This is a genomic window from Stenotrophomonas sp. Sm10 (genome assembly GCF_030985515.1).
In the GTDB taxonomy this organism is placed as follows: Bacteria; Pseudomonadota; Gammaproteobacteria; order Xanthomonadales; family Xanthomonadaceae; genus Stenotrophomonas; species Stenotrophomonas hibiscicola.
Genome location: NZ_JAPTFO010000025.1, coordinates 1 through 51,639, shown reverse-complemented (window position 1 = coordinate 51,639; position 51,639 = coordinate 1). Strand labels below are relative to the sequence as shown.

Genomic DNA, 51,639 nt, shown 5'->3' with positions numbered 1-51,639 from the left:
GGGCGGGCACTACCGAAGGAGCGGCGGCGCCCTGGGGCGCCACCGCGGGACATCATTTGCGCGCGAACGCCAGCAGGTCGGCGTTGAACTGGTCGGCGTGGGTGATGGTCAGGCCATGCGGCGCACCGGCGTACACCTTCAGTTCGGCATCCTTGATGATCTGCGAGGACAGCTTGGCCGAGGCATCGAACGGCACGATCTGGTCGTCATCGCCGTGCACGACCAGCGCCGGCACGTCGATCTTCTTCAGGTCCTCGGTGTAGTCCACTTCCGAGAATTCGTGCACGCAGTCGTACTGGCCCTTGACGCCACCGAGCATGCCCTGCAGCCAGAACGCATCACGCATGCCCTCGGTGACGGTATTGCCATCGCGGTTGGCACCGAAGAACGGTGTGGTCAGGTCCTTGAAGAACTGCGAGCGGTCACCGCCCGTGCCCTTGCGGATGCCGTCGAAGACCTCCAGCGGGGTGCCGGCGGGGTTGGCATCGGTCTTCAGCATCAGCGGCGGCACCGCGCCGACCAGGACCACCTTGGCCACGCGCGCGCTGCCGTGGCGGCCGATGTAATGGGCCACTTCACCGCCGCCGGTGGAATGGCCGACCAGGATCGCGTCCTTCAGGTCCAGCGCTTCGATCACCGCGGCCAGGTCATCGGCATAGGTGTCCATGTTGTTGCCGTTCCAGGTCTGGCTGGAGCGTCCGTGGCTGCGGCGATCGTGGGCGATCACGCGGAAGCCGTTCTGGCCCATGAACAGCATCTGCGGATCCCAGGCATCGGAAGACAGCGGCCAGCCGTGGGCGAAGACGATCGGCTGGCCGGTACCCCAATCCTTGTAGAAGATGCGGGCGCCGTCGGCGACGGTGATGAAGTTGCTCATTGTGGTTTCCTTGGCGGAAGGGAGGGACGGCCCCGGCGTGGATGCCGGAGCCTCCGGCAGTACAGCGCAGCGCAAGAGCGGCGACTTGCACGGCTGTGCTGGATTGCGCCGGATGTGACGCATATCGCTCTAGCACGAAGCCGTTCCGGCATTGACGATGGCGGCTGCCCTGTCGAGGAGCCTGCAATGTCGAATGCGTTCTGGAGCCTGTGGGTGTGCCTGCTGCTGACCACGGCGGCGCACGCCCGGACCAACGTCTACAAATGCGTGGACGGGCCGCATCCTGTCTACCAGCAGACGCCGTGCCAGGGGCGTGCGGAATGGCGCTGGGAGGTGCCGCCGGAGCCGCCTTCGACAGGTGCGACCGTGGCCAAGCCAGCGAGCCCGGCCTCAAGCCGTCCGCGTGTGGTGCAGCAGGGGCGTGCGCGGGCCGCTCTGATACCCATCAGCACCGATCCCGCCGCCTGTGAGCACGCGCGGCAGCAACGCGGGAAGGCGCTCGCCCAGGCCAAGCGCCTGGACTTCGTACAGCGGCGGCAGCTGGATGATGCGGTGCATGACGCGTGCCGTTGAATCCAGGTGCCAGAAACGACAACGGCGCCCAAGGGCGCCGTTGAGAGCAGATGCCAGGTGCCGGACCTCAGCGACCGTCGCTGGCCGTCGCCGGTGCCGGCGAGGGCACGCTGTCAGGTTTGGGCAGGCTCAGCTCCGGGTTGCCCTGTTCGGCCTGCAGGATCTGGATGCGGCGCTGCAGGGCGTCCAGCTGGCTGTTCGTGCTCTGCACGTCGCTGCTCAGGCTGACTGCCTGCTGCTGGGCCTGCTGCAGGGCCGCGCTGACCTGGGCCGACTGCGCCTGCTGCTGTTCCATTTCCTGCTGCAGGGTGCGCAGGCGTTCCTCGTTGTAGGCCACCAGGCGCTCGGTATAGCGCTTGCCGGCTTCCAGGCGGGTGGTGTCGATGTAGACCTGGGCAAGCTGCTCGGACTGTTGCGCGAAGGTGCGGTAGACACGCTCGGCGTTGTCGACGGCGTCAGTCTTGATCACCCGCCAGAAATTCTTCTCCTGGAACAGGGCGACGTAGTAGGTCAGGGTGTTGGCGTTGAACAGCAGGCTGGCGCCGTAATTGCCGTTGTAGGTGGTGCGCAGCTCGGTCAGCTGGCGGGCATCCATCAGCTGCTTGAGCTCGTCAACGGTATTGCGCACCACCGGTGCGCTACGAGCGGCCGGCTCTGCGGCAGCTTCGCGGTCGCCACGGGCAGCCATCGCCGCTGGTGCCACCAGCATCATGCTCACGGCCAGCAGTGCCGCGCCGTACGCGCGCCGGGCGAAGACCACGCCCCCTGAAGTTTCTCGCATGTCTAGACCATCCACGGATGAGTGTGGGTTGAGATGAAAGTGGTTCCCCGCCGGGAGTCTAGCATGCGCGCGGGCGCCGCCAAGGGCGCCCGCCACGGGTCAGTAGACCAGCTGTGCGGCGCTGCACTGGATCGACTGCACGTTGACGTCGGTGCGCCCCAGCTCCAGGCCCAGCACGCTGGCCAGCAGGTTGGTCAGCAAGGTGCCGACGCTGTTGAGGACCGGGCGCAAGGCGGACAGGATCGGCTTCAGCAGCGTGCACAGCAGGCCACTGCAGCTGACCGTTCCATCGGGGTTGGTGACGCCGGTGCCGCCGGTGCCGTCAAGGAACCCGGCCGGCGCGGTCTGTATGTACGAGGCCAGGTTGTTGCGCACGCAGCCGTTGTAGTCGATCAGGTTGCCCAGCAGGCTGTCGCAGCGGTTGATCAGCAGGCCGCCCACCAGCGAGCCGAGCAGTCCATCGAGCACGCCCAGTCCTTGACCGGTGACCGTCACCTTGAACGCATCCCAGACCGGACCGTCCTTGTGGCAGGTGGACAGGTTCAGCAGGCCACAGGCGTAGGGCAGGCCTCCGGGTACGGTCCAGCTGTTGAGCGGGGCCAGTTGCCGGCTGGCGTCGCCATCGCGCAGCAGTGGAATCAACTTGTCCACCTCATACCGGGTGTTCGGCGGGAAGGTGGCCTGCAGGTAACGGTCGGCCAGGGCCTTGGCTGTGTCGTTGGCACTCATGCCCTGCTTGGGTGAACTGAGCATGCCCGACAGCACGCGCAGCAGCTCATTGACAAGGTCGGATACTGCGTTGCCGAGAGCAAGTGGATTGATGCGCGTCGAGCCGGTTTCGCCAGCGGCCAGGGTGAGGTTCTGCGAGCTGGTCAGGGCCGGCAGCGTGATCTTGTCGTTGATCAGGGGTTGTCCGAGCAGTTTCAGCAGCTGTTCGTTGTTCAGCGTCGCGTCGCAGACATTGTTCTTCGAGAAACGCTGCGATGGATCGACGTTGCCGACGCAGGCCCGCAGGACCGACGAATCCACCTGGATGGTGGCCCTGGGTGGATTGGCGCCACACTGGATTCCGGTCAGCGTTCCCATTCCGTTGGCGACATCGACATGCAGCGGCAGGTGCAGGCGCGTGCCCAGCAGGTTCAGAAGTGGCCCCAGTGCGAACAGGTTGTTGCTGTCCACGTCTGCCACCAGCCTTACCTGCGCGTTGTAGGCGCGGCTGCCGACACCGCCGATGGCGATCGATGGCGGCTCGACCACGCCGGCCTGGATCTTGATGCCCAGCAGGTCCAGCCCCTTGACCGCCACGCCGTTGCCATCGTTGGCGATGGAGATCGCAGTGTTGATCAGGTTGAGCACGTTGATCTGTGACTCCAGTGCACTGCCGACCGTGCCGTCGGGCGAGACGACTTCGGCGAAAAGGCCGCCGCCGCCGGACTGGCTGCCCAGCACGATGTTGAGCTTGTTGATGTCCAGCTGGGTGGCAACCAGGTCGGACAGGGCGCGCAGTTGCACGCCCACCGTGGAGTCGCGGCCGACCACGGTGGCGGTGGCGTCGACCAGCTGCGCCAGCGAAACCTTGTTGACCGACAGCAGGCGGTTGAAGTCGGCCACGCTGAGGTTGGCGCTGACCGGGATGTTCAACGCCTTGAGCAGGCCCGATGGCGTGATGTTGGCCTGGGCGAGGCCGTCATAGGAGAGCACGGTGGCGTTGGTCACATCCAGGCCGACCAGGCGCAGGGTCGACAACAGTACCGAGTCGCCATTGGTGCGCAGTAGCTGCGAACCGACCGCGAACACCGCAGTCGGTTCGGAACGGCGGGCCACGGCCTCCACGCTGACGGTGGGCAGAGTGGTGTTCTGCCCGAAGAACGGCAGCACGCTGCGCTGCGCGACGACCTGCACGGCATTGCGCGGGTTGCTGGCATCGATGGTGGTGACGAAGCGGTTGGCGGTGGTGCGGTTGGCGCTCCAGTTGCCGCAGCGGATCTGCAGGCTCCCTTCGAACGTGTTCTGGGTGAGCGCGCTGTGCCGCGCAGCGCTGTTGTCGCTGTTGTCCGAGGTGCACAGCTCCAGTCGTTGCGCTCCGGCCAGTGCGGCCAGATCAGCAACTTTCTGCGCATCGCGCTTGGCCCAGAACAGGTAGCCGATCTCGATCAGGCCCAGCATCGCCAGCAACGCCAGCATGACCAGCATCATGGTGATCGACATGCCGCCCCGTGCGCGGCTGAAACTGAACTGGCGTGGGCGTTTCATGGCCTACCTCAGCGTCCGGATGAGGATGATCCCTTGGACTTGGCGACATCGGTCTCAAAAAAGTCCGGGATCTCGTGTTCGAAGCTCTTCATGTAGCGTGCGTAGCTCAGCGTCGCCTGGTCGCCGAGGATCGGCAGGTGCTGCCCGGCCTGCTGTCCGGACGCCTGCAGGCGGAACAGGTTGCGCGCGGTATCACCGATCTGGCTGCGGCCGGGTCGCGCGGTTGCAGCGTTGCCGTCGGTGATGTCCACTGCAGCAGGCGCCGCCTGCGGCACTGGTGCGGGCCGGGCCGCCAGGTCCACGGCGGGCAATGACTCGGACTGCAGCGGCTGCGCAGCCGGCGCTGCCGGTGTGCTGCCGCCAAGCATCTGTCCGGTGAGCGGCTGTTGCTGCGCCTGCACTGCGGCGGCCGGCAGCAGGCAGATCAGAGCGGGCAGCAGGCGTCGGGCCAGGGGCGTCGCGGTCATGGTGTGTTTCCGTTCGGGTGGTCGTTGGCGCTGAAGCGTTCCAGCATCGAGGGCGGCAGGCGCTGTGGATCGCGTTCGTCGCGGCTGTCGCGGCGCGGTTCCGCCGCCAGTCGCGTGACGCCGCGCGGGTTGTTGGTGGCGTCGCTGTCGACAGCGCGCACAGGGGGCGGCACGACCGCCGCAGCAGCCGCTGCGGCCTGGCGCTGCTGCAGGCGGGCCCGGATCTGCGCCGCCTGCTGCTGGATGCTGAGCCGGGTGTCCTTGTTGAGGTTGGCCTGCTGGGCGAGGCGCTCGGCGGTGGCGGTGTCGCCACGCAGCACCGCCCACAGGGCGAGGTTGGCGGTGGCCTTGGCATTGCCTGGGGACAGTTCCAGGGCCTTGGCCAAGGGTTCGCGCGCGCGCTCGAACTGCCCGGCGCGCAGCCTCGCATAGCCCAGATCGCCGAGATAGCTGGTATTCAACGGTTGCAGTTGGGTTGCCCGTGCCAGCGCCTGCTCGCTGCCGGCGTCATCGTCTCGGCGCGCGGCGATCAGGCCGAGCCCATGCGCGGCTGCGGCGGCCTGGGGGCCGCTGGAAAGCGCGCGGTACAGTGCGATCGCGGCATCGGCCTGGCCGGTCTCTCGCAGCGCATCGGCCTGCAGCAGCCGCAATGCCGGCGGGTCGCCGTAACGCTGGCGGAAGGCGTCGACGTGGGCGAGCGAGGCATACCACGCGCCTTGCTGCTGCATGCGCTCGATCAACTCCAGGTACGCATTGCGGCTGTCCTGCGGTGCCGGTTCGGGCGCAGCCAGGCTGGGCGCGCGCAGGTACTTCGGCGTGGTCGACCCACAACCACTGGTGATGGCAGCGAGGGCAAGCAGCAGGCAGGAGGTGCGCAGGGCAGGCATCAGGGCGATCCCATCTTGGACAGGGTGGTGGCCAGCGCGACCAGCGCCGGCCCAGCGAGGACCAGCATCAACGCTGGCAGCAGGGTCAGCATCATCACCACGGTCATCTTCACCGAGAGCTTGCCGACCTTTTCCTTCAACGTGTTGCGACGCTGCTCGCGCAGGCGGAGGCTGAACTGCCGCAGCGGCTCCTGCACCGCACCGCCATGGGCATGCACCTGCAGGATCAGCTGCATCAGGCTGGTCAGGTCATCGTCGGCATAGACTTCGCTCAGCCGCCGCAGGGACTGCGCGCGCGTGCGGCCATGGGTATAGGCGACATTGGCCTCCTGAAGTTCGCTGCCGAGTACCGGCAATGCATCGCGAAGCTTGTCGCCGAGCGTCTGCAGGCTCTGGTCCATGCTGAAGCCTACGCTCTGCAGCAGGCGCAGCAGGTCGATCAGCAGCGGCAGCTCGGTTTCGACTGCACGCCGGCGCCGCTTCACCCAGGAAGAGAGAACGAATTTGGGCAACAGCAGTCCAGCGGCCAAGGCACCGATGATCACCATGATCCTGGCCAGCCCGGTGACGCTGCTGAATGTCAGCACCAGTGCCAGCACCAGCACGGCCAGCAGCAGGCGCAGGCCGAGGTAGATGGCCGTACCGCGACGGGTGTTCCACCCGGCCAGATCCAACAGCAGCCGATCTTCATTGGCCAGCAATGCCGTTTCCAGGCGGCCGCCGCTGAGGGCACGGCCGAAGCGTTCGAGCCAGCCCAGCGAATCGTGCCGTGCAGGTTCGGTGTCACGGGACGTCTCGCGCGGCTGCAGGGCGGTCTTCAACGTGGCCGTTGTACGCTGCTCACGATGGCTGCGTATCCAGCCGCCGATACCCAGCAGGGCGATGCCGGCAGCCAGCACGAGCAGGGAGAGGGCGAACCAGGCGCTGGCGCTCATCGGTCGTCTCCGGCGGGGCGGGGGTTCATAGCGATTTGGCCAGGCGATACAGCAGGAAGCCGCCGACAAGCTCCATGCCCAGTGCAAGCAGCAGGATCTTGTGGCCAAGCGGATCGTGCAGCACCGGCTGGAAGAAGTCCGGGCTGGCGATCGCCATCAGCACCGCGCAGGCCGGTGGCAGCAGGCCCAGCACCCACGCAGACATGCGTGTCTCGGAGGTCGTCGCCGAAAGCTCCTGCTGCGCCTGTTCCAGGTCGCGCATGAAATCACCCATGCGCTGCAGGATCTGGTCGGAGCGCCCGCCGATGCGCACGCTGACACCGATCACCACCGACAACACCTTCAGCACCTCCATGCGATAGGGTTGCGCGGCCTGCGCGAGTGCACGGTCCAACTCCATGCCGCTGCGCGCAAAGCGCACCGTGGTGTCCAGCAGCCCGCGCAACGGCGCGCTGGTCTGCATCGACGCAACCTGGAACGCGGCCTGCAGGCTGTTGCCCAGTGCAGTCAGCCGCACCAGGTTGTCGAGGAAGTCCGGCAGCTGATGCAGCAGTTGCGCACGCAGCTTCGTGGTCCGCCGCATCACCCACAGCCAGCAGCCAAGCAGGTACAGCAGCAGGGTCAGCGGAAACATCCACGCGGTGCCCAGCCGCGCCATCGCCACCACCGACAGTACCAGCCCCGGTACCAGCAGCATGATGGGGATTTTCCAGCCGGTCTGCAGCCCTGCGCGCTGCAGCAGGCCATCCAGCGGCAGCACGCGGCGCCCGGTGCTGGCGGGCCGCGCCGGATCGTTGGCAGCGGTGACGGACGGCCCGGCGGGTGCCCCGCCCGTGGCGCTTCCGCGCGAAAGCTGCTGCTCGGCGTGCCGCATTGAAACCTGGCGTTGTTCACGGCTGCTGGCCGTGCCCCACAGCCAGGCTGCCAGCGCCAGCAGCACCGCGATGATGCTCAACATGCCCAGCAGCGCGCCGGTTCCCATGCTCAGAAGTCTCCGTAGAGCGATTCGCGCAGCTGTTGGCGGAACGGCTCCAGCTTGTGCGAGTGTGGATGGAAGCCCAGCCCGACCCAGCGATCGATCTCTTTGCCGTTGCCGTCGATCTGCAGTTCGTGGCGGAACATTTCCTGGGTGGTGATCAGGTTGTCGCTGACACCGGTGATCTCGGTGATCGATACCAGCACGCGGCGGCCGCTGCCCAGGCGCGAGATCTGCACGATGAAGTCGATGGCACTGGCGATCTGCCGGCGCAGGCTGTCCTCGCTGCCCTGGAAGCCGGCAAATCCAGCAAGCATCTCGATCCGGTACAGACAGTCGCGTGGTGAATTGGCGTGGATGGTGGCCATCGAACCGTCGTGGCCGGTGTTCATGGCCTGCAGCATTTCCAGCACCTCGGCGCCACGCACCTCGCCCACCACGATGCGATCAGGGCGCATGCGCAGGCTGTTGCGGACCAGATCGCGGATGCTCACCGCGCCATGGCCTTCGGCGCCACCGATGCGGCTTTCCAGGCGGACCACATGCGGGTGGTTGAGCGAGAGTTCTGCGGTGTCCTCGACGGTGATCACGCGCTCGTTCGCGGGGACGTAGCTGGCCAGGGCGTTCAGCAGCGAGGTCTTGCCGGAGCTGGTGCCGCCGGATACCAGGATGTTGCAGCGGCCCAGCACCATCGCCTTCAGCAGGGCGTGCATCGGTTCGTCGAAGGTGCCCTTGGCCAGCAGTTCATCGGGAGTGAATGGATCCTTGCGGAACTTGCGGATGGACACCATCGGTCCGTCCACGGCCAGCGGCGAGATGATCGCGTTGAGACGGCCGCCGTTGGGCAAACGCGCATCGACCATCGGGTTGGAGTCATCCAGGCGGCGCCCGAGCGGGGCCAGGATACGTCGCAGGATGCGCAGCAGGTGCGTATCGTCGGTGAATCGCTGGGTGGCCCGCTTGAGCTGGCCACCCTGGGAAACATGCACATCCTTGAAACCGTTGATCAGGATGTCTTCGATGGACGGGTCGTGCAGCAGGTCGTCCAGCGGGCCAAAGCCGGTCAGCTCCTTGACCAGGCCGTCGGCGACCACCTGCATCTCTTCTTCGTTGATCGGGATGCGCCACTCCTGGATGAAGCCCACCGTCTGCACCTGCACCCAGCGGGCGATGGTGTCGGGCGCCCAGGAATCGATGTCGATGCGCTCGTCCTCGATGCTGTTGAGCAGGTGCTCATGCGCTGCCGACAGCACCTTCTGGTACTGCTCGGTCTGCGCGAACGGCTGATGGCCCGGCGTGCTTTCGGGCAGCACCGGCCGGGCAACGGCATGCGGGAAAGGGGTTACCTTGTCTTCCATTGCGATCCACCCAGGGCAAGGGAGAGTCTTTCCCGCAGGCCCTGCGCCTGCACCCGGCAAGCGGCCGGGTCCAGGCGCGAAACCAGTGGGGCGAGGGCACGCAGATAGGGGTCACGCGGCGCATCCTGCAGCAGCAGGTGGCCCTGGCTCGCTGACAGGCGCACGCGGGGGCGCTCGGGAAGCGTGGCCAGCAGGGGCACCTCGAAGCGGCGCGCAATCTGCTCCGGGCTCATTCCGCTGCTGTCATCGTGGCGGTTGATCACCAGCTGCAGCCGCTTCTCGCGTTCGCGTTGCCCGGCAAGGTGCTTCAGTGCCTGATCGAGCGACACCAGCGTGGCGATCGAGGCATCTGTGACCAGCCAGATCTCGTCGGCCTGGTCCAGCAGCAGCGGTGGCAGCTGGCGCACCGGGCAACCGCCGGCATCACACAGCACGCTGGCGAACACGGTGCGCAGGCGCTGCAGCAGCGCACCCGGATCGGACGGCGGCACCGCGTCGCTTCCGCTGGCGCGGTCCAGCAGCACCAGCCCGGAATCGTGCCGGGCCATGGCCGTGCGGGCGAGGGTGGCGTCGATGCGGCTGGCGTTGCGCAGGGCGTCTTCGTAATGGAAGCGGCTGTCCAGGTTGAGGTACAGCGCAAGGTCACCCGAAGGCTGGGCCAGTTCCATCAGCAGGCCGTCCTGCTGCACTGCCTCGCCCTGTGCCAGCGCACGGGTCTGCTGTGCCAGCACCGAAAGGTGCGCGGCCATCGTACTGGTGCCGACCCCGGCGCGCACGCCCAGCAGGACGATCAGGCGCGCCTTGTGCGCGTGCTGCGCGGCGGCAGCTGGTCGTGGTGACAGGGCACGACGCAGTGCGGCCTCGACACCGGCGTTGTCGCTGTCCAGGTCCAGTACGTCACGCAGGCCCGCCCGCAGTGCGATGACGACGCCCTCTACCTGTCCGGCACTGGTGGCACCGACGGCAACCAGTGCGAGGTCCGGTTCTGTCTGCTGCAGTTGCTGCGCCAGCACGCTGGAGGCGGCGGCATGCTCGGGGCGGAAGTCGAGCAGCACAAGGTTCTGCGGCCCGCGGTGCAGGTCCTGGGCGGAGGTCGGGGCGCTGCTGTCCTGCCAGTGCAGGGTGGTGGTCGGCGGCAGTTTGGCCGCCAGCCGGGGCAGCAGTTCGCGATCCATTCCGTACAGGACCAGGTTCATCGGCGGTCCTTGCGGATGCAGCGGCTGGGCGGTGGCGTAGGGCATGGGTGTGGTATCGCAGGCATCATGGAATCAGCGTGAGAAGCCGGGTACCGGGTCCTGGCTGATTGGACCCAGCAGCCAGGCACCCCATTCGGGCATGTGCGGCTTGGCTTCGCGGTCGCCGGGCAGTGGCAGTTCGGTGTTGCGGGCCAGCGGCTTCACCAGGCGTGGCGTGACGATGATCACCAGCTCCTTGTCCTGGCGCTTGTAGTCGAAGTTGCGGAAGAACGAGCCGATGACCGGCAGGTCACCCAGCAGCGGAATCTTGCCGACGCTGGAAACCACGTTGGAACTGACCAGGCCACCGATCACGAAGCTCTCGCCATCGCCCAGCTCGACCGTGGTGTCGGCGCGGCGGGTGGTGATCGATGGAATCTGCACGCCATTGAGCGCGATGGCGTTGCTGTAGTCCAGGTCGCTGGCTTCCGGCGCGACTTTCAAGGCGATGCGGTTCGGCGCCAGTACCGTCGGTGTCACGGTCAGGCCGATGCCGAAGGGCTTGTAGGTGATCGTGGTGGTGCCCAGCCCCTGCGGCTCCAGGATTGGCAGCTCGCCGCCGGCAAGGAAGCTGGCGCTCTGGCCGGACAATGCGACGAGGGTAGGTTCGGCCAGCACGCGCGCCATGCCATTGCTCTGCAGCAGGTCGACGTCGGCATTCCACAGGCCCTTGGTCGAGCCGAACACCAGGCGGAACGCCGAAGAAATGGGCGATTCGGCTTCGTTGCTGGAGTTGCCTTCCTGCATGCCGGGCAGGATGCCGGTGTTGCCCGGCAGCTGGCCGCCCGGGCGGGCGAATCCGTAGGCGAAGCTGCCATTGCGGTTCTGGAAGCTGATGCCGATCTGCTTCAGAGCGGTCTTGTTGAATTCGACCACCTTGACCTCGACCTGCACGACGCCGCCGCTGCTTACCGTCGATGCGTCGGCAAGCAGTCCGTCCTTGCCCAGGGCCATCGCGGCGGTCTTCTGTTCCTGCATGTGGGACAGCACACTGTCGGTGCTTCCCTGCAGAAGGCCCTGATTGTCCTGCTGGGTGAACACCAGTCCGTTCGCGCCCGCGTCGGCCGCGCCCTGCACCGCGCTTTGTACCCGCACCTGCAGGCGCTGTGGCTCGGCCTGCTTGCGGTGCCAGAGCAGGAGCGTGGTGGTGCCCGGTGCCTTGCCGACCAGCAGTGCCTGGCGCTGGCCGCGCAGCATCACGATATCGGCCACGCCCGGGTCGGCAATGGCCACCCGCTCCAGGTCACCCGGCAGGGGCCAGGGGCGCTGCTCGCGCGTCTGCAGTACCAGGTCGTCGGCGGCCACGCTCGTCGCCGGTGCCAGCAGCACCAGCAGCAGGGCCAGCCAGCGCTGGCGGGGGGAAGGGCGTGGACTGCGGCGACGTTCGGTCATGGATGCGCTCGATGCAGGTCAAAGGGAACCACGGGGGGCGGAGCTGTCGCCTCGGATGATTTCGATACCCGATGCGCGCGGGGCACTGCGCCGCGGTGCGGGTGCGCGTGCCGGGGCATCCTGGGCGCTGCGCGCCGGTGTGTTGCTGCGGCCGGCCAACGCATCGCCGTCGATGCCGGCGAAGGCGTGATTCTCTGGCCGTTGCAGCGCAAGCTGCTGCTCCGCATCCAGCCCCCGCAGCGGATCGATCACACCGCGTGCCTGCGGGAACAGCGCCAGATCGGGCTGGCCGGGATCGGCAGGGTTGCGCAGGGCCAGGAACAGTTTGCCCTGCTGCGCACCCAGCAACAGCCGGTTGGCGTCGGCCACCGGTACCGCCAGTACCGCGCTGCGTGCCGGCTGGGTGGTCTCGCTGCCCGTGCTCTGGGTGCTGCTGCTTCCGGTGATGTCGGCGGCGCGTGGATCGTTGCGCGCATCGGCTTCAGTGCTGGCGACAGCGCCAGCGTTGGCCAGGGCGATGTCCTGCTGGCCATAGCTGAGCACGCGCAGGCGCGACAACAGCAGGCGCGTCTGTGCTGCATCGGCCGGCCCGCTGGCGTTGGGTTGGGCGTTGCGCAGGTTGAGGAACACGTCGACAAAATCGCCCGGCACGATGCGGTTGCCGGCACCCACCAACTCGTCAACCGGTACCGCGAGTGCGCGCTCTCCGGGGCGCAGCTGCAGCGAGAATCCCTGCGCAAGCGCATTGCTGCTGATTGCCGTGCCTTCGGCAATGTCCTGCACCGGCACCTTTCCCACCACGGCGGAAATGCTGGAGGCGGCACCGGCAACCGGGGCGCTGCGCTGCGCCAGGCGCAGTCCATTGGCAGAAATGGGTTCGCCGGCCGGCAGTCGCGCCACCGCCTCCACCACGGTGATTGCCTGGGCTTCGCTCTGCGCGGCCGGGGCAACCGTGGCCGGCGCGGCTTGCCTGCGCCCGATCATCAGGGCGATGACCGCCAGCAGCACGGCCAACCCGATCAGGGCGACGGCGGCGATGCGGGTCAACTTGAGCATGGAACCGTCTCCTGTAGCGATCGTCAGTTGCCGCTGCCGAGGTCGAGTTGCGCGACCGCCACGCTGCGGATGGGAGCCCGCATTACCCACTTGTAGAGCGTGGCGGTGCCGGGCAGGAAGGGATGGCTTGCGTAGTCGTAGCTGACGCTCACGGTCATGCACTGGGCGCTGGCCAGTCCGGCGCAGGGCGCCTGCGCGGAAACCAGGATGGCGTTGCTTCCCCCATTGCTGCAGTCGACGGACTGCCCGGAGAAGTTCAGCAGCCACTGCATCGAGCTGCGCGCCGCAATACACGCCGCGGTACGACGTTCATTGGCGCTGCCATAGCGCAGCGATGCGCGCGCACCCTCGGCTGAAGCGGTTGCCAGCGTCTGCTGGGCCGCCATGATCATCACGCCGGAGAACGTAAACAGCAGCAGTGGCAGCAGGCCCAGCATGAGCATCAAGGCGAACTCGATGCTGGCCGCACCACGTTGCCGGCGCGGGTTGGGGGTGTTCATGGCACACCTCCATACGTAGTGATGAGGATCCAGGCGATGGCCGACACGGCCAGGTAGGCTGCATAGGGAATGCCATGGCGTCCCTGGCGGGCGTTCTGCATGTCGCGCAGCGCCGGGTGTGAATGCCACTGCGAACTGGCCCGGTTCAGCTGGGCTTGCAGGCCGATGGGCAGTACTGGACCCACCCGGCGTGACGCCAGCACCAACGCGGCATGTGCGCCCGCTGCGAGGCTGGCCGCGATCCAGATCGGCAGCAGTGTCTGCCAGCCCAGCATCAATCCCAGCACGGAAAAGAACTTGACATCCCCGGCGCCCATCCAGCGCAACGCATGGAACGGCAGCAATGCGACCAGGCCGAGCGCCGCGCCGGCAACGTGGGAAGCCCACGGCAGGCGCGGCGCGTTGAACTGTCCGGCGATGAGCACGACAACGGTGATCGCGCATGCGGACAGCAGCCAGGCGTTGGGCACCCGCCGGGCGTACAGATCGCTGATCGCGATCCGCAGGCATACGCCGATGGCCAATAAACCCAGCAGTGTCATCGCACACTCCGTCGCCCGTCAGTGGACGCTCAGCAGTTGCTGTCCCTGATCCAATCCAGGAGGCGGCTCAGGCGGGCGTACTGCCTGAAGCCTTGTTGGCAAGCTTGGTGAGATTCTCAAAGAGCGTGCTGAAGAATGTCTGGATCTGCGTACTGCCCAGTGCGATCAGCACTCCCGCAATCACAGCGGCCAGCAGCCCGTACTCGAGCGCGGTGACACCATCTTCTTCCTTCAGGAACTTGCGGATCGATGCGTTCATGACGATTGTCTCCCTCTACCTGTCTGCTACAGGACACCTGTTGGGCGGTGGCCCGGCTCCGCCGGGATCGTCCGTGGACCTCCGCACGTCCTGGCGGAGGAGGCAAGGCGGGATGGACCCGCTGTGCTCAAGCAGGGTGATCGCTTCCAGGCGGGACGCCGTTCGCACAACCGCGACCGCGCGGCGCGGGGCCGGTGGTCGACGTGTCGAGCGATACGTGCATGGTCATGCTGTCCCCCTGGGTGCGGTCATTATCAAAGACCGGATCACCGTGTTATCGACTTTGCCTGAATGGCGGCCGGCTGCAACCGGAACCTATATGCAAATTCGGCAGAATCTCTTCGGTCCTTAATTTTTCACGCGGGTTCTGTGACGGAAATCCGTTCGCTCGCACAACGATTCATCGACGTGCAGATAATGTGATTTTGGGTTCAGTCGAATGCGAGAACTGTGCCAATCACGTCAGCATGATTTTCACGTCTGTATCCATCCTATTCAACGCGGGGCAGATGTTTACCCCGCTGAATTATCGGGCATACTCGTATTCAAGTACTCGCGTTTCTTTTGGGTGCGCACTTTGCTGGCGCGCATCCCGGCGATGGAAGAGATTCCATGAGAGGTGCGCGCCCTGTCAGGCAGTGGGGGCCGTATCGCACGACGGATAATCGGGGGACGACACTGTCATGGTCGATGGTGGGGTAGGAGACAGCGACGACAGCGGCCTGCGGTCGATCGACCTGGCGACGCTGAGCGGCGTGCTTCGTGTATGTGATGTTGAACTGCTTCTGCTCGATGGCAATGGGCCGCGGGCAGCCTTCGCTTCACGCGTGCACGAGGAGGCGTTGTTCTGCAGCATCAGCTGTGGATTCCATTGCCGTGGCCGCTTCATGCTGCCGCCGGACTGGGCGATGCTCGGCTATCTGCACGCCACCGATGAGACGCTGAGCTGGTGCCATGGTGTACCGCTTGCGGCGGGTATGGCGTTGACCGTGATGCCGGAGGGCATCAGCGAGTTCACCCTGAGCCCGGGCACGCACATGACGCTGATGCTGGTGCCGGCGGCGCGCGTGCAGCGCAAGCTGGCCGAACTGAGCCTGCGCAGCACGCCACCGGCTGGGCAGGCACTTTCGTTGTTCAGCCTGGCCAACGAAGCAGCGCCGTTGGCGCGCCATTATCAGCAGCTGCACCTGCAGCTGGGGCAGGGTTCCGGCCTGCAGCCGGAAGAAGCCGAGCGGCTGCTGCATGAGCATGTGCAGGCACTGCTGGGCGCGGGTACCGCCGACCGCCCGGGCTGCAGCCGTGCGCGTCGCACACATTATCTGATTGCTCAGCGTGCCGAGAATTTCATGCGGCTCAACCTGCGCCGCAACATCTACATGAATGAAATCTGCGATGCCGCTGGCGTCAGCGAGCGCGGCCTGCGTTATGCATTCGAGGACCTGTTCGGCACTTCGCCGAACCGGTACCTCTCCATGCTGCGCCTGTGTGCCGCCTGCCGGAGCCTGTCGATGGCCGATTCCAGCCGCCGCTCGGTGAAGGCCATCGCGCTCAGCTGCGGGCTTTGGGACCTCTCGCGCTTCGCTGATAATTATCGCAAGGTATTCGGCGAACTGCCGCGCGATACCCTGATGCGCGCGCCCGCGCAGATCGGCCAGCCGGCCTGAGCCAAGGTCCCGCAAGGGTTTCCACGGCATTCATGCCGGAATTGCGCATCCGTTTGCCGATCATGCTGCCGCTTCTGCATAAACGGCTGCCGATTCCGGCCGTGGATTTGCCGGAATGCGCGATTGCCGTGCCGGATTGAAGTGCGCCACCGCCGTTGCAAACGCTGAAATGTCAGTCACCTGCCTAACGGCAAGTCCACTGACATTCCAGTTGTTCGCCTACGGGGGAAATGCTCATGAACCGCATCTACCGGCGTGTATGGAACCGCCAGCTCAATGCTCTGGTTGTGGCCTCGGAACTGGCCACCGGCGACAGCGGCGGCAGCGCCGCCCGCGATCCGCGCAGTGCACTGCTGATGCCGACCGCACTGGCCCTGGCCCTGCTGTGTGCGCTGGCCAGCGGGCATGCAGGCGCGTCCGAATCCAATCAGTCTCTACGTGACCTGCAGGCACTGGCCGCGAAGTACGCGCAGCCGATGCCGGTCAAGGTCGACGCGGAAGTGGCGCTGGCTGCCGCATCGCGCCAGGCGCAGAGCAGTCCGGCGATCAGCGCTGACGCGCGTGTCGGCCTGCAGCTGAGTACGAACTCGCTGCCGATCGTACGCGACGTGCTGCCGGCCACCGTGCAGGTGAAGCTGGCGGCGAGCGCTGCGCCGAAGCAGGTCGCGGTTCCTGCGCTGGCTGCCGATGTCCGCGCCAATGTCGGGCTGGGTCATGCAGCGTCCAGTGTGGCGAAGATTGATGCATCGCTGGCGGCCAACGTTGCGCCGTCCGCGCATGCGCCGCTCGGTGTGGCTGCGGATGCCCAGGCGAAGGCCGGCGTTGGCATCGCCGGTACCCAGGTGGCCTCGATCGATACCGGTGCCAAGGCGGCCGCCGCTGTTGCTGGCGCACCGGCTGGCTCGCTGTCCGGCCTCAAGGCGTCCGTTGACGGCAAGGTGGATTCGCAGCTGAAGCTGGCGGGCCACCAGATCGACGACCAGGGGCAGGTCAAGGCGACGGCGGCGGTCACGCTGCCGGCCAAGGAGGAGCTGCCGGGCGAGACTCATGATCGTGCGATCACCGCGGCCTTCGATACCGGTGTTGCCGGCAAAGTGCGCGTGCAGGCGCCGCGTGGCCACGAAGTCGTGGCCGACCGCAATCTGAAGCTGGCCGGCCAAGCGACCGTGGCGGCGCAGAACAGCGCGCTGGGCGTCGATGGCCTGGTGGGCGGCGTTGTCGGCGCGGCAGGCGGCGCCGTAGGTGGCGTGCTTGATGGCACCGTAGGCAACACGGTTGGTGCGGTCGGCGGCGCCTTGCACGGCACGGTTGGAACGGTAGGCGAAGCACTGGGCAGCACGCTCGATGGCACCGTTGGAACTGTCGGTAGCGCGGTGGGTGGTGCAGTGAACGGGGCTGTTGGCACGGTTGGTGCAGTTGGCGGCACCGTGGGTGGTGCACTCAACGGCACGGTCGGTTCGGTCGGCAGCACCGTCGGTGGCGCGCTCAACGATGCAGTTGGCACCGTCGGTGCCGTTGGCGGTGCCGTGGGCGGCACGCTCAACAATACAGCGGGTGCGGTGGGCAGCACCGTCGGCGGTGTCCTCAATGGCGCTACAGGTGGCAGCCTCGGCGGCCTGGGTGGCCTGCTGGGCGATACGCTGGGCAATGTCGGCAGTGCCGTAGGCAACCTGCTCAACGGCAACCTCAACGGCACCATCGGCAATCTCGGCAGTGCCGTAGGCGGCCTGGTCGGCGGCACGCTTGGCGGGCTCGGCCTGACTCAACCCTCGGCCATACCGCCCACCAGCCCAAAGGCGCCGGCGCCGGCCGACCCGAACGCGGGCCTGATCATCGGCACCGGTGGCCTGGTCGGCAATGTCGGCCAGCTCATCGGGCCGACCACCAGCAGCCTTTTCGGCGGCGACGGCTACCTGAGCAACGGCAATCTCAAGCTCAGCAACGCCAACGTGATGCAGACCTACTCGACGGTCAATGTGCTGGGCCTGCCGGTGGTCAACCTGTCGCCGGTCGGTAGCACCCTCAATGGCCTCGGCGGCGCCGTCACCGGCGGCAGCTCGCACCTGACGCTCATTGGCGGCGTTACCTCGGACAGTTACATCTACAACATCAACAACGGCAATCCGGGTGGCCTGCTCGGGCTGCTGCTGCCAACGGATTCGCCGGAATGGGCGGCGAAGTGCCTGGACATCGCGCTGGCCGACATCTCCTGCTGGGCCGTCAACGCGGCACAGGACTACCAGGTGCTGATGGGTGATGGCGCCTTCGCCAACGGTTCGAAGGAAGTGGTGATCGGCGCCAATGCACGGCACGAACTGCCCAGGGTCGATGCCAACGTTGCCTTCCCGGGCGATGGCGTGAACGATCCCACCAACCCGACCGGCGTCCCGACCGCAGACTACGCTGCGCGCATGGGCCATTCGGTGATCGTCGGTGACAGTGCCGTCGGTACCGCCAACGGCCAGACCCTGCTGGGTGCTGAAGCCACCTCCAACCAGGCGAACTCGGTCGCACTGGGCTACCGTTCGGCTGCACTGCGCGGCGCGCAGGCCAGCTACAGCGCTTATGGCCTCACTGCACCGCAGGTCTCGGCCGGCGAAGTATCGGTGGGCACCGCCGGTGGCGGCGAGCGCCAGATCACCAACGTGGCTGCCGGCAGCGTCAACACCGATGCGGTCAATGTGGCCCAGTTGAAGGGCGCCATCAGCCTGATCGATGATGTGGCGGCAGCTGCGGTGACCTACGACCTGGACGGTGCCGGCAACCCGAACTACCGTCGGGTGACGCTTGGCGCGGGCACTGGCACCACCACCATCGGCAACCTGGCCGGCGGCGCGGTCACCGCGGGCAGCCTGGAAGCAGTCAACGGTGGCCAACTGGCTGCGACCAACGCCGCCATCGCCAGCTTCTTCGGTGGCCGCGCCGCGTTCGATCCGGCCAGCGGTGCCTTCACTGCGCCGCTGTTCGAGATCAGCACGATCTCCACCACCGGCGCCATCGCCCAGGGCCTGTACACCAACGCCACCGATGCCTTCGCGGCGGTGGATGGTTCGCTGGTCAACCTCAACACGCAGATCACCGATATCCGCAACGGCGGTACCAAGTACCTGCGGGTGAACTCGACCGGTACCGAGGCCGTGGCCACCGGCGCCGACTCGATCGCGGTTGGTACCAATGCCCGCGCCACCGCCTCCAACAGCATCGCAGTGGGCGCCGGCAGCCTGGCTGACCGTGCCAACAGCGTATCCATCGGTGCCGCCGGTGCCGAGCGCCAGGTCACCAACATGGCGGCCGGTACCGCAGCGACCGATGCGGTCAACCTGGGCCAGCTGCAGGCCTCGGAGCAGGGCGCCCTGCGCTATGACCTCAACGGCGACGGCAGCGTCAACTACGCAAGTGCCACGCTGGGCCAGAGCGGCACCGCCACCACGCTGCGCAACCTGGGCCCGGGCCAGGTCAGTGCCACCAGCAGCGAGGCCATCAACGGTGCCCAGCTGTTTGCGGCCAACCAGGCCGTTGCCACCCACCTCGGAGGTGGCGCGGCGGTCAACGCCAGCGGCGTACTGACCGCGCCGACCTATTCGATCAATAACGTTGCCGCCAACGGCACGATCACCAAGGGCAACTACAACGACGTCGGTACCGCTTTCGACGCGGTCAGCAATTCACTGGCCAATGTGGCCGACCAGACCGGCGAGATCGACAAGCTGGCAGTGAAGTACGACGTCGACGGCAGCGGCAACGTGCTCAACAGCGTGACGCTGACGGGCACCGGCAGCGGCGCGGTGAAGATCACCAATGTGGCCGCCGGCAGCATCCTGGCCGGCAGCAGCGATGCCATCACCGGCGACCAGCTGTTCAGCACCCACAGCACCATCGCCAACTACTTCGGCGGCACCACTGCCTACAACGGCACCACCAACGCGTGGACCGCGCCGACGTTCAGCATCTCCAGCATCGCCACCGATGGCACCTTTACCAGCGGCGATTACAACAACGTCACCGCCGCCTTCACTGCCGTCGACGGCTCGTTGAAGGTCCTCAACCAGCGCATCACCAACGGTGGCGGTGGCAGTGCCTACCTGGCGGTGAACTCGACGGCGGCCGCAGCCACCGCGGCCGGTGCGGAAGCGGTGGCGGTCGGCCCGCAGGCCAGTGCGGCCGGTGCCAACAGCGTGGCGGTCGGCAACGGTGCCAGCAGCAGTGCCGGCAACAGCGTGGCGCTGGGTGCCGGTTCGGTGGCCAGCGTTGGCGCACAGAGCGGCTATACCGGTGCCTACGGCCAGACCGGTGCCAGCAACTCGGCCGGTGAGGTCTCGGTCGGCAGCAGCGGCAGCGAGCGCAAGATCACCCACGTTGCCGACGGCTCGGACACCTACGACGCGACCAATGTCGGCCAGCTGAAGAACGGCGTGAATTACGCCATCGACGAGTCGAAGAAGTACACCGACCAGAAGATCCAGAACATCACCAACGTGGCGGGCAGCTTCCGCGCCAACAACACCAACAACCTGGCCGACCCGTCCGCCAGCGGTGCCAACTCGGCCGCCGGCGGTGCAGGCTCCACCGCCGCCGGTACCAACTCGACCGCGCTGGGCAATGGTTCACAGGCGCAGGCCGACAACTCGGTGGCATTGGGTGCGGGTTCGGTGGCGAACCGGGCCAACACGGTCTCGGTGGGTGCGAGCGGCGCCGAACGCCAGGTGGTCAACGTGGCTGACGGCTCGCAGGCCACCGACGCGGTCAACGTGCGCCAGCTGCAGGCCTCGCAGCAGGGTACGCTCCGCTACGACACCACGGTGAACGGTGCGACCAATTACAACAGCGTCACGCTGGGATCCACCGGCAGCGGCCCGACCACGGTGCGCAACGTTGCCGCTGGTACCGCCGGTACCGACGCGGTCAACGTGGATCAGCTGAAGTCGGGGATGGCGCAAACCCTGGACTGGTCCAAGGCCTACACCGACGAGCGCATGGGTGGCTTCGAGCGCGACCTGCGCAAGACCGACAACCGTGCTTCGGCCGGTATCGCCTCGGCGATGGCCACCGCAGCGCTGCCGCAGCCCAGCGAGGCGGGCCGCAGCATGGCCTCGATCGCGGCTGGCAGCTACAACGGCGAATCGGGCGTGGCGCTGGGCATCTCCGGTGTCTCCGAAGGCGGCCGCTGGATCTACAAGTTCAGCGGTTCGACCAACAGCCGTGGCGAGGCCGGCGTGGCCGTCGGTGCCGGCATCCAGTGGTGATATCTCCGCCGCCGGGCCGCACGCGCGGCCCGGTACCGCGGAAACGTCTACAGGGGGAATGACATGAAACAGCATCGTATCGCCCGCGCCGGCCAACATGCCGCTACGCTGGGCCTGATCCTGGGGATGGGCCTGCTGGCCGCCTGCCGCAGCCATGCGCCGGCCGCCGACGGTCCTGCCGAAGCCACCGCCGTGCACTTCCCGGAGGCCTCCAAGGCCTCGCTGAAGGAAGGCATCTATCCCGACGTCGCCGACCTGCGCCGCTTCGCGCCGGGCATGAGCAAGCGGCAGCTGTACACGCTGCTGGGCACGCCGCACTTCAATGAGGGCATGTGGGGCGTGCGCGAGTGGAACTACCTGTTCAACTTCCGCACCGCGCAGGGCGCGGAGTACTTCACCTGCCAGTTCCAGGTGCGCTTCGACAGCAAGGGCATCGCGCAGGGCGGTTATTGGAAGCCGGAGTCGTGCGCGGCCGTGCTCGAACCGCCGCGGCCACCAGCGCCGCTGGCACCGGCACCGCTGCCGGAGCAGCCCCTGCGGCTGTCGGCCGACGCGCTGTTCGGATTCGACAGCGCGGTACTCAGCGCCGAAGGCCAGCAGGCGGTGCAGGGCATCCTGGCGCAGGTACGCGAGGCCGCGCAGGTGCAGTCGATCAAGGTAACCGGCTACACCGACCGCATTGGCAGCGCCAGCTACAACCAGGCACTGTCGCAGCGCCGCGCCGATGCCGTGCGCAACGCGCTGGTGCAGGGGGGCGTGCCTGCAGCCAGCATCAGTGCCGAAGGACGCGGTGCGGCCGAGCCGATCGTGCAGTGCGAGCAGCGCAACCGGCGCGAGCTGATTGCCTGCCTGGCGCCGAACCGGCGCGTGCAGATCGCCGGGATGGCACAGCCACGTTGACCTTCCTGCGCCGGGGCGATGCCCCGGCATCCCGAGTCCCCCCTGACCGCCGGCAGGCGTGGCAACGTCTCCCCCGTCGTCCACGCCTGCCTGCGGCTCAGGTTTTCAAACGGTGCACGCGATGAATGCCCAATTCCTGCCACTCTCCATGAAGACGGAAGCTACGCTCAGCGTGTACGGCCAGCTCGGCAATCATGCCGTGGTGCGCATCCCCGGGCGGCGCCTGCCGGGCCTGATCCTGCAGGCCGACACCGTGGCCGGATTCCTGGCCCAGTTGCAGGAAGCCCAGGCCTGCCTGCGCAGCGGTCGCGCGCAGCGTACCGATGCGGAGCTGGACATGCTGATCGACGTGCTGCAGCAGTGGTATGCGTTGATCGAATCTCGTCTGGCCGACGCCGGCGAGGCGCTGTAGAAGAAAAAGGGGACGGAGGGGATTAAGTCGTTCCCGGCACGGCAGGGACATGGACGACTTAATCCCCTCCGTCCCCTTTTCTGTGTCATGCGCGTGCGCGGATCAACCAGCAGGCAGCACCCACGCGGACCCGATCGCCCTCGATGAATGGTGTGAATGCTGCCAGCGCCTGGTCGCGCAGCCCGGCGGCCTCCGCTTCGGGCAGCGCCCGCAGCGCCTGGCCCACCGGGCCCAGCTGGCCGACGTAGGTCGGCAGCTCATCGCGTGCGATCGAACACGGAAGGTCCACCGCAACCACCTCCACATCCTTCCAGCCGGCAGCCTGCAACAGGCGCTGCACGCGTTGGCCATCTGCGAAGGCGAACTGTCCCGGGGCACCGGGTGCGCGCGGCGGAAGCTCAAGCGCATCGCCGATCGCGCGCTCGGCCGTGGTCATGAATGGATTCTCGTCAGCGCTGCGCCAGGCAATGAAACGCAGGCCGGCACCGGGCCGCGTGGCGCGGTGCAGGTTGGCGAAGGCCGCACCGGTATCCTCGAAGAACATCACGCCCAACCGAGATTGGATCCAGTCGAAGTGCGCGGTGGGCAACGGATGCTGCTGTGCGTCGGCGACGATGAAGTCTGCGTCCAGCCCTGCCGCCTCGGCGCGTTGACGGGCCAGCGCCAGCATCGGCGCGGAGATGTCCAGGCCGGTGCAGTGCGCCGACGGGCGTGCGGCGGCTGATGCCAGCAGGCTGGCCCCGGTACCGCAGCCGATGTCGAGCAGTTGCGTGACGGTTTCCGGAAGTTCGGCCACGAGCAGGTCGGCCATCGGCTGGAACAGGCCATCGAGAAGGGCCTGCTGCGCAACCCAGACCTGGCCGCCAGGGCCGTTCCACAGGGCGTTCTGATCAAGGGGGGGGTGCTGGCCATGGCCTTGCCTCGGTGGGTAGTTGCCCATAGGTTGGCGCTTGAAGGTCACTTGAGGTCAAGCCCGTGCGCGAACTGGATATTGGCGAGGTGGTCAAGCGCAGCGGCGTGCCGGCCTCGACCCTGCGCTACTACGAACAACTTGGGCTGCTGCAGGCACTGGGCCGTCGCGGCCTGCGCCGGCAGTACGACGAGCAGGTGCTGGAACGGCTCGCGTTGATCGGCCTCGGCCAGGCGGCCGGTCTGTCGCTGCAGCAGATCGGGGCATCGCTGCCACTGCAGCGCGGGTGCATCTCCCTGGACCGGGAGGCCCTGCTGGCGCAGGCCGATGTGCTGCAGCGGCAGATCACCCGGCTGCAACGGGTGCGCCGGCACCTGCAACGCGCGGCGGCCTGCCCGCAGGCGGAGGACGCCCGGAAGTGCGGTTCGTTCCAGAAACTGCTGCGTGCGCAGCAGCGCATGGCGGGTCGGTGAGAGAAGCATCCACGCATGGCGTGGATCTACTTCACCACGACCTCGGTAGATCCACGCCATGCGTGGATGGAATCAATCGCGGGTACTGACTTCCCAGGTGGCATGCAGCACGCCCGGCACGTGCTCCATCCGCGCCAGCACCACGTCCAGCTCATCGGCACTCACGGCAGTACTGACCAGCACCGCGATCACATCGGTTGGTGCATCGGCATGCTCGACCACCTGCACATCACCGACCGGGTACTGCGCTGCTTCCAGCGCATCGACCAACCGCTCACGCACCCGTGGTACGGCTTCGGCATCCACGCTCAGGCGCACCTCGTAGGTGGCTTCCGTGGCGGCTTCGTTGATCGGGATGCGGTTGATCGCATTCACCAGCGGCCGCAGCAGGGTATTGCCGGCGATGATCAGCACGGTCAGCAGCACGCCCTCGGCCAGCATGTCCGCGCCGGTGCAGCTGCCGACCGCCGCCGAGCACCACAGGGTGGCGGCGGTGTTCAGGCCGCGCACGTTCATGCCTTCCTTCATGATCACGCCGGCGCCGAGGAAGCCGACGCCGGAGACCACGTAGGAGACCACCCGCACCGCCTCGGCACTGCCGGCGATGCGCATGCCGAGGTCGACGAAGGCGGCGGCGCCTACGGCCACCAGCACATTGGTGCGCAGGCCGGCGGTGCGTTGCCGGTACTGGCGCTCGGCGCCGATCAGCGTGCCCAGCACGAAGGCGGCCAGCAGGCTGACCACGGTGTCGGCGAAGGGACCGGCCTGGAAGGTCTCAATGAAGCGCATGGCCGGAGTCTACCCGGTCGAGGTGACAGTAGATCCACGCCATGCGTGGATTTCCAGCGGTCCACGCCACGCGTGGTTAGTCAGCGTGCCAGAAACGACTTAATCCCCTCCGTCCCCTTTTTGCGGGGTCAGTCGGTGTCCTCGACGCGCTCGCCCATCAGCTCGCGCTGGCGCTTGTCCAGTTCCTCGGCGTAGCGCTTGCGCACGAAGGCTTCGGAGACGACGCCCAGCACCTGGCCGTCGGCGCCGACCACCGCCAGTTCGTCGGCCTGGGTCTGGTCGAAACGCTGCATCACGCTGACCACGTCCGCGGCCGGTGACAGTGAAACGTCACGGTTCTCGGCCAGCTCGCCGATCATGGTCTCCGGTTTCACGCCATCGCCGTAGACCCGTGGAATCTGCACGATGCCGGCGTAGTGGCCCTCGCTGTCGATCAGGATCACCCGGCTGCCCGAGCCCAGCGGGAAGCGCTGGCGGAACGCGGCGGCATCGAGATCGGCCGGAGTAGTGGCCACGCCCTTGCGCATCAGCCGGCCGGCGTTGAGGTTCTGCACCCAGCCCACGTCGCGGGCGCTCTTGATGGTCTCGCCGCGCAGGTGCATGCGCCAGGTCGAGAACGAGTAGCCGAACCACTGCCGCACCAGCGTGCTGGACACCAGTACCGCGCTCATCACCACGCTGGTCAGCAGAAAATCGTGCGTGCCTTCCAGCACCAGCATGGCCATGGTCATCGGCGCGCCAACGACGGCAGCAGCCAGCGCGGCCATGCCGGCCAGCGCGGCCGAGGTGGCGTCGATCACCGGAACGCCGGTGGCCATGCCCAGCAGTCCGGCGAACAGCGCGCCGACCAGGGTGCCCATGAACAGCGAGGCGAAGAACAGGCCGCCACGGAAGCCGAAGCCCAGCGAGATGCCCGAGGCCAGGCACTTCAGGGTCAACAGGCCGCCGATCCAGATCAGCGGCAGGTGCGTGGTCAGGTCCAGATGCAGGGCGCCGTGGCCGGACGACAGCACCTGCGGGCTGGCCAGTGCCAGTGGAATCAGCAGCAGTCCACCCACCACCGGCCGTCCCCACGCGGGCAGGGGGCTGCGCTTGACCGTGCCTTCGATTGAGGCGATCAGGCGCATGATGACAATGCCGACCATCGCGCAGCAGCAGCCGAGCAGGCCGTAGATCGCGTAGTCGGCGGCGCGCACGTCGATGGTCGAGGCCGCTGGCAGTAGATAGGCTTCGATGCCGGCCTGGTCGGCCACGAACGCGCCGGCCAGCGCTGCGACGGCCACCGGTGCCAGCGCAGCGGGGGTGTAGGCGCCGATGACGATCTCGAAGGCGTAGAACGCACCGGCCAGCGGCGCACCAAACGCAGCGGCGATGGCACCGGCGGCACCGGCACCGACCAGGATGCGCACGTCGTTGCGACGCAGGCGCATCACCCGGCCCAGCTGCGAGCCGCTGCCCGCGCCCATCTGCGTATACGAAGCCTCAAGGCCGACCGACGCGCCGCAGCCGTTGGACAGCAGGGTCTGGGTCAGCACGATCAGGTTGTCGCGCATCGACATGCGGCCGCCGTGCAGCGCATTGGCTTCCACCGCATCGAGCAGTGGCCGTTTCAGTCGCGTCGCCGCCAGGCTGACCAGGCCGACCAGCAGCCCGCCCAGTGGCAGCACCAGTAGCGCGGTCCAGGTCAGCGAGGGCAGGGAGCTCAGCCGCATGCCGTCGTCCAGCCCATACAACGTGCCCTGCAGCCAGCGCGCGATGCCCGACTGCAGCAGGGTCAGGTAGCCGGCGATCAGGCCAACCAGCAGCGCCAGCGCGATGAACCACAGGTCGCTGCCGCGCAGCCGCAGGCGCAGGCCCTGGAAGGCCAGATGCAGGCGCGATGGCGAAACGGGCGAAGACATGGTGGCGGCATGATACGCCGCCACCGTGAGCGCCACCGTCACCGCATCGGGTGGCTACCGGCTCAGAAGCGGTAGCGGCCCTGTACGTAGAAGGTGCGCGGCGCGGCCACCATGCGGCCTGCGTTGCCATCGACGTTGCGGGTGTACCAGCGCTTGTCGGCCAGGTTGTTCACGCCCAGCGCGATCTCGCTGTCGCCCAGGCCCGGCACCTGCCAGGCCACCTGCGCGTTCCACAGGCGCACGCCCGGCACGCGGCCCACGCGCGCATCGGCGGTTTCTTCCCAAGTGTTGGCGGCATCGGAGAACTGGCCGCTCTGGTGGGTGCTGGAGACATTGAAGGTCCAGCCGGCCAGCGCGTAGCGGGCGCCGACGCTGTCGGTGTCGCGCGAGTAGAACGGCACGTCCAGGCCACGGTTGTCGCCCGACTGCTGGATCGCCTTGGTCCAGGTGTAGTTGGCGTACAGCTCCAACCCGGCCAGCGCACTGTCCTCGGCGAAGTGGTACTCCAGTGCGCTCTCCACGCCCTTGTGGTCGGTGGCGCCGATGTTCTGGAAGGTCGGCGGGGTGATTCCCGGTACCTGCAGGATCTGGTTGTCGAAGCGCATCTTGAACACGGTCACTTCCGCGCGCAGGGCGCCGTCCTGCCAGCGCGCGCCCAGCTCGGTGGTCCTGGCGATTTCCGGGTTCAGCGGGTTGTTGGCCGTCTGCGAATTGAGCTGGATGTTCTGCACCGGCCCGAACGAGGTGGTGTAGTTGCCGAACACGGTCAGCTGCGGGGTCAGCAGGTAGGCGATGTTGAGCGAGGGCAGGGCCTTGTCGTTGCGGCTGCTGAAGGTTGCCGCGCCACCGGCCTGGCGGCGGTCCATGTCGATCCATTCCATGCGCACGCCCGGAGTGATCCGCCATTGGCCGATGGCGATGCGGTCGTCGATGTAGAACGCATGCGCATCGGTGGCGTTGTCGAAGCGGGTGGTGGCGCTGGCCACGCCGGTGCGGCGGGTGACGGTGTAGCTGCGGTCGTTGCCGCGCTCGCGCAGGAAGCGATAGCCCGCGGTGATGTCATGCACGCTGCTGCCCCAGTGCAAGCGCTGGGTGTAGCGCGGCTCGATGCCGAGCACGCGGTAGTCGCGCGGCTGCACGGTCAGCTGGGTATTGGCGGCGTTGATCAGCGAGCTGGCACGGGTGCTCTCGTTGTAATAGGCCAGCACCTCGAACTCGCTGTTGGCCGACAGCGTGTTGGTGTAGCCCAGGTCGATGCCGGTGCGGTGGCCCTTCCAGAAATCGGTCGGCCGGGTGTTCTGGAACGGATCGGCCTCGTACTGCGCACGGGTCAGGCCGCCCGGGGTCAACGAGCGCACGTCATAGTAGGACAGCTTGGCACGCAGCTCCTGCTGTTCGTCGATGGCGTAGGCGAACTTCAGTGCGAGATCGTTGAAGCGGTCATCGCTGCCCTGGCGCCAGCCGCGGCCGTCCTGGCCGGAGTACAGCAGGGCTGCGCCCAAGCCGTTGTCGCCGGTGCCGCCGAGGAAGGCGTTGTACTGGGCGCTGTCGCCGCCGCCATGGTCGTAGGCGGTGTAGCGCACGCCGGCTTCGCCGTGCAGGCCGGCCTCGGTGGGAATGGCGCGGGTGCTGAAGTTGATGATGCCACCGACGTTCTGCGGCCCGTAGCGCACCGCGCCGCCGCCGCGCACCACGTCGATCGACTCGATGTTGGACAGGCTGGTCGGCGCGAACGACAGCTGTGGCTGGCCATACGGCGCCACCGCCAGCGGCACGCCGTCCAACAGGACGGTCGAGCGCGGCGAGTAGCGCCCGGTGAGGCCGCGCACGCCGATGTTCAGCGACACCGAACTGCCCGCAGTGCCGGAGTTGTCGGTGACCTGCACGCCGGGGATGCGGCGCATCGCATCGCCGAGGCTGGCCGCGCCGCTGGCCTCGATGCGCTGGCGGTCGACCACGGTGCGCGCGCCGGCAAAGCGCTTGACGCTGTCATGCAGGCCGGTACCCAGCCAGCTGCCGGAGACCTGGATGCTGTCCAGCGTGGTGGCGCCGTCCTGGGCGAAGGCACGGGTGGTCGGGAGCAGGCACAGGGCGAGGGCGGCGGCCAGGGGCAGGTGGGCCGGTTGCAGGGCGAGGATGGGCATCGGTGCAGGCTGTGGAAGGTCGTAAATGAGAATTATTGCTGATTCCATTCGCTATTGGAATGCGCCTCCGGTTCATGCCGATGCCCCGGTGATAGAGTGTGCGATTGCTTACTGACTCGCTGAGATCTGCCATGTCCCAAGCTGCTTTCTACCCCGTCGGAACCCCTGGCCAGCCGTGGGGAGCGGCGGAACGGGAGGTGTGGCGTGGCCGCCAGCAGCGCCTGCGTCGCTATGACGAGGAGGTGCTGCCCCGCATCGAGGCGCTGGCTTCGCGCTTCGACAAGGTGGCCTATGGCCAGCTCGACTACGCTGGCGAGACCTACACTCTGTTCGCCCTGCGCAGCCGCGATTGGAACACGGCGCTGCCGGCTGCCCTGGTTACCGGTGGCGTGCACGGTTATGAGACCAGCGGCGTGATGGGCGCGCTGGAATTCCTCGAAAAGCACGCCGCTGACTACGCCGACAAGGCCAATCTGCTGGTGGCACCGTGCGTGAATCCGTGGGGCTTCGAGCGCATCAACCGCTGGAACTTCGATGCGATCGACCCGAACCGCAATTTCCGCGCCGATGGCCCGGCCCGCGAGTCGACCGCGCTGATGGAGCTGATCGCACCGATCAAGGACCAGTTCGTGCTGCACATCGACCTGCACGAGACCACCGACAGCGACGAGAGCGAGTTCCGCCCGGCGCTGGCCGCGCGTGACGGCAAGCCGTTCGAGCCGGGCCTGATTCCCGATGGCTTCTACTTGGTGGACGACAGCGAGAACCCGCAGGCGGCGTTCCAGCAGGCAGTCATCGCCGCGGTGGAGAAGGTCACCCACATCGCGCCGGCCGACGACAAGGGCGAGATCATCGGTTCGCCGGTGGTGGCCAACGGCGTGATCGAGTATCCGCTGGTGAAGCTCGGACTGTGCGCGGGCATCACCGGTGCGAAGTTCACCACCACCACCGAGGTCTACCCGGACAGCCCACGGGCGACCCCGCAGCAGTGCAACGACGCACAGGTGGCGGCGGTGTGCGCGGCGCTGGATTACGCGCTCGCCCATCGTTGACCGGTAGTGCCGGCCGCTGGCCGGCAACCACGCGACAACAGGATTGCCGGCCAGCGGCCGGCGCTACCTCACCCCAACGCGTCGGCCCACCACAGCGCCGCTGGCCCCGGCGGCGTGTCGCGGCGCCACAGCAGGTCGCTGTGGATGCGCCGCGGCCACCCGGGCAGGGTCAGTTCCACCAGTTGCCCGCGGTCGTAGCGCTGCACCAATGCGCGGGGCAGCTCGGCCCAGCCGATGCCGTCCTCGGCCATCTCCATCACCATCAGGTAGTCGGTGGCGGTCCACGCCAGCCCGGTAACCGCCCGCGCATGGTCGACCTCCGCGCTCAATCGCACCTGCCGGTACCGTGCCAGCTGGGAAGCTGCGCGACGGCCGGCGTCGGCCAGCGCATGGTCGCGCGCCACATACACCGACAGTTCGCTGTGATGGGCCAACGGCCGTGCCACCAGACCATCCGGGTAGCTTTCCTGGCGCGGCAGCAGGCCCAGCGCGGCGCGACCACTGCCGACCAGTTCCAGCACGTCTTCGCCTTCGGCATCCAGCCATTCCAGTTCGATCTCGGGGAACGCTTCGGCAAAGCGCTGCAACACGCGCTGCTCCGGATCGAGCTGATACACGTCGGAGAACACCACGGTCAGCCGCGCTTCGACCGGGGCGGCCAGCCGCACGCTCAACTGCTGCAGGCGGGTATCGGCGGCGAGGATTTCCTGGGCATGGGCGAGCACCTGGCGCCCGGCTTCGGTCAGCTGCGGGTAGCGTCCACTGCGGTCGAACAGGCTGACGCCCAGGTCCGCCTCCAGGTGGGCGATGGCGGTGCTGACCGTCGATTGGGTCTTGCGCAGGCGACGCGCCGCCGCCGAGAACGATCCGAGCGCGGCCGCTTCGACGAACGCCTGCAGGGATTCAGGGGAATAGGGCATTGATCCATCGCTCCTATCGATGGTATCCATTTTGAATCGACCGTAAAAGGCGATGATACTGTCCGCCGTCGCCCCTGTCTGCGGGGCATCCACGCATGGCGTGGATCTACTGAGGGCGGGGCGCTGTCCGCGTCCCGCAAGGAGTTTCACATGTCCCGTACTGTTCCCGCCCGTGGCGCGCTGGTCGCCTGGGCCTGCCTGACCGTGGCGATCGTTGCCGAAGTGGTCGGCACCTCGTTCATGGCCCATGCCGCCCGCGACGGTGGCTGGACCGGCTACCTGATCATGGCCGGCGCGTTGGCGCTGTCCTATTACTTCCTGGCCCTGTCGGTCCGCCGCATCGCGGTCGGTGTCGCCTATGCGGTGTGGGAAGGCCTGGGCCTGACCCTGCTGACCGTGGTCGGCCTCACCGTGTTTGGCGAGAGTCTGTCGCTGCAGCAGCTGGCCGGCCTCGTGCTGGCGGTGGTCGGCATCGTCTGTGTCACCCTCGGGGAGGCGCACTGATGAATACCCTGGCCCTGTTTTTCGTGATCTATTCTGCGCTGATCGACGTTGCCGCCAACATGATGGTCGCCAAGTCGGAGGGCTTCCGCCGCTGGCGCTGGGGCGTCGGTGCGATCGTCATGGTCTGGATCGCCTTCGCCCTGCTGGGCCAGGCGGTGCGCTACATGGACCTGGCCACCGCCTATGCGATGTGGGGTGCAATCGGCGTGATCGGTACCGCCACTTGCGGCCGCCTGCTGTTCGGCAACCGCCTGCGCCCGATCGGCTGGATCGGCATCGCGCTGGTCACGGCGGCGGTACTGCTGCTCAGCACCGCCAAGTAGCAGCACGCCTTGTCGCGAGCTGGGCGGCGATTGTGCAGCGATTTGCGAAGTCGCCCCTGCTCATCGACACTGCGGTTTTCCACATGGAGTGCCCGCATGTTCAGCCACATCACCGTAGGAACGAACGACATGGAGGCCGCGCGTCGCTTCTACGACGCCCTGTTCGCCGCGATGGGGGCACGTGCGGGCGTATTCGACGAGAAGGGACGGCTGCTGTACTTCAAGGATGGGCGGATGTTCGGTGTAACCGCGCCGATCGATGGGCAGCCAGCGTGCCATGCCAACGGTGGCACCATCGGTTTCAGTCTGGGCAGTGCAGAGGCCGTGCGTGCCTGGCAGGAAGCTGCCGTGGCTCACGGTGGTACCGCCATCGAAGATCCCCCCGGCGTCCGCAACATGTCCGGTCGGCAGGTGTTCCTGGCCTATCTGCGTGACCCGGATGGCAACAAGCTGTGTGCGGTGCATGTGATGTCGTGATTGGACAGGACGCGCGTGGCCGCACCGCAGCCCGCGCGGCCAAGGTTGCGCTCCGGCGCGCGCGTGATAACACGGAATGGTGGGCCGGGCCTGTGACCACAGGCCGCAACTTCATGCTCTGTCCACTGCGGTTCAGCCAGAATCGGTCGGCTAACCCTTTGATCTACCGGAGAACGCCGCCCCATGGATGTACTGGAGCCGCAACAATCCCCGGTGCGCACCCTTCGGCCTGTGTTCGCCTTCGCGGCGATCGTTGTCGTGGCGTTCGCGCTGTTCGTCAGCCTGTTCCCGCTGGGGGCAGGCCGCCTTCTGCTGAAGGCACAGGACTGGGCCGCTCTCAACGTCGGCTGGTATTACCTGCTGGCGATGACCCTGTACCTGGTGTTCGTGGTGGGCGTGGCGCTGTCCAAGTACGGTGGCATCAAGCTGGGTGCCGACCATGACGAGCCGGAGTTCAGTTACCTCTCCTGGGCCGGCATGCTGTTCGCGGCGGGCATCAGCATCACGCTGTTCTTCTTCTGCGTTTCCGAACCGCTGACCCACTACCTGCAGCCGCCGCAGGGCGATCCGGCCGCGGGCGAGGCCGGTGCGCGCCAGGCCATGCAGCTGCTGTTCCTGCATTGGGGCCTGCATGGCTGGGGTGTGTTCGCGCTGGCGGCGATGGCGATGGCCTACTTCGCCTACCGCCACAACCTGCCGCTGGCGCTGCGCTCGGCGCTGTACCCGCTGATTGGCAAGCGCATCAACGGCCCGATCGGCTACACCGTGGACGCGCTGGGCATCGTCGCCACCGTGTTCGGCATCGGCGCCGACATGGGCTTCGGGGTGCTGCACCTCAATGCCGGGCTGGCGCACCTGTTCAACATCCCGCATTCCAACCTGGTGCAGATCATCCTGGTGGTGGCCATGATGGGCGCGGCGGTGGCGGTGGCCGTGTCCGGCGTCGAGAAAGGCGTGCGCTGGATGGCCAACATCAACATGCTGCTGGCGATCGCGCTGGTGCTGTTCATGCTGTGCGCCGGCCCCACCCAGTACCTGCTCAGCACCTTGATGCAGAACCTGGGCGACTACCTCGGCAGCGTGGTCGGCAAGAGTTTCGATGTGTATGCCTACGGCGGCCGACCGGAATGGCTGGGCGGCTGGACGGTGTTCTACTGGGCCTGGTGGATCGGCTGGGCGCCCTTTGTCGGGCTGTTCATCGCGCGCATCTCGCGCGGCCGCACCATCCGCGAATTCGTGTTCGGCGTGCTGCTGATCCCGCTGGGTTTCACCCTGGCGTGGCTGTCGATCTTCGGCAACAGCGCGCTGGACCAGGTGCTGCACCACGGCCAGCAACAGTTGGCGCAGCTGGCGGTGGATGATCCACCGACCGTGCTGTATGCGCTGCTGGACGGCTACCCCTGGAGCCGCGCGGTGATCACGGTGACAGTGCTGGTCAGCTTCATCTTCTTCGTGACCTCGGCCGACTCGGGGGCGGTGGTGTTGTCCACGCTGTCCTCGCATGGCGGCGCACCCGAGGATGATGGTCCGCGTTGGCTGCGCGTGTTCTGGGGCACGGTGATCGCGGTGCTGACCGCGGGCCTGTTGCTGGCCGGCAGTATCGACGCACTGAAATCGGCGGTGGTGCTGGCGTCGTTGCCGTTCTCGGCGATCCTGTTGTTGATGATGTGGGGGCTGACCCGCGCCTTCAGTGACGAATCGCACCGCAAGCGCGCGCTGCAGTACCGGCCATCGCCGCTGATCGGCGACGATCGCCACCACCAGGGCTGGCGCCAGCGCCTGAGCCAGGCGATGCATTTCCCGGTGCGCGACCAGGTCTACCGCTTCATGGATGACACGGTGAAGCCGGCGATGGAAGCGGTGGCCGAGCAGCTGCGCGGGCAGGGCTGGGACGTGGCCACGCGCTTCGAGGCGGGCGACATGGAGTTGACGGTCAACCATGGCGAGCAGCAGGACTTCCTGTACCGGGTGATCCTGAGCGGTTACCTGACCCCGTCGTTCGCCGCACAGCAGCTGCGCAACCAGCGCTACTACCGCGCCGAGGTGCACCTGTTCGAAGGCAGCCAGGACTACGACCTGGTGGGCTACAGCCGCAAGCAGATCATCAACGACATCATCAGCCAGTACGAACGACACCTGCAGTTCCTGCACCTGAGCCGGTGATGCGGTGGGTGCGGACCGTTGGTCCGCACCCCCTGTAGAGCCGAGCCCGCGCTCGGCTCCTCGGTGTCGGAAGAGCAGCCGAGCATGGCTCGGCTCTACAGTCGCAATCAGAACCTGTAACGAGCGCCCAGCGAGACGAACTGTCCGCGCAGGTTGTACTGGCTGATGTCGAAACCGTTGGAGCCACCGGCGGGGTCGAACGGCGGGTCCTTGTCGGTCAGGTTCAGCACCGACAGCGACAGCGTGGTGTTGGCAATCCCTTCGTACGCTACGTACAGGTCCAGCTGGTGATACGGCTTGATGCGGTCGCGCAGGCCCGGGTTGCTGGTCGCCGTCGCCACACGCTGGTCGTAGCCGCTCACGTACTGCAGGCTCAGCGTGCTGCTCCAGTCGCCCACCGCCCAGTTCAACGAGGTGGTGCCGCGGGTGCGAGGCAGCGCGCCGTGGCGGTTGTTGCCGGCGCCTTCGTACGGTGCCTGGCCGGCTACCAGCGGCTGCTTGAAACTGAGCAGGTGGGTCCAGCTGCCGGCCACGGTGAAGTTGCCCCAGCCGTCGGTACGGAAGGTGCGGCTGGCGTCCAGATCCAGCCCCGAAGTGGTCAACTCCCCTTGGTTGGCGTACTGGTTGGTGATGAACTGGATGCGTCCCTGCGCATCACGTTGCACGCGACCGGGGAACAGCGTCGGGTTGTCGACGATGAACTGCGCGCTGTCCGGCTTGACCAGGTTGTCCTGCTCGATGCGGTACCAGTCCAGGCCGATGCTGGTATCGGCATCCGGCGACCACACTGCACCCACGTTGAAGTTGCGCGAGCGCTCCGCCTTCAGATCCGGGTTGCCGGTGCGGATGTTGGTCACGCCACGACTGCCGCCGGGCTGCAGCGGATCCAGCGGATCGATCACCGAGCCGTAGCTGACGGTCTGGCCCGGCGCGATCTCCGGCAACGAGGGCGCGCGGAACCCGCGCGAGAACGAGCCACGCAGCAGCAGGCTGTCCAACGGCTGCCAGCGCAGCGCCACCTTCGGCGAGAACGCCTTGCCGAAGTCATCGTAGTGATCGCCGCGGCCGGCCACCTGCAGCTCCAACGTGCGGTGCAGTGGCACGCTCAGTTCGGCATAGGCGGCACTGACCTGGCGCTCGCCATTGACCACGTTGATGGCCGGGCGCAGTTCGGTGCCCGACAGCACCTGTGCACTGGTACGCGCATCCAGCGACTCCTTGCGGAACTCGGCGCCCCAGGCGAAGCCGACCGCACCGGCCGGCAGCTCCCACAGCGAGGTCGAGGCCTTCACGTTCAATGAGTGCAGCCTGTACCAGCCCGGGCGCTTGGTCTGCAGGCGCAGTGCATCCAGCGCGCCCGGCGTGCTGGACGGGTTGAGGAAGTTGTAGCTGCCATCGCGCAGGATCTGTTCGAACGCGTAGCGGTTGACGAAATTGTCCACGTACTCGCGCTGTGCACTCTGCGAGGTCAGCGCCGCCACTTCCCAGTCCCAGCGTTCACCGCTGCCGCGCACGCCCGCCAGGGCGCGGTAGAACACCTGCGTGTTGTCCTTCAGGCGCGGGCCGAGATCGAAGAAGGTGTACTCGAACGGCAGTGGCGTGCTGCCCGGGTTGTTGGGATGGCCGACCGGCAGCACCGCCGGCACGTCGATGAGCGTGCCGCTGGCCGGGTTGTAGGCACGCAGGCCGGGGCCAACGGTCAGCGGCGCACTGAAGATCTGGTCGGCCTTGTTGTGGCTGTACAGCACGTCGGCGAAGGCTTCGACGCTGTCGTTGAAGCGGTAGGTCGCGCTCAACGACGCCTGCAGGCGCTCGGCGCCGGGCTGCAAGGTCTTGAACGGCTGCGCGTTGAAGGCGCAGGCCTGGCCGGGCAGGGTGCTGCCGAAATCGCTGTAGGGACGCAGCTGACTGCCATCCGGGCAGTTGGCGAACGGTTGCGGCGCGCGCGGGTTGGACAGCCAGTTGCCACCGGCGGTGGACCAGCCGGCCAGGCGTCCGCCGGGCTTGTCGCGGAAATCGCCGCTGCGGGTATAGGCGCGCTGGTCGGCGTCGAGGCGATCACGCTTGAGCAGGTCCAGCCCGAACAGCACGTTCCAGCCCTGCTGCTCCAGGTCGCCGAAGCCGGCCAGCAGGTTGGCCTTGCGTTCGTCCAGGCCGCCCTGGGTGGCGGTACCGAAGCCGCCGCCCACTTCCACGCCCTGGAAGTTCTTGCGCAGGATGATGTTGATGACACCGGCGATGGCGTCGGAGCCATACACCGCCGAGGCGCCGTCCTTCAGCACTTCGATGCGTTCCACCGCGCTGATCGGCAGCGCGTTGAGGTCGACGAAGGTGTCCTGGGTATTGAGCGCGAAGCCGAAGTTGGACACGCGGTAGCCGTTGACCAGCACCAGTGTGTTCTTCGGCGACAGGCCACGCAGGCCGATCGAGGCCGAGCCGGCGGCGAAGCTGCCGGTGTACTGCTCGTCGAAGCTGTTGCCGGCATTGGCCGACAGGTTGCGCAGCACGTCGGTGAGGGTGGAGCGGCCGGTCTGCTCGATCTGTTCGCGGCTGACGATCTGCACCGGGTTCGGCCCGGCGGTGTCGCTGCGCTTGATGTTGGAACCGGTCACCAGCACGGTGCCGAGGGTGGTGCTGTCCTTGCCGGTGTCGGCGGATTCAGCGGCGCCGGCAGCGCCGGCGGTGAGGCCCAGCGCGATCGCGCCGGCAAGCAGGTTCAGGGTGGTGCGGTACATGGAAGCGACAACGCCGAACGGGGGAGGAGCCGTCAGTACCGCATGCAGGTACATGCGCCTTCCAATGACGAAAGCGCATTCAGTTATACATCACAGGTTCTTAACGAAAGTCGGTGCCTCCGTTGGAGCAGACCCACTCGGTGGTGCCGGACCGATCTTTGGTGGGTGCGGACCGTTGGTCCGCACACCCTGCAGGGTCACAGTCCTTTCCCTGTGGAAAGAAGCCTTATCCCCCCGCGCTACGCGCGAGAGTCGACTGACAGTCGACTCTACCCGGGGCAGCGCCATTACCGACAGCGTCATCCGCTGAGGCATCAAGGCCGCAGCAGCACCTTGCCGTTACGGCCCGAACCGGCGCCGGCCTTCGCCGCCTGGGCGATGTCGTCCAGTGCGAAGATCTGCTCCACCGGCAAGGTCAGTTCGCCGCTCGCCGCACGCTTCAGCAGTTCGCCAACCAGCCGGCGCTTGTCCTCCACGGCCATCGCCTGGCTGACCTTGCTGCCCCAGAAGCCCTTCACCGTGGCCTCCTTGTAGATCAGGCCGCCGGCCGGGATGCGCATCGGTTCGCCGCTCATCACCCCGAACGACACCAGCGTGCCGTGGTGGCCGAGCAGGTCGACAAGGTCACCGCTGGCATCACCGCCGATGGAATCCACCGCGGCCGCGGCCTGTGCTTCGCCGGTCGCTTCACGCACGCGATCCTTCCAACCATCCACCGAGGTGTCGAACACATGATCGACGCCCAGCGCCCGCAACTGCGCGACCGCATCGGCATTGCGCACCAGGTTGGCTACATGCACGCCACGCGCCCGCGCCAGCATCGCCAGCGACTTGCCCACCGCGCCGTTGGCGGTGTTCTGCACGATCCACTGGCCCGGCTCGACGTGCAGGAATTCCAGCAGCATCAGCGCGCTCAGCGGCATCGCGATCAACTGTGCGGCCATCTCGTCCGGAATCGCCTCCGGCATCGGAATCACCATGCGTGCCGGCGCGATGAAGGCCTCGGCCCAGGTGCCGTGCACCGAGGCGGCGGCTACCCGCTGGCCGATCTGCAGGCCGTCCACGCCATCGCCGAGTGCATCGACCACACCCAGCGCTTCACTGCCACCGATCGCCGGCAGGGTCGGCTTGTAGCCGTAGAGGCCGCGCACGGTCAGCAGATCGTGGTTGTGGATCGAGGCCAGCACAGTGCGGATGCGCACCTCGCCGGGGCCGGGCTCAGGCAGCGGCGCATCGGCAATGGCAAGGACGTCGGCCGGCTTGCCGAAGGAGGGGTACTGGGCAGCGCGCATGGGTGGTGTTCCGGGGAAAGTTGATGTTGTACCGAACTGGGGCCGCAGGGGCTGTCGACAAGGCGCCGCAGCTGCAACACGGCATCCTGCGACTGATCGTCGCGACATGTGCTGATTACCGCATCTTGTGTTGACGGTTCGGGATATCCCCACTATGTTGTGGCCGTCACTCCCGGTCAGCCGCCGCCGCCGGACATGCAGCAAACGTCCCGCGGCCCGCCCCTGAAGGCTTGCCGTGTCGACGCGGCCGCCATCGTGCGGACGCAGGTCGCCCCCACGGCCCGGATACCGGCCGCAGGCGCAGGCAGATGCCGACGACCTACGTTCCCGTGCCCTGGCAATCCACCCGTTCGCCCCGTGCGCCGGTATCGCGTTCAGGGCCGCCATGGCATCGACCGCCAACGCGCGTGCGAGCCTGGAGTTTCACCACCATGACCGACAGTACCTTCCGCGTGGCCGATCTGGCCGGCGCCGGCGACGCCTTGCGCGCCGGTGGCGAGCGCGTGCCGACCTGGATCACCAAGGAGGCCGGCAACCGCCGCCTGCCGTTCGAGGCCGAGCGCCTGCAGCGCAGCATCGACGCCGTGCATGCCGAGTTCCCGCAGCTGGACGTGAGCGACTATCGCCGCGTGGTGCAGGCGATGGTCGAGCGCAAACCGAGCATCAGCGCCGACGACCTGGTCGATCTGCTGATCCGTGAGGCCGAATCGCGGGTGGACCTGGTTGCACCCGAGTGGGAACAGTTTGCCGCGCGCATCTACCTGCGCCGCCTGTACAAGCGCGCCAGCCGCAACCGCTTCTACGACGTCGGCCTGAAGTACGGTTCGTATGTGGGCCTGCAGGAAAGCCTGGCTGACCGCGGCATCTACAGCAACGACATCCTGCGCTGCTATTCGAAGGAAGAGCTGCAGCAGGCCGGCGAGATGATCGACCCGGAGCGCGACCGCCTGTTCGCCTACAACGGCCTGTACCTGCTGGCCACGCGCTATCTGGCCAGCGACCGCAGCCGCGAGGTCTACGAACTGCCGCAGGAGCGCTGGCTGACCATCGCGCTGTACCTGATGCAGGAAGAAAAGCCGCGCGAGCGGCGCATGCAGCTGGTCGGCGAGGCGTACTGGGCGCTGTCCAACCTGTACATGACCGTCGCCACACCGACCCTGGCCAATGCCGGCAAGGTGGGTGGGCAGCTGTCCAGCTGCTTCATCGACACGGTGGACGACAGCCTGCAGGGCATCTATGACTCCAACACCGATATCGCCCGCGTGTCCAAGCACGGTGGCGGCGTCGGCGCCTACCTGGGCTATGTGCGCAGCAGCGGCGCGCCGATCCGGGGCGTGGCCAATTCCTCCGGCGGCGTGGTGCCGTGGATCAAGCAGCTCAACAACACCGCGGTGTCGGTCGACCAGCTTGGCCAGCGCAAGGGCGCGGTGGCGGTGTACCTGGACATCTGGCACCGCGACATCGAAGCCTTCATGGACCTGCGCCTCAACAACGGCGACCAGCGCCTGCGCGCGCACGATGTGTTCACCTCGGTGTGCGTGCCCGACCTGTTCATGGAAGCGGTCGAGCGCCGCGCCGACTGGTACCTGTTCGACCCGCACGAGGTGAAGCAGGCCAAGGGCTGGTACCTGCAGGACTTCTATGATGAGACGCGCGGTGCGGGCAGCTTCCGCGACCGCTATGCCGAACTGGTGGCCGACGAGCGCATCAGCCGCCGCACGGTGAAGGCGATCGATCTGTTCAAGCGGATCATGCTCAGCCAGCTGGAGACCGGAAATCCGTTCCTGTTCTACCGCGACGAGGTCAACCGCCGGAACCCGAACAAGCACGCGGGCATGATCTATTCCAGCAACCTGTGCACCGAGATCCTGCAGAACATGAGCCCGACGCGGATGATCCAGGAGATCGTCAGCGGCGACCAGATCGTCACCACGCGCCGCGCCGGTGACTTCGTGGTCTGCAACCTGTCCTCGATCAACCTCGGCCGGGCAATCAGTGCGCCGGATGACCTGCTGGCCACCGACGTGCTGGAGCGCCTGATCCCGATCCAGGTGCGCATGCTCGACAACGTGATTGACCTCAACGCGCTGCCGGTGCCGCAGGCCACGATCACCAACCGCAAGTACCGCGCCATCGGCCTGGGCACGTTCGGTTGGCACCACCTGCTGGCGCAGCAGGCGATCCAGTGGGAATCACCGGATGCCGAAGAATTGGCCGACCGTCTCTACGAACGCATCAACTTCCTGACCATCCAGGCCAGCGCGCAGCTGGCGAAGGAGAAGGGCAGCTACCCGATGTTCGCTGGCAGCGACTGGCACAACGGGCGCTACTTCCGTGACCGCGACTACAGCGGCGTCGCATGGGACAGCCTGGCCCACGAGGTCGCCACGCACGGCCTGCGCAACGGCTGGCTGCTGGCCGTGGCGCCGAACATGAGTACCGCGCAGATTGCCGGTTCCACCGCATCGATCGACCCGATCTACAGCGCGTTCTACTACGAGGAAAAGAAGGACTTCCGGCGGCCGGTGGCGGCGCCGGGCCTGTCGCTGGAAACCTGGCCGTACTACGAGAAGGGTGCCTACAAGGTCGACCAGTTCGCCAGCGTGCGCCAGAACGCCCGCCGCCAGCGCCATGTCGACCAGTCGATCAGCTTCAACCTGTACGTGCCCAGCACCATCCGCGCCAGCACGTTGCTGGAGCTGCACCTGAGCGCCTGGCGCGAGGGCCTGAAGACCACCTACTACGTGCGCTCCAACGACATCGACATCAGCGAATGCGAGTGGTGCGCCAGCTGACCATCCACGGTAGCGCCGGGCCACGCCCGGCGAGCGCATCGCGCGGCCGTCGCACATTCCGCCGGGCATGGCCCGGCGCTACCCCTGCAGGTAACACCATGGCAACTCCCCTCGACCGCATCAAGATCCTCGAACCACGCCACCCCAACCGCAGCACCGGCATCATCAACGGCCAGACCAGCGGCATCCTCAACTGGAACGATATCCCGTATCCGTCCTTCTATCGGGCCTACAAGGAGCTGTCGACCAACTTCTGGATTCCCGACGAGGTCGACATGAAGCTCGATGCTCGCCAGTACGGCGAGCTCAACGCACGCGAAAAGAACGCCTATGACTCGATCATCGGCCTGCTGGCCACGCTGGATTCACCGCAGACGCGCTTCATCTACAACGTGGCCGAGTACATCACCGACCCGGCCGCGCATGCCAACGCAGCCATCATCGGCCAGCAGGAAGTGATCCACAACGAGAGCTACAGCTACGTGCTGGCCTCGATCACCGACCTGCCGAACCAGAACCGCATCTTCGAGATCGCTCGCACCCATCCGACCATCATCAAGCGCAATGCCCCGATCATGGGCGCGTATGACGATTTCATGCGCGAGAAGACCGCCGAGACCCTGCTCAAGTCGTTGATCCAGTCCTCGATCCTGGAGGGCATCAATTTCTATTCCGGGTTCGCGTACTTCTACAACATGGTGCGGCAGAACCGCATGAACGGCACCGGCAAGATCATCAGCTTCATCAATCGCGACGAGCTGGCCCATACCAAGTTCATCAGCGAGCTGATCCGCGCCATCATCGGCGAAAACCCCGAGCTGCAGACCAATGAGTTGACCGCCTATGTGCACCAGTCATTCGAACATGCCATCGAGCTTGAGACGCAGTGGTCGTCGGAGGTGCTGGATGGCATCGATGGCATCGACGTGGACGAGATGACGCGCTACGTGAAGTACCGGGCCAACAAGATGGCCGGCATGCTCGGCATCGAGCGCCTGTACAGCGACACCACTGACAACGTGATGCCGTGGATCAAGGCCTACGCCGACAACTTCACCGAGACCAAGACCGACTTCTTCGAGATGCGCAATGCAAGTTACAAGAAGACCAACGTCGACAACGGCTTCGACGATCTCTGAGCCTGGCGCCGTGCTGAGCATCCTGATGGTGGTCGCCTCCTTGAGCGGCAACACCCGCGAACTCGGCCGGCAGATCGCCGAACGCTGCCGCGTTGCCGGTCATGCGGTGTACTGGCAGGAGGCCGACGACCTGCGCCAGGCACCGCCGCTGGCGGCCGATGAGGCCGACCTGGTGCTGCTGGGCTGCTGGACCGACAACGCCGGCCGCACGCCAGCGGAGATGAAGGCATGGGTGGCCGGCATCGCCGAGCGCGGCGAGCGGCCACGGCAGCTGGCGGTGTTCGGCACCGGCGAAACGCAGTGGGGGCAGGAGTACTACTGCGGCGCCGTGCACCGGCTGATCCGCTATTTCCGCAGCGACTATCCGCCGCTCGAGATCGAGCAGATGCCGCATGGCGAGCGTCACGCCGCAGCCATCGACGCCTGGACCGATACGGTCCTGGCCCACTACTGGAGCAACACCGATGCAGATCATCGACGCCACCACGCCTGAGCAGTTCCAGCAGCTGCTGGCCGAACATCCGCGGGTGCTGGTGGATTTCCACAAGGACCAGTGCCCGGGCTGCCGGATGCTGGAGATGTCGTTGCATCGCGTGGCCAACAGCGTGGCGGGGCAGGGCACGACCCTGCTGCGCGTGCAGCTGGAGGTGCTGGGTGAGGCGTTCTTCAGGGAGCTGGGACTGCGGCAGACGCCGACGCTGTCCCTGTTCCGTGACGGTAACGAACGCACGCGCCTGGCCGGGTTCCAGTCGCCGCAGCAGATCGAGGCCGCGATCGCGCTGCATTTGTAGAGCCGAGCCCATGCTCGACTGCCGTTCGCGCGGTGAGCGATGAGTCGAGCATGGCTCGACTCTACAAGGGCATCCACGCGTGGCGTGGATCTACCGGGGCAGGGTCCGTGCTTTGGCGTCAGGCTCCGCTGAAGGTATCCACCAGCAGCTTCACGTTCAGCACCACGATCACCAGCGCGATCACCCAGGCAATCGCGCCCAGCCAGCGTGGTGCGACCAAGGCGCCCATCGTCACCTTGTCGGTCACGATCCGCACCAGGGGGATGATCGCGAACGGCAGCTGCATCGACAGCACCACCTGGCTCAGCACCAGCAGCTTCACCGCGCCCTGGTCGCCGAACAGCATGATCACCACCACCACTGGAATGATCGCCAGTGCGCGCGTGATCAGCCGACGCAGCCACGGCGGCAGGCGCAGGTGCAGGAAGCCTTCCATCACGATCTGGCCGGCCAGCGTGGCGGTCACTGTCGAATTCAGGCCCGAGGCCAGCAGGGCAATCGCAAACAGTGTCGCCGCCGCGCCCACGCCCAGCATCGGCGCCAGCAGCTGGTGGGCCTGCTCGATGTCTTCCACATCGAAACGGCCATTGGCATGGAACACCGCCGCCGCCAGGATCAGGATGCTGGCGTTGATGAACAGTGCCAGCGTCAGCGCGAGGGTGCTGTCGGTCACCGCCCAGCGCAGCGCGCTGCGACGGCCCTCGTCGGTGCGCGGATAGGCGCGGGTCTGCACGATGGAAGAATGCAGGTACAGGTTATGCGGCATAACCGTGGCGCCGATGATGCCGATGGCGATGTACAGCGCGTGCGGATCAGTCACTACCTGCGCGCGCGGAATGAATCCGCCCAGCACGTCCATCACCGGCGGTGCGGCCAGCGCGATCTGCACCATGAAGCAGCCGAAGATCACCATCAGCAGCGCGATCACGAAGGCTTCCAGAGCACGGAAACCGCGGTTCATCAGCAGCAGCACCAGCAGTGTGTCCAGGGCAGTGATGACCGCGCCCCACAGCAGCGGCAGGTCGAACAGCAGCTTCAATGCGATCGCGGTGCCGATCACCTCGGCCAGGTCGCAGGCGATGATCGCTGCCTCGCACAGCGCCCACAGCGCCAGGTTCACCGGCTTGGGGTAGCGCGCGCGGCAGGCCTGCGCCAGGTCCATGCCGGTGGCGATGCCGAGCCGCGCCGACAGCGCCTGCAGGATCACCGCCATCAGGTTGGAGATGAGGATGACCGACAGCAGCAGGTAGCCGAAGCGCGAACCGCCGGCGAGGTCGGTGGCCCAGTTGCCAGGGTCCATGTAGCCGACCGAGATCATGTAGCCCGGGCCAAGGAAGGCCAGCAGGCGGAACCACCAATGGCCCCTGTCGGGCACCGCAACCGAGGCGTTGAGCGCACCCAGGCTGGCCGGAGTAGAGGCCGAAGGGTCGTGGGGCGCCAGGGTGTTCATGGGTCCGAATATAGCTCCTGCTATAGTCATTAGCAATGTGAAACAATCGTCTTTATCGCGTTACTGGTCCAGAATTCAGTTTCAAACCCGGAGTAGACCGGAAGGACAGGCGCAGGCGTGGGCAAGACCGACGATTCGACATCGCTGAAAAGCACCCCCTTGATCGAGGCTGAGCGCCAGGTCGAGAGCTTCCGGCAAGTGCGCGAAGCGCACCGGATGGAGCTGGTGGAGGACTATGTCGAGCTGATCTCGGACCTGCTGGCCGACGGCGGCGAGGCCCGCCAGGTCGACATCGCCACCCGCCTGGGCGTGGCCCAGCCCACCGTGGCGAAGATGCTGCGGCGCCTGGCCCGCGATGGCTGGGTGGTGCAGCGACCGTACCGCGGCGTGTTCCTGACCCCGGAAGGCGAGGCGCTGGCCCATGCCAGCCGCCAGCGCCACCAGACCGTGGAGCGTTTTCTGCTGGCGCTGGGCGTGGACCCGGATACCGCGCGGCGCGATGCCGAGGGCATCGAGCACCACGTGAGCGAACAGACGCTGGCGTTGTTCGAGGCGTTCGTGCGCAAGGCCGAGGGCGAGGCGCCGTATCGGTAGCACCGGGCCATGCCCGGCGGGCGCGTCGCCGTGTTCATGCCTTTCGCCGGGCATGGCCCGGCGCTACCGTGGTTGGATGGCGCCGTTGGGGCAGCGGGCCTGTACCTGCGCGCACGCCCGTTTCGTCCATTCCTTCAACACCGGCTGCAGGCCTTGGTAACGCCGGCCTTGCCAGCCATTGGCCAGCACCGTGCCGTCGGCATCGATCAGTACCAGATTCGGCGGTGCCAGCCCGGCCAATGCCTGCAGGGCCGGCATGCGCGCAGCGCGGCGCGGGTCAAGCACCGGCCACGGCATGTCCTGCGCGTGCATGTAGCGGCGCAGCGCGCTCTCGCTTTCATCCAGGCTGACGTACACCACTTCGGTATCGGCGCCGGCCTCGCGCAACGCGTCGCGCATGCTGCGCAGCGTGGGCACGAAGGCATGGCAGGGCGCACACCAGTCGGCACCGAAGTACAGCGCCACCAGTTTCGGCGGCTGTGTCCATTGCATCGGTCGCAGCGAGCGCTGTTCCGGCCGCATCAGCGAGGCCGAGACCTGCGCGTGCAGGTCCGCAGCCATCGCCGGTGCGGCCAGCAGCACGGCACAGGCCAGCAACAACGCTCGCAGAGCTTCAGAACGCATAGCGCAGGTTGACGTACCACGAACGCGCGAAGCGCGGCCCGTAGACATAGTCGCTGTCACGCAGCGCGCCCACTTCCAGATCTTTCTGGCGCTGATCGAACACGTTCTTGACACCCGCGGCCACCGACACTTCCTGCTGCGCCTGCGCGCCCAGATGGCGGTGCCAGCGAGCACCAAGATCGGTGACCAGGAAGGAACGCGTACGGTGCAGCTCGCCCAACCGGTTGTTCAGCACCGACATCGGCCCGGTATGGCGCAGCGCGACGAAGGTTTCCCACGGCTCGGCGGGCATCCAGCTGAGCTGCGCCAGGCCGGTCCAGCGCGGGGTCTTCAGGTAGTCGCGGCTTTCGATGATGGTGTCGCCACCGTCGCCGGTGTCGTCGAAGATGCGCTGCGGTTCGCGGAAGCGCGAGCGGTACCACGAGGCACCGGCGGTCAGGCGCCACTGCGGCGACGGCTGCCAGCCGAGGTTGGTTTCCGCCCCCAGCACGTTGGAGCCGGAGGCGTTGTAGCGCAGCTGGCTCAGTTGTCCGTCATCGCCGCGCTGGATCTCGCCCAGCGCGAAGGTGTCGCGGATGCGTGCATAGGAGGCGGTAGCATCCCAGCTCCACACTGGATTGGCCGGGTCCGAGCGCCAGTCGAAGCCGAACAGGGTGGTCAACGCGCGCTCTTCCTTCAGGCCATCGGTGTTGCGCACGCGCACCTGCTCGCCACCCAGCGTATCGACGTGCACGTCCTCGACGAAGATCTCCGGCGCACGGAAGCCGGTGGCGATGCCGGCGCGCCATTTCAGGTTGGGCGTGGCCTGCCAGGCCAGGGCGATGCGCGGCGAGAACACCGCGCTGTCCAGTTCCGAGCTCTTGTCCACGCGTGCGCCCAGTACCAGGTCGACGTTGTCGCGCAGGCTCCACTCGTCCTGGATGAAGGCGCCCAGGTTGTGGAAGGTCGCATCCTCCAGTACCGCAAGACGCTGGCCGTCACCGGTGCGGTTGTCGTCGCGCAGCGCCTCGTGCTTGTACTGCACGCCGAAGGCCAGCGCGTGCGCACCCAACCGCCAGTTCAACTGGCTGTCGATGTAGTGCAGCGGGTTGTGGGTGCGGCCGTACTGGCGCCACGAACGCGAGGCCGCGCTGCCGGCCACGTTGGGATCCAGCTGCGACGGGTCATGGCCGGGCGCGGACGGATCGGTAACGACGTCGCCCAGACCGCCATAGAAGCTGTCGCGGTCAATGTCGGCGAAGGCGTAGGCCAGGCGGAAATCGACGTCGGCATTGACTTCCTGGTCCCACGACACGCTGCCGCGGCGGTATTTCGTATCCAGCGATTCGGCGATGTTGGCCAGGTATTCGGGCTGGTCCAGGCGATTGCCGCCGCGGCGGGTTTCATCGGTCACCTGCAGGTCCAGGCGCAGCCGCGTGCCCGGCGTGGGCGCGTACCAGGCCTGCAGCCCGCCGACCTTGAGGTTCTTGCGGGTGATCTCGGTGTAGCCGTCACCGTTGTAGTCGATGCCGCTGTTCCAGTTGCGCTGGGCAATCACTGAAAGCCCGGCGTCGGCATCTTTCGCCACCAGGTCCAGGCGCACGTCGGCATTCTTCTGCGGTGTGCCCTTCAGGACATCCACGCCGGCCTGCACATGGCCGCCGCTGCGCGCCGGCAGCGGCGGAATCAGGTTGATCACACCGGCCACCGCACCCGGGCCGTACAGCGCCGAGCCGCCGCCCTTGACCACTTCGATGCGGTCGACGAACCCGGCCGGGATCTGTTCCAGGCCGTACACGCTGCCCAGCGTGGACAACAGCGGGATGCCATCGAACAACAGCTGGTTGTAGGCACCGGGCAGGCCCAGCAGCTGCACTTCGCTGGTGTTGCAGTTCTGGCAGTTGCTTTCCACGCGCAGGCCGTTGATCAGCTCGGCGGCGCGCGAGAAGTCGGTGGCCGCGCGCAGCGCGATGTCTTCCTTGCGCAGCACTTCGGTGCGGATCGGGACATCGGATAGCAGGCGTTCGCTGCGGGTGGCGGTGCTGACCTTGACCTGCACGCGGTCCAGCTCGGTGGGCTTCGAGGTGGCGGCCAGTGCAGGCAGCGGCACGGTCAGGGCAATGGCGGCGGCCAGGGGCAGCCGATGGAAGAGGGGCGTGGCAACGGGCATGAGGGCGTCGTCCTTGGGAGAAGAAAGGCGGCGAGGGCGACCTGGCTGACGCATATGAAAGCAGCGGCTTATTAATATAGCAAGTGCTATATAACGAGGCTGAGGCAATTACGCTTTGGGTACCAGTCGAGTCAGATCATGCATGTGTTATAACATTACATAAAACGACTGCAACCCTGCCGGTGGTCATGTCCATGGGATGGAGTTGCCGTGTAGGCGCGGTCGGATCGTCAGCCGCGGCGGAATGCGGCGGGGGTCCGGGCGCCGACGATGATCATGCGGATCATCGTGGAGATCTGTTCGACCAGTTCCGGATCCTTCTCCGGCGGCAGGTCCATGGCGGTGGCACCCATCGCGAACACCAGCCGGGTGATGGCCTTGGCCACCAGTTCCGGGGCATGCAGCACGGCGCCGTCCAGTGCAGCCAGGCGCACCAGGTCGTGCTGCAGCTCTTCTTCGAAATAGTGCAGTTCGCGTTCGACCGCATGCTTGAAGTCGTCCGAGCCGACCGCGCCTTCGCGCAGCAGCACGTGCAGCAGCTTGTCGTCGGCGCGCAGCTGTTCCATGAAGGTCTCCACGGAAACGCGCACCACGCTGGTGGCGGTAGAGGTGGCGCGCTGGCGGGCCTCGCCGATGATGGTGCGCAGCGAGCGGCCGGCGGCGTCGATCAGCGCCACGGCCAGTTCGTCCATGTCGCGGAACTGCCGGTAGAAGCTGTTCGGCGCAATGCCGGCCTCACGTGCCACTTCGCGCAGGCTGAGCGTGGACAGGCTGCGGTGTGGCCCGATCAGCTTCAGGGCGGCGGCCAGCAGATCCTCGCGGCTCACCGTACGGCGGGCCGGGCTGTTGGCATCTTCAGGCGTCGACAAGGCGGTGGCGGCGGCCATGGGGGTTCCGGTGGGGCGAGGCTGAATCATACCCAATCCGGTTCAATATACACATGTATACACAGGTGTATGTGCGCCCGTATAGTGCGCCCATGAGCGCTGTCGTCCGTCCGTCCCTGTTCTCTCCGTACCGCTGGGTCTCGCCGTCGCTGTTCGATTTCTGGGCGGGCCAGCTCAATCCCCTGTGGACCCTGCGCGAGCCGGTGGCCCGACTGGTCCGGCGCGAGCCGGCCGGCGAGGGCGCGGCGACCCTGGTCCTGCGCCCCAACCGGCACTGGGCCGGCATGCGCGCCGGCCAGCACGTCACCCTGGGCGTCGAGATTGAGGGGCGCCTGTGGCAGCGCAGCTACAGCCCTACCGCACTGGGTCGGCGCGAGCTGGCGATCACCGTCAAGGCGATCGATGGCGGCCGGGTCAGCCAGCATCTGGTAAACCATGCACAGCCGGGCGAACTGTTCCGCCTCGATGCCGCCTTCGGCGAGTTCCATATGCCGGCCGCGGCGCCGGTGCTGCTGCTGGCTGCCGGCAGTGGCATCACGCCGATGCGCAGCCTGTTGCGCGACGCCTGCCAGCGCCCGCTGGCAGCACCGGTGGACCTGTTCTATTGGGAGCGCACCGCCGCCCATCTGCAGTTCCGTGATGAACTGCAGGCGCTGGCCGCGGCACATCCGAACCTGCGCGTGCATCTGCTGGCCACCCGCGAGGGTGAGGCGCCGGCCGCGCGCATCGATACCCATGATCTGCAGGTGGCCGGCGATGACACGCCGCTGGCGCAGCGCCATGTGTTGGCCTGCGGTCCGGATGGCTTCGTTGCCGCTGCGCGTGAACGCCTGGCGCACCAGGTGGCTGGCTTCCAGGCCGAAGCCTTCACCCCGCCGGCGCCACTGCGCGATGCCAGCAGCGAAGGCGAGGTGTCGCTGACGCTTGCGCGCAGTGGCCGCCAGCTGAGCGTGCCGCGAGGCCGCTCGCTGCTGGAAAGCCTGGAAGCGCATGGCATCAAGCCCAAGCACGGTTGCCGCATGGGCATCTGCAACACCTGCACCTGTGATCGCGTCAGTGGCGCCACCCGCCACCTTCGCACCGGCGACCTGCAGTCCGAATCGGCACAGCCGGTGCGGATCTGCGTGAGCGCACCGACCACCGACCTGACTCTGGATCTCTGAGGACGCCTGCCATGACCCGCGCTACCGACCGTGCCCTGAGCACCGCCGAGATGCATGCCTTCGGTGAGGAACTCGATGCGATCCGCGACCGTGTGATCGGCAGCCTCGGCGCCTCCGATACCCGCTACATCCGCCGTGTGGCTGCCGCCGTGCGATGGTTCGGCGTGGGTGGCCGTGGCCTGCTGTTCCTGGCAGCATTCTCGCCGCTGTTCTGGATGCCGCTGCTGTGGCCGGCCGCGATCACTGGCACGCTGCTGCTGGCGTTGTCGAAGATCCTGGAGAACATGGAGCTGGGCCACAACGTCATGCACGGCCAGTTCGACTGGACCGGCGACCCCAAGCTCAATGGCAACACCTACGAGTGGGATATCGTTGCCACCGCCGACAACTGGCGCAAGACCCACAATTTCCGCCACCACACCTATACCAACGTGCGTGGCATGGACGATGACATCGGCTACGGCCTGCTGCGCATCTTCCCGGAACAGCGCTGGAAGCCGTTCTACCTGCTGCAGCCGATCATCGCGCCGATCTTCGCGCTGCTGTTCCAGTGGGGCGTGGCCGCGCAGGACCTGCGCCTGGGCCGCTGGCTGAAGGGCCGCATCAGCGGCCGTGCGATGTGGCTGCAGACCCGCCCGGTGGCGCGCAAGATGGCCCGCCAGGTGCTGAAGGACTACGTGTTCTTCCCGCTGCTGGCTGGTCCGTTCTTCCTCACCGTGATGGTGGGCAACCTGGTCGCCAACGGCCTGCGCAACATCTGGACCTACGTGATCATCTTCTGCGGGCACTTCACCGCCGAATCGGAAACTTTCCCCAAGGAGTGCCTGCGCAATGAGTCGCGCGGCCATTGGTACCTGCGCCAGCTGCGCGGTTCGTCCAACATCAGCGGTGGCTTCCTGATCAACGTGCTGTCGGGCAACCTCAGCCACCAGATCGAGCACCATTTCTACCCGGATCTGCCGGCCAACCGTTATGCGGCCATCGCCAAGGAAGTGAAGGACATCTGCCGCCGTTACGGCCAGCACTACAACAACGGCTCGCTGCCGCGCCAGTTCGGCCAGGTGGTCTGGCGCATCCTGCGTCACGCGTTCCCGAGCAAGCCGCGCCGCCTGCCGATGCCGGACATCATGTCCGCACCGGCATCGGCCAACGCGGGCTGATCGACTCAGCCCGCTTTCGCCAGGTCCGCCTGCTCGCGGTCCAGGCGACGCAGGAACACCTGCATTTCCTTGCGTGTCTGCTGGTCGCCCTTGCTGCCGGCCACGCTCAAGCCGCGCTGCCATGCTTCGCGCGCCGCCTGCGGCTGGCCACTGGCCAGCCAGGCTTTGCCCAGCAGCTTCCAAGCCGCGGAATACTGCGGATCAAGCACCACGCACCGGCCCAGATGGGTGGCCGCGCGCACCGGGTTGCCCGCATCCAGCCAACCCTTGCCCAGGCCGAAGCGCAGCAGCGCGCCGTCCTTGCCGTTGGCAAGCATGCATTCCAGGGCTTCGATGTTCATCCGCGCACCTCCACCAGCAGTTCGGTGGGGCCGGGCTGGAAGCGGCCACGATGGAACAGCAGCGGCGCGCCGCCGTTCTCGTGCACTTCGATGATGCGGCCAGCCAGCAGCAGATGATCACCCACCGGCCACTGTGCGTGGCGGGTACATGTGAGATGGGCGACCGCACCGGCGATGCGCGGTGGGGCGTCCTCGTAGTCATCCAGCAATGCCAGGCCATCGAAGCGGTTGCGCACCTGCGGATCGGCAAAGCGCCGGGCCAGCGCTTCCTGGTCGGCCGCCAGCACGCTGATCGCAAAGCGGGTGGCGCGCTGGAAGGTGGACAGGCTCTGCGCGTGCAACGCCAGGTTCCACAGCACCAGCGGCGGCTGCAATGACACCGGCACGAACGAATTGATGGTCAGGCCGATGGGTTTGCCCTGCGCATCGCGCGTGCAGACGATGGCCACGCCGGTAGGAAAGTGGCCGAGCAGCCGCCGCAGGGCCCGCGGCGGCATCTCGACCGACGGCACCGGGGCCGGGGGGGGGAAAGCCCCCGCCCACGGCCCGGCGT

The 51,639-nt window shown here is 66.9% G+C and carries 45 protein-coding genes; 18 read left to right on the top strand and 27 right to left on the bottom strand.

Annotation, left to right across the window (positions count from 1 at the left end; translation table 11 throughout):
- Nucleotides 1-52 precede the first annotated feature (52 nt).
- Nucleotides 53-877 (bottom strand): alpha/beta fold hydrolase, encoded by an 825-nt coding sequence (locus O0J15_RS09460; RefSeq protein ID WP_155029729.1) that lies wholly within the window; start codon nucleotides 875-877, stop codon nucleotides 53-55.
- 186 nt (nucleotides 878-1,063) lie between these two features.
- Between O0J15_RS09460 and O0J15_RS09455 the strand changes: the two genes are divergently transcribed.
- Nucleotides 1,064-1,450 (top strand): hypothetical protein, encoded by a 387-nt coding sequence (locus O0J15_RS09455; protein ID WP_155029728.1) that lies wholly within the window; start codon nucleotides 1,064-1,066, stop codon nucleotides 1,448-1,450.
- Nucleotides 1,451-1,517: 67 nt separating this feature from the next.
- Here the strand turns inward: O0J15_RS09455 and O0J15_RS09450 are convergent, their stop codons facing one another.
- The 13 genes from O0J15_RS09450 to O0J15_RS09390 all read right to left on the bottom strand — a co-directional run bounded on the left by O0J15_RS09450 (nucleotide 1,518) and on the right by O0J15_RS09390 (nucleotide 14,091).
- Entirely contained in the window at nucleotides 1,518-2,231 is a 714-nt protein-coding gene (locus tag O0J15_RS09450; RefSeq protein ID WP_308305547.1) for a DUF2968 domain-containing protein, read from the bottom strand.
- Nucleotides 2,232-2,330: 99 nt separating this feature from the next.
- Nucleotides 2,331-4,484: a TadG family pilus assembly protein gene (locus O0J15_RS09445; RefSeq protein WP_164145124.1), complete on the bottom strand. Its 2,154-nt coding sequence runs from the start codon at nucleotides 4,482-4,484 to the stop codon at nucleotides 2,331-2,333.
- 8 nt (nucleotides 4,485-4,492) lie between these two features.
- Complete coding sequence (locus tag O0J15_RS09440; protein WP_155029726.1) at nucleotides 4,493-4,951, bottom strand: DUF3613 domain-containing protein; 459 nt, start codon at nucleotides 4,949-4,951, stop codon at nucleotides 4,493-4,495.
- Nucleotides 4,948-5,838, bottom strand: a complete 891-nt coding sequence (locus tag O0J15_RS09435) for a Flp pilus assembly protein TadD (protein WP_058982759.1) — start codon at nucleotides 5,836-5,838, stop codon at nucleotides 4,948-4,950. Before O0J15_RS09435 ends, O0J15_RS09440 begins: the two co-directional genes overlap by 4 nt.
- Nucleotides 5,838-6,773 (bottom strand): type II secretion system F family protein, encoded by a 936-nt coding sequence (locus O0J15_RS09430; protein WP_308305546.1) that lies wholly within the window; start codon nucleotides 6,771-6,773, stop codon nucleotides 5,838-5,840. The genes O0J15_RS09435 and O0J15_RS09430 overlap by 1 nt, the downstream gene beginning before the upstream one ends.
- Nucleotides 6,774-6,798: 25 nt before the next feature.
- Nucleotides 6,799-7,755: a type II secretion system F family protein gene (locus O0J15_RS09425; RefSeq protein WP_019659963.1), complete on the bottom strand. Its 957-nt coding sequence runs from the start codon at nucleotides 7,753-7,755 to the stop codon at nucleotides 6,799-6,801.
- A gap of 2 nt (nucleotides 7,756-7,757) precedes the next feature.
- Nucleotides 7,758-9,107 (bottom strand): CpaF family protein, encoded by a 1,350-nt coding sequence (locus tag O0J15_RS09420; RefSeq protein ID WP_019659962.1) that lies wholly within the window; start codon nucleotides 9,105-9,107, stop codon nucleotides 7,758-7,760.
- On the bottom strand, nucleotides 9,092-10,348 hold the full coding sequence (locus O0J15_RS09415) for a fimbrial protein (RefSeq protein ID WP_019659961.1): 1,257 nt from the start codon (nucleotides 10,346-10,348) through the stop codon (nucleotides 9,092-9,094). Before O0J15_RS09415 ends, O0J15_RS09420 begins: the two co-directional genes overlap by 16 nt.
- A 27-nt stretch (nucleotides 10,349-10,375) precedes the next feature.
- Nucleotides 10,376-11,734 (bottom strand): type II and III secretion system protein family protein, encoded by a 1,359-nt coding sequence (locus tag O0J15_RS09410; RefSeq protein ID WP_019659960.1) that lies wholly within the window; start codon nucleotides 11,732-11,734, stop codon nucleotides 10,376-10,378.
- 18 nt (nucleotides 11,735-11,752) lie between these two features.
- Nucleotides 11,753-12,790, bottom strand: a complete 1,038-nt coding sequence (gene cpaB, locus O0J15_RS09405) for a Flp pilus assembly protein CpaB (RefSeq protein WP_308305545.1) — start codon at nucleotides 12,788-12,790, stop codon at nucleotides 11,753-11,755.
- 23 nt (nucleotides 12,791-12,813) lie between these two features.
- Nucleotides 12,814-13,290, bottom strand: a complete 477-nt coding sequence (locus O0J15_RS09400; RefSeq protein ID WP_308305544.1) for a TadE/TadG family type IV pilus assembly protein — start codon at nucleotides 13,288-13,290, stop codon at nucleotides 12,814-12,816.
- On the bottom strand, nucleotides 13,287-13,832 hold the full coding sequence (locus O0J15_RS09395; protein WP_058982314.1) for a prepilin peptidase: 546 nt from the start codon (nucleotides 13,830-13,832) through the stop codon (nucleotides 13,287-13,289). The genes O0J15_RS09400 and O0J15_RS09395 overlap by 4 nt, the downstream gene beginning before the upstream one ends.
- Before the next feature lie 67 nt (nucleotides 13,833-13,899).
- Nucleotides 13,900-14,091 (bottom strand): Flp family type IVb pilin, encoded by a 192-nt coding sequence (locus O0J15_RS09390; RefSeq protein WP_021204284.1) that lies wholly within the window; start codon nucleotides 14,089-14,091, stop codon nucleotides 13,900-13,902.
- A 683-nt stretch (nucleotides 14,092-14,774) separates the two neighbouring features.
- Between O0J15_RS09390 and O0J15_RS09385 the strand changes: the two genes are divergently transcribed.
- The 4 genes from O0J15_RS09385 to O0J15_RS09370 all read left to right on the top strand — a co-directional run bounded on the left by O0J15_RS09385 (nucleotide 14,775) and on the right by O0J15_RS09370 (nucleotide 22,310).
- The gene (locus O0J15_RS09385; protein WP_155029721.1) at nucleotides 14,775-15,755 is read left to right on the top strand and encodes an AraC family transcriptional regulator; all 981 of its coding nucleotides are present in this window, start codon (nucleotides 14,775-14,777) and stop codon (nucleotides 15,753-15,755) included.
- A gap of 236 nt (nucleotides 15,756-15,991) precedes the next feature.
- Nucleotides 15,992-20,998: a YadA-like family protein gene (locus O0J15_RS09380; protein WP_308305543.1), complete on the top strand. Its 5,007-nt coding sequence runs from the start codon at nucleotides 15,992-15,994 to the stop codon at nucleotides 20,996-20,998.
- A gap of 63 nt (nucleotides 20,999-21,061) precedes the next feature.
- A complete protein-coding gene (locus O0J15_RS09375) occupies nucleotides 21,062-21,898 on the top strand; it encodes an OmpA family protein (protein WP_308305542.1) in 837 nt (278 codons plus the stop codon).
- 148 nt (nucleotides 21,899-22,046) lie between these two features.
- The gene (locus tag O0J15_RS09370; RefSeq protein WP_223224455.1) at nucleotides 22,047-22,310 is read left to right on the top strand and encodes a hypothetical protein; all 264 of its coding nucleotides are present in this window, start codon (nucleotides 22,047-22,049) and stop codon (nucleotides 22,308-22,310) included.
- Between the two features lie 85 nt (nucleotides 22,311-22,395).
- Here the strand turns inward: O0J15_RS09370 and O0J15_RS09365 are convergent, their stop codons facing one another.
- Complete coding sequence (locus O0J15_RS09365) at nucleotides 22,396-23,250, bottom strand: class I SAM-dependent methyltransferase (protein ID WP_134735561.1); 855 nt, start codon at nucleotides 23,248-23,250, stop codon at nucleotides 22,396-22,398.
- Between the two features lie 35 nt (nucleotides 23,251-23,285).
- On the opposite strand from O0J15_RS09365, the gene O0J15_RS09360 reads away from it, so the two are divergent.
- A complete protein-coding gene (locus tag O0J15_RS09360) occupies nucleotides 23,286-23,693 on the top strand; it encodes a MerR family transcriptional regulator (RefSeq protein WP_019659950.1) in 408 nt (135 codons plus the stop codon).
- Nucleotides 23,694-23,765: 72 nt separating this feature from the next.
- Here the strand turns inward: O0J15_RS09360 and O0J15_RS09355 are convergent, their stop codons facing one another.
- From O0J15_RS09355 to O0J15_RS09345, 3 genes are all read right to left on the bottom strand, one after another.
- A complete protein-coding gene (locus O0J15_RS09355) occupies nucleotides 23,766-24,482 on the bottom strand; it encodes an MgtC/SapB family protein (RefSeq protein WP_155029717.1) in 717 nt (238 codons plus the stop codon).
- 128 nt (nucleotides 24,483-24,610) lie between these two features.
- Nucleotides 24,611-26,383 (bottom strand): chloride channel protein, encoded by a 1,773-nt coding sequence (locus tag O0J15_RS09350; RefSeq protein WP_308305541.1) that lies wholly within the window; start codon nucleotides 26,381-26,383, stop codon nucleotides 24,611-24,613.
- A 62-nt stretch (nucleotides 26,384-26,445) separates the two neighbouring features.
- Nucleotides 26,446-28,527 carry a TonB-dependent siderophore receptor gene (locus O0J15_RS09345; protein ID WP_308305540.1) on the bottom strand — a complete coding sequence of 694 codons (2,082 nt, stop codon included), beginning with the start codon at nucleotides 28,525-28,527 and terminating at the stop codon, nucleotides 26,446-26,448.
- A 131-nt stretch (nucleotides 28,528-28,658) separates the two neighbouring features.
- Between O0J15_RS09345 and O0J15_RS09340 the strand changes: the two genes are divergently transcribed.
- Nucleotides 28,659-29,579, top strand: a complete 921-nt coding sequence (locus O0J15_RS09340) for a M14 family metallocarboxypeptidase (protein ID WP_308305539.1) — start codon at nucleotides 28,659-28,661, stop codon at nucleotides 29,577-29,579.
- A 68-nt stretch (nucleotides 29,580-29,647) separates the two neighbouring features.
- Here the strand turns inward: O0J15_RS09340 and O0J15_RS09335 are convergent, their stop codons facing one another.
- Nucleotides 29,648-30,499 (bottom strand): LysR family transcriptional regulator, encoded by an 852-nt coding sequence (locus O0J15_RS09335; RefSeq protein WP_021204275.1) that lies wholly within the window; start codon nucleotides 30,497-30,499, stop codon nucleotides 29,648-29,650.
- A 150-nt stretch (nucleotides 30,500-30,649) separates the two neighbouring features.
- On the opposite strand from O0J15_RS09335, the gene O0J15_RS09330 reads away from it, so the two are divergent.
- The 4 genes from O0J15_RS09330 (at nucleotide 30,650) to betT (ending at nucleotide 33,966) form a co-directional block, all read left to right on the top strand.
- Nucleotides 30,650-31,003: an SMR family transporter gene (locus O0J15_RS09330; protein ID WP_019659945.1), complete on the top strand. Its 354-nt coding sequence runs from the start codon at nucleotides 30,650-30,652 to the stop codon at nucleotides 31,001-31,003.
- The gene (locus O0J15_RS09325) at nucleotides 31,003-31,326 is read left to right on the top strand and encodes an SMR family transporter (RefSeq protein ID WP_308305538.1); all 324 of its coding nucleotides are present in this window, start codon (nucleotides 31,003-31,005) and stop codon (nucleotides 31,324-31,326) included. Before O0J15_RS09330 ends, O0J15_RS09325 begins: the two co-directional genes overlap by 1 nt.
- Before the next feature lie 96 nt (nucleotides 31,327-31,422).
- Nucleotides 31,423-31,803 carry a VOC family protein gene (locus tag O0J15_RS09320; RefSeq protein WP_308305537.1) on the top strand — a complete coding sequence of 127 codons (381 nt, stop codon included), beginning with the start codon at nucleotides 31,423-31,425 and terminating at the stop codon, nucleotides 31,801-31,803.
- A 183-nt stretch (nucleotides 31,804-31,986) separates the two neighbouring features.
- Entirely contained in the window at nucleotides 31,987-33,966 is a 1,980-nt protein-coding gene (gene betT / locus O0J15_RS09315) for a choline BCCT transporter BetT (protein WP_155029712.1), read from the top strand.
- Between the two features lie 107 nt (nucleotides 33,967-34,073).
- Here betT and O0J15_RS09310 read toward each other — a convergent pair whose 3' ends face one another.
- Both O0J15_RS09310 and O0J15_RS09305 read right to left on the bottom strand, forming a co-directional pair.
- Nucleotides 34,074-36,701: a TonB-dependent receptor gene (locus tag O0J15_RS09310; RefSeq protein ID WP_308305548.1), complete on the bottom strand. Its 2,628-nt coding sequence runs from the start codon at nucleotides 36,699-36,701 to the stop codon at nucleotides 34,074-34,076.
- A gap of 314 nt (nucleotides 36,702-37,015) precedes the next feature.
- On the bottom strand, nucleotides 37,016-37,993 hold the full coding sequence (locus tag O0J15_RS09305) for a zinc-binding dehydrogenase (RefSeq protein ID WP_308305536.1): 978 nt from the start codon (nucleotides 37,991-37,993) through the stop codon (nucleotides 37,016-37,018).
- Between the two features lie 431 nt (nucleotides 37,994-38,424).
- Between O0J15_RS09305 and O0J15_RS09300 the strand changes: the two genes are divergently transcribed.
- The 4 genes from O0J15_RS09300 (at nucleotide 38,425) to O0J15_RS09285 (ending at nucleotide 42,718) form a co-directional block, all read left to right on the top strand.
- Nucleotides 38,425-40,788, top strand: coding sequence for a ribonucleoside-diphosphate reductase subunit alpha (locus O0J15_RS09300; protein WP_308305535.1), 2,364 nt, complete (start codon nucleotides 38,425-38,427; stop codon nucleotides 40,786-40,788).
- Between the two features lie 98 nt (nucleotides 40,789-40,886).
- Nucleotides 40,887-41,927, top strand: coding sequence for a ribonucleotide-diphosphate reductase subunit beta (locus tag O0J15_RS09295; protein ID WP_308305534.1), 1,041 nt, complete (start codon nucleotides 40,887-40,889; stop codon nucleotides 41,925-41,927).
- Nucleotides 41,928-41,952: 25 nt separating this feature from the next.
- Nucleotides 41,953-42,420, top strand: a complete 468-nt coding sequence (locus O0J15_RS09290; protein WP_080112517.1) for a flavodoxin — start codon at nucleotides 41,953-41,955, stop codon at nucleotides 42,418-42,420.
- Entirely contained in the window at nucleotides 42,392-42,718 is a 327-nt protein-coding gene (locus O0J15_RS09285) for a thioredoxin family protein (RefSeq protein WP_111098131.1), read from the top strand. Before O0J15_RS09290 ends, O0J15_RS09285 begins: the two co-directional genes overlap by 29 nt.
- Nucleotides 42,719-42,836: 118 nt before the next feature.
- Here O0J15_RS09285 and O0J15_RS09280 read toward each other — a convergent pair whose 3' ends face one another.
- On the bottom strand, nucleotides 42,837-44,168 hold the full coding sequence (locus O0J15_RS09280; protein WP_308305533.1) for an Nramp family divalent metal transporter: 1,332 nt from the start codon (nucleotides 44,166-44,168) through the stop codon (nucleotides 42,837-42,839).
- Nucleotides 44,169-44,285: 117 nt separating this feature from the next.
- Between O0J15_RS09280 and mntR the strand changes: the two genes are divergently transcribed.
- Nucleotides 44,286-44,762, top strand: a complete 477-nt coding sequence (mntR, locus tag O0J15_RS09275) for a manganese-binding transcriptional regulator MntR (protein WP_021204264.1) — start codon at nucleotides 44,286-44,288, stop codon at nucleotides 44,760-44,762.
- A gap of 63 nt (nucleotides 44,763-44,825) precedes the next feature.
- Here the strand turns inward: mntR and O0J15_RS09270 are convergent, their stop codons facing one another.
- The 3 genes from O0J15_RS09270 to fabR all read right to left on the bottom strand — a co-directional run bounded on the left by O0J15_RS09270 (nucleotide 44,826) and on the right by fabR (nucleotide 48,422).
- A complete protein-coding gene (locus O0J15_RS09270; RefSeq protein WP_308305532.1) occupies nucleotides 44,826-45,386 on the bottom strand; it encodes a thioredoxin-like domain-containing protein in 561 nt (186 codons plus the stop codon).
- The gene (locus O0J15_RS09265; RefSeq protein ID WP_308305531.1) at nucleotides 45,376-47,535 is read right to left on the bottom strand and encodes a TonB-dependent receptor; all 2,160 of its coding nucleotides are present in this window, start codon (nucleotides 47,533-47,535) and stop codon (nucleotides 45,376-45,378) included. The genes O0J15_RS09270 and O0J15_RS09265 overlap by 11 nt, the downstream gene beginning before the upstream one ends.
- A gap of 230 nt (nucleotides 47,536-47,765) precedes the next feature.
- Nucleotides 47,766-48,422, bottom strand: coding sequence for an HTH-type transcriptional repressor FabR (gene fabR, locus O0J15_RS09260; RefSeq protein WP_005409961.1), 657 nt, complete (start codon nucleotides 48,420-48,422; stop codon nucleotides 47,766-47,768).
- A gap of 92 nt (nucleotides 48,423-48,514) precedes the next feature.
- Here fabR and O0J15_RS09255 point away from each other — a divergent pair, with 92 nt between their 5' ends.
- Both O0J15_RS09255 and O0J15_RS09250 read left to right on the top strand, forming a co-directional pair.
- On the top strand, nucleotides 48,515-49,585 hold the full coding sequence (locus O0J15_RS09255; protein ID WP_308305530.1) for a ferredoxin reductase: 1,071 nt from the start codon (nucleotides 48,515-48,517) through the stop codon (nucleotides 49,583-49,585).
- An 11-nt stretch (nucleotides 49,586-49,596) separates the two neighbouring features.
- Entirely contained in the window at nucleotides 49,597-50,745 is a 1,149-nt protein-coding gene (locus tag O0J15_RS09250; protein ID WP_180876646.1) for an acyl-CoA desaturase, read from the top strand.
- 5 nt (nucleotides 50,746-50,750) lie between these two features.
- Here the strand turns inward: O0J15_RS09250 and O0J15_RS09245 are convergent, their stop codons facing one another.
- Both O0J15_RS09245 and O0J15_RS09240 read right to left on the bottom strand, forming a co-directional pair.
- Complete coding sequence (locus O0J15_RS09245) at nucleotides 50,751-51,086, bottom strand: tetratricopeptide repeat protein (protein ID WP_180876648.1); 336 nt, start codon at nucleotides 51,084-51,086, stop codon at nucleotides 50,751-50,753.
- Nucleotides 51,083-51,639 (bottom strand): flavin reductase family protein (locus tag O0J15_RS09240; RefSeq protein WP_308305529.1); only part of this gene is annotated, 557 nt, incomplete at its 5' end. The genes O0J15_RS09245 and O0J15_RS09240, both read right to left, overlap by 4 nt.

What these genes read in the sequence shown, in the direction of transcription:
- O0J15_RS09460 (WP_155029729.1), bottom strand. Translation starts at nt 877, where the DNA reads ATGAGCAACTTCATCACCGTCGCCGACGGCGCCCGCATCTTCTACAAG.
- O0J15_RS09455 (WP_155029728.1), top strand. Translation starts at nt 1,064, where the DNA reads ATGTCGAATGCGTTCTGGAGCCTGTGGGTGTGCCTGCTGCTGACCACG.
- O0J15_RS09450 (WP_308305547.1), bottom strand. Translation starts at nt 2,231, where the DNA reads ATGCGAGAAACTTCAGGGGGCGTGGTCTTCGCCCGGCGCGCGTACGGC.
- O0J15_RS09445 (WP_164145124.1), bottom strand. Translation starts at nt 4,484, where the DNA reads ATGAAACGCCCACGCCAGTTCAGTTTCAGCCGCGCACGGGGCGGCATG.
- O0J15_RS09440 (WP_155029726.1), bottom strand. Translation starts at nt 4,951, where the DNA reads ATGACCGCGACGCCCCTGGCCCGACGCCTGCTGCCCGCTCTGATCTGC.
- O0J15_RS09435 (WP_058982759.1), bottom strand. Translation starts at nt 5,838, where the DNA reads ATGCCTGCCCTGCGCACCTCCTGCCTGCTGCTTGCCCTCGCTGCCATC.
- O0J15_RS09430 (WP_308305546.1), bottom strand. Translation starts at nt 6,773, where the DNA reads ATGAGCGCCAGCGCCTGGTTCGCCCTCTCCCTGCTCGTGCTGGCTGCC.
- O0J15_RS09425 (WP_019659963.1), bottom strand. Translation starts at nt 7,755, where the DNA reads ATGGGAACCGGCGCGCTGCTGGGCATGTTGAGCATCATCGCGGTGCTG.
- O0J15_RS09420 (WP_019659962.1), bottom strand. Translation starts at nt 9,107, where the DNA reads ATGGAAGACAAGGTAACCCCTTTCCCGCATGCCGTTGCCCGGCCGGTG.
- O0J15_RS09415 (WP_019659961.1), bottom strand. Translation starts at nt 10,348, where the DNA reads ATGCCCTACGCCACCGCCCAGCCGCTGCATCCGCAAGGACCGCCGATG.
- O0J15_RS09410 (WP_019659960.1), bottom strand. Translation starts at nt 11,734, where the DNA reads ATGACCGAACGTCGCCGCAGTCCACGCCCTTCCCCCCGCCAGCGCTGG.
- cpaB (WP_308305545.1), bottom strand. Translation starts at nt 12,790, where the DNA reads ATGCTCAAGTTGACCCGCATCGCCGCCGTCGCCCTGATCGGGTTGGCC.
- O0J15_RS09400 (WP_308305544.1), bottom strand. Translation starts at nt 13,290, where the DNA reads ATGAACACCCCCAACCCGCGCCGGCAACGTGGTGCGGCCAGCATCGAG.
- O0J15_RS09395 (WP_058982314.1), bottom strand. Translation starts at nt 13,832, where the DNA reads ATGACACTGCTGGGTTTATTGGCCATCGGCGTATGCCTGCGGATCGCG.
- O0J15_RS09390 (WP_021204284.1), bottom strand. Translation starts at nt 14,091, where the DNA reads ATGAACGCATCGATCCGCAAGTTCCTGAAGGAAGAAGATGGTGTCACC.
- O0J15_RS09385 (WP_155029721.1), top strand. Translation starts at nt 14,775, where the DNA reads ATGGTCGATGGTGGGGTAGGAGACAGCGACGACAGCGGCCTGCGGTCG.
- O0J15_RS09380 (WP_308305543.1), top strand. Translation starts at nt 15,992, where the DNA reads ATGAACCGCATCTACCGGCGTGTATGGAACCGCCAGCTCAATGCTCTG.
- O0J15_RS09375 (WP_308305542.1), top strand. Translation starts at nt 21,062, where the DNA reads ATGAAACAGCATCGTATCGCCCGCGCCGGCCAACATGCCGCTACGCTG.
- O0J15_RS09370 (WP_223224455.1), top strand. Translation starts at nt 22,047, where the DNA reads ATGAAGACGGAAGCTACGCTCAGCGTGTACGGCCAGCTCGGCAATCAT.
- O0J15_RS09365 (WP_134735561.1), bottom strand. Translation starts at nt 23,250, where the DNA reads ATGGGCAACTACCCACCGAGGCAAGGCCATGGCCAGCACCCCCCCCTT.
- O0J15_RS09355 (WP_155029717.1), bottom strand. Translation starts at nt 24,482, where the DNA reads ATGCGCTTCATTGAGACCTTCCAGGCCGGTCCCTTCGCCGACACCGTG.
- O0J15_RS09350 (WP_308305541.1), bottom strand. Translation starts at nt 26,383, where the DNA reads ATGTCTTCGCCCGTTTCGCCATCGCGCCTGCATCTGGCCTTCCAGGGC.
- O0J15_RS09345 (WP_308305540.1), bottom strand. Translation starts at nt 28,527, where the DNA reads ATGCCCATCCTCGCCCTGCAACCGGCCCACCTGCCCCTGGCCGCCGCC.
- O0J15_RS09340 (WP_308305539.1), top strand. Translation starts at nt 28,659, where the DNA reads ATGTCCCAAGCTGCTTTCTACCCCGTCGGAACCCCTGGCCAGCCGTGG.
- O0J15_RS09335 (WP_021204275.1), bottom strand. Translation starts at nt 30,499, where the DNA reads ATGCCCTATTCCCCTGAATCCCTGCAGGCGTTCGTCGAAGCGGCCGCG.
- O0J15_RS09330 (WP_019659945.1), top strand. Translation starts at nt 30,650, where the DNA reads ATGTCCCGTACTGTTCCCGCCCGTGGCGCGCTGGTCGCCTGGGCCTGC.
- O0J15_RS09325 (WP_308305538.1), top strand. Translation starts at nt 31,003, where the DNA reads ATGAATACCCTGGCCCTGTTTTTCGTGATCTATTCTGCGCTGATCGAC.
- O0J15_RS09320 (WP_308305537.1), top strand. Translation starts at nt 31,423, where the DNA reads ATGTTCAGCCACATCACCGTAGGAACGAACGACATGGAGGCCGCGCGT.
- betT (WP_155029712.1), top strand. Translation starts at nt 31,987, where the DNA reads ATGGATGTACTGGAGCCGCAACAATCCCCGGTGCGCACCCTTCGGCCT.
- O0J15_RS09310 (WP_308305548.1), bottom strand. Translation starts at nt 36,701, where the DNA reads ATGTACCGCACCACCCTGAACCTGCTTGCCGGCGCGATCGCGCTGGGC.
- O0J15_RS09305 (WP_308305536.1), bottom strand. Translation starts at nt 37,993, where the DNA reads ATGCGCGCTGCCCAGTACCCCTCCTTCGGCAAGCCGGCCGACGTCCTT.
- O0J15_RS09300 (WP_308305535.1), top strand. Translation starts at nt 38,425, where the DNA reads ATGACCGACAGTACCTTCCGCGTGGCCGATCTGGCCGGCGCCGGCGAC.
- O0J15_RS09295 (WP_308305534.1), top strand. Translation starts at nt 40,887, where the DNA reads ATGGCAACTCCCCTCGACCGCATCAAGATCCTCGAACCACGCCACCCC.
- O0J15_RS09290 (WP_080112517.1), top strand. Translation starts at nt 41,953, where the DNA reads ATGGTGGTCGCCTCCTTGAGCGGCAACACCCGCGAACTCGGCCGGCAG.
- O0J15_RS09285 (WP_111098131.1), top strand. Translation starts at nt 42,392, where the DNA reads ATGCAGATCATCGACGCCACCACGCCTGAGCAGTTCCAGCAGCTGCTG.
- O0J15_RS09280 (WP_308305533.1), bottom strand. Translation starts at nt 44,168, where the DNA reads ATGAACACCCTGGCGCCCCACGACCCTTCGGCCTCTACTCCGGCCAGC.
- O0J15_RS09270 (WP_308305532.1), bottom strand. Translation starts at nt 45,386, where the DNA reads ATGCGTTCTGAAGCTCTGCGAGCGTTGTTGCTGGCCTGTGCCGTGCTG.
- O0J15_RS09265 (WP_308305531.1), bottom strand. Translation starts at nt 47,535, where the DNA reads ATGCCCGTTGCCACGCCCCTCTTCCATCGGCTGCCCCTGGCCGCCGCC.
- fabR (WP_005409961.1), bottom strand. Translation starts at nt 48,422, where the DNA reads ATGGCCGCCGCCACCGCCTTGTCGACGCCTGAAGATGCCAACAGCCCG.
- O0J15_RS09255 (WP_308305530.1), top strand. Translation starts at nt 48,515, where the DNA reads ATGAGCGCTGTCGTCCGTCCGTCCCTGTTCTCTCCGTACCGCTGGGTC.
- O0J15_RS09250 (WP_180876646.1), top strand. Translation starts at nt 49,597, where the DNA reads ATGACCCGCGCTACCGACCGTGCCCTGAGCACCGCCGAGATGCATGCC.
- O0J15_RS09245 (WP_180876648.1), bottom strand. Translation starts at nt 51,086, where the DNA reads ATGAACATCGAAGCCCTGGAATGCATGCTTGCCAACGGCAAGGACGGC.